Here is a 56,574-nt window from a genome sequence, read left to right as displayed (position 1 = left end):
GAGGTGAACGACGGCGAGGTGGTCCTCGACATCATCCACCGCCTCCAGGCCACCCAGGCCCCCGATCTGGCCGTGCGCTGGAACTGCAAGGCGGGCAAGTGCGGTTCGTGCTCGGCGGAGATCAACGGCCGGCCGCGGCTGATGTGCATGACGCGCATGTCGGTGTTCTCCCGCGACGAGACGATCACCGTGACCCCGATGCGCACCTTCCCGGTGATCCGCGACCTGGTGACGGACGTCGGCTTCAACTACCAGAAGGCCAGGGAGGTCCCGGCGTTCGTGCCGCCCGCGGGTGTGGGCCCCGGCGAGTACCGGATGACGCAGGAGGACGTGGACCGCTCGCAGGAGTTCCGCAAGTGCATCGAGTGCTTCCTGTGCCAGAACACCTGCCACGTGGTGCGCGACCACGAGGAGAACAAGCCGGCCTTCGCGGGCCCGCGCTTCCTGATGCGGATCGCCGAGCTGGACATGCACCCGCTGGACGGGGCCGCCGGGACGGGCCTGGACCGGGGGCACACCGCCCAGGACGAGCACGGCCTCGGCTACTGCAACATCACCAAGTGCTGCACGGAGGTCTGCCCCGAGGGCATTCACATCACGGACAACGCCCTGATCCCGATGAAGGAGCGCGTGGTCGACCGCAAGTACGACCCGCTGGTGTGGCTGGGCTCGAAGATCAGGAGGAGGTCGTCGTCGTAGCACCGCGGCCGGGCCGCTCGGCCGGCACCCGCAGGCGCAGCCCGCCGACGGTCAGCGTTTCACCAGGTCAAGGGCGCGTGCCAGGTTGTGCTCGGCGATACCGCGCATGGATTGGGCAAAGGGGAAGTCCCCGTCGAGCAGCCGCAGCGGGCCGGCGACGAGGTTGAGGTGCAGCGCCAGCCGGTACAGCCGCAGCCGGTCCTCGTCCAGGCCGTCGGCGCGCAGGACGTCGTAGTGCGGCCCGAAGCGCAGCCGCAGGAAGACGTGCTCCCACTCGGCGTCGAAGTACATCAGCCCTTCGATGTCGATCAGGGCGGGGTTTGCGTGCTCGTCCAACAGGACGTGGTCCGGGCCGAGTTCGCCGTGGACGAGGACGTGGTCGGCGCGCGGGCGGACCTCCGCGGCCAGGGCGTGCACGGCGTCCTCCAGCCGCTCCCGGGCGGCGGCGGCCCGCGGCTCGCGTACGGCGGTCTCGGCGATGTCGGCCAGGGCGCGGTCGGTGACCAGCCGGGCGCAGGAATCCCCGTGTGCCGTACCGCCGTTGTCGATCACGGCCACCTTGCCGTGGGCGGCGGAGCGGGTGCCGTGCAGCGTGCGCAGGGCATCGGCGAGCCGGTGCAGTGCCGGGAGGGCGGCGGCCGGATCCCGGCGAAGCGCCTCCTCCAGGCTGCCACCGCCGCCCAGGTCCTCGACCACGGCCGCGCCCGCCACGGGGTCCGCGTGGAGCATTCGCGGGGTGCGGACGCCGGCGGCGGTGAGGCGGTCGTGGGCGGCCGTGAACAGGTCGAGCCCGGAGGCGTGCGAGAAGGGGGCGCGGGGATCGGCACCGGTAGGGCCCCAGTAGTCCTCGTCAGGCGCCCAGACGTAGGCGACCACCGTGCCGCCGTCGTCGAGGCGGAGCCGGTAGACGCCCTTCTTGGATCCGCCGCGCAGCCGGGTGACGGCGCGGAGCGTGCGGTGCGGGCCGAGGGCGGCGCGGGCGAGGGGCGCGAGGTCGGCGCGGGTCCGGGGCTGTCGGGTCTCGGTCACCGGCCCCACTCTGGCGCACAGGAGGAGCTCAGCGAACCCAGTTTTCGCGGTAGGCGCGCCAGTCGGCCTCGGTCGCCGCGAAGTCCACGTACAGCGCGACGCCGAAGCGGACCCGGTCGGCGTCGGTGCGGGACAGGCCGAGCCGGACCCCGCGCACGGCGGCCGGGACGGTCTCCGCGCGGGCCCGGTGGCCGAAGCGGTTCTCGTGGTAGAAGGGCAGGCCCATGAGCAGGTCGGTGGTGTCCGGGGTGACCTCCAGGGCGAGGCTCGTCTGCTGGGCCACGTAGCCGCCGTACAGGCTCTGCACCGGCTGCATGGTGTCGTACGACATCACGGCGATCTGGTCCACGCGCCGCGCCACCTCCCCGAAGTACGCCTGCGACCACCACTTGGGGTGACCGGTGGTCGTGCCCCAGAGGGAGTGGAACGCGGGCAGCGGGTCGATCTGGTGGGCGGCGACGGACAGCAGCGCGTGCCGGGCGTGGGTGAGGGTGCGCAGGCCGTCCAGGAGGGAGAGGTAGTGGCGGTCGCCGGAGTGCAGCGGTTCCAGGTCGACATGCACCCCGTCGTACCCGGCGGCGAGGACGCGGCGGGCCGAGACGAGGACCGCGGCGCGGGTGGCGGCGCGCTCCAGGTGCAGCCCGTCGGGACTCTCGGTGGCCAGCTGGTCGCCGAGCCAGGCCTGCACCCGGACCCCGGGCAGCTCCCGGTGCACCGCCGAGACCAGCAGGCGGGCCTTCGGGTACGCCGAGTCGGGCAGTGTGCCGTCGTGCTCCAGCGGGCCGGAGTGGACGTACAGGTCGCGGATGCCGGTGTCCTTCAGCCGCCGGGCGAGTGCGCGCACGTCGGCGTCGTTCTTACGGCCGTCGACCCAGGCGTGGCCCAGCCAGAGGGCGTCCTGGCCGCGGGTGGTCGTGCCGGGCGCCGGGGTGCCGGTGTAGTTGACGCGCAGGGCCGTCTCGGCGGTGAGGAGGGGGACGAGCACGAGGGCGAGGGCGCAGCGCAGGACGCGCCGGCGAAGCCTCTTCTTCCGGCTGCCGTCGGCCTCCCCGGAGGAGATCCGGTCCCTCTCGCGGTCCCGCTGCCCGCTCCCGTTGTCCATTTCCGGCCCCCTCTTCCCTTGCCCCCCGCCCGTATCCGTCCCGCTCGCGAACGCGCCTACCTGCCCATACGCTCCGAAATGTGACGTCCTCCTTGATCCGGGGCCGGCCCCGGCGCGCCACGGCGCACATACGGGTGCGGCTGGCGCACGCCGTGCTGGGGGCCGCGGCCGGGGTCGGGTGGCTGGTGTTGCCGGTGATGACGGTGCCGACACAAGATCCGGTTCCCGCGACGCCCGGCGGAACGGTCGCGAGCGCCGCCGCGCCCCAGCAGGACGGTACGTCCACGGCCGACCTCGTGCTGCCCCTCGTCGCCGGGGGCGCGGCCGTGGCGCTGGCCGGTTACGGCTGGCTGCGCCGTACCCGCCGCGCCCGTACCCGCACGACTCCGGGGGTCGTCCCGGCGGCCCCGCCCGCCCCCACCGCGGCGGACTTCGACCGCCAGGCCCGCACCGCGCTGGTGACGGCCGACGACTGTGTCCGTACGAGCGGGGAGGAACTCTCCTTCGTCCGGCAGCGGTTCGCACGGCCGGACATCGAGGTCTTCGCCCACGCCCTGCGGGCCGCCGAGACCGAGCTGTCGGCCGCGTGCGCGATCTGGCGGCGTTACGAGCAGGGGGTGCCGCGGGACCCGGCGGCCCGGCGGCAGGCGCTGGTCGGGGTGATCGGCCGGTGCGCGGAGGCCGGGCGCCGGCTGGACTCCGAGGCGGCGGAGCTGGACCTGCTGCGGGGGCTGGAGGGGCCGGGGCTGGGCGAGGCGCTGGAGGCGGCCGAGGGACGCTTCCGGGAGCTGGCGGGGCGGACGGTGACCGCGCAGGAGACGCTGGCCGCGCTGCACGAGCGCTACGCACGGTCCGCCGTCGAACCGGTCACCGGGTACGTCGAACAGGCCAAGGACCGGCTCGTGTTCGCCACCGCGCGGCTCAACGAGGCCCGGCAGGCCGCCGACCGCGACGACGGCGACCTGGCCGCCCGGCAACTGCGCGCCGCCGAGGGCGCGGTGGCGCAGGCCGGGGTGCTGATATCCGGGGTGGACCGGCTGGCCTCGCAGCTGCGGGCGGCGGCCGGTCTGCTGCCGGCCGCGCTGACCGGCGCGGAGGCGGAGCTGGCGGCGGCCCGGCGCGAGGGCGGGAGCAAGCCCCTGCCGTACGGCGAACTGCACGCCCGGCTCACGCACGCGGACACCGTGCTGGCCACCGTGCGCGACGAGATGACGTCGGGCCCGTACGACCCGCTGGACGCCCTGTACCGGATGACGCGGGCGGTGGAACGTCTGGAGAACGGCCACGCGGGCGTGCTGTCCGCGGCGGCCCTGCTGGTGGCGCGCGGCTCGGTGGCCGGGGCGGAGGAGTTCATCGGGGTGCACCGGGGCGCGGTGGGCCCGGAGGCCCGGGTACGCCTGGCGGAGGCGGTGCGCGACCTGTCCGCGGGAGACGTCGCGGGGGCCGACCGGGCGGCCCGGGAATCCCGGGACCGGGCCGAACAGGACGTCCGCTCCCACGGCACCCCGTACACCGCCGCCGCCACGGCCACCCCCGGTGTGCCGGGCGCGGTCCTGGGCGGTCTCCTGCTCGCGGAGGACGAGGACGGGGGCCCGCCGGCCTGCTACGGGGGCTCGGAGACGAGGGGCCGCCGCCGTCTGCCGCCACCGTGACGGCGAACCGGAATCGGCCCCACCCGACCCGCCTCGGCGGAGGTCGGCCTCGGCCGACCGAGTCGAGTCCGTGCGCGGAGCCGACGGGCGAGAGCCGGCGGCCGGGGCCCGGCGGGGGAGAACCAGCGAGCCCGGTGGGCGGGGAGTCGGTGGGTCGGCGAGACGGGGAGTCGGCGAGACGGCGGGCGGCGGTCAGAAGAGGCTCAGCAGGGCCTCCGCCGGGTCGGTCAGGCCCGTTTCGGCGCCGGGCAGCGGCAGTTCGAACCACACCGTCTTGCCCCGCGGGGTGCGGCGGGAACCCCAGGCCGCGCTGAGCAGCCCCACCAGCTGCAGCCCGCGGCCGCCCTCGTCCGTGTCCCGGGCCCGCCGGCGCCGGGGCTGCACCAGCCCCGAGTCCCAGACCTCGCACACCAGGGTCCGGTCCAGCAGCAGCCGCAGCCTTATCTCCCCCTCGCCGTACCGCAGCGCGTTGGTGACCAGCTCGCTGACGAGCAGTTCCGTCGTGTCGACCAGTGCCTCCAGGTCCCAGCTCTGCAGCTGGTCCCGGGCGAACTCCCTGGCCCGGCCCACGCTCTTCGGCTCGCGCGGCAGCGTCCAGTCGCCGACCGACTCGGCCGGCAGCCCCTGCACCCGCGCCATCAGCAGCGCGATGTCGTCCTCGCCGTGATGGGTGTCGAGGGTGTTGAGGACGTGGTCGCAGACGTCCTCCAGCTGCGGGGCGGGATCGCTGAGCGCGCCGACGAACGCCTGGAGTCCTTCGTCCAGCGGGTGGTCGCGGGACTCGACCAGGCCGTCCGTGTAGAGGGCGAGGAGGGCGCCCTCCGGGAGTTCGACCTCGACCTCCTCGAACGGCTCGCCGCCCACGCCCAGCGGCATGCCGGGCGGCACGTCCAGCATGAGCGCGCTCTCACCGGGCTCGACCAGCACCGGTGGCAGATGGCCGGCGTTGGCGAACGTACAGCGTCTGGTGACCGAGTCGTACACCACGTACACGCAGGTCGCGAGGTACACCTCGGACAGGTCGACGTCGCGCGGCTGGCGGGCCGTGCGGCCGGCCTGCTGGACGCCCCCCGGTGTGCCGAGGCCTCGCGCGATCTCGTCCAGCGCCGAGAGCACCTCGGCCGGTTCGAGATCCAGCAGCGCCAGGGTCCGTACCGCCGTGCGGAGTTCGCCCATGGCCACGGCCGCGCGCAGGCCGCGTCCCATCACGTCGCCGACCACCAACGCCGTACGGTGGCCGGGCAGTTCGATCACGTCGAACCAGTCGCCGCCCACCTCGGTCGCCGCGTTGCCGGGCAGATAGCGGCAGGCGATGTCCAGCCCGGAGGCCTCGGGGTCGCCGGGCGGGAGCAGGGACCGTTGCAGGATCAGCGCCCGTTCGTGCTCCCTGCGGTACAGCCGCGCGTTGTCGATGCAGACCGCCGCGCGCGCCGCCAGCTCCACCGCCAGGTCCCGGTCGCGGTCGCCGAACGGCTCGCTGCCCTTCGTCCGGGCGAACTGCGCGAGGCCTACGACGGTGTCGTGGGCCACCATCGGCACGGCCAGCGTGGACTGCACGAGGCCGCCGTCCTCGGCGGGCACGTGCTGGGGCCGGGCGGTGCGCAGGGCGTCGGCGCACGGCGAGGCGAACGGGAAGTGGTGGACGGCGCCGACCGCGACCCGCTTGCCGGTGATCCCGAGAGGCGCGCCGGAGACGGCGCTGGCGTAGGCGACGCGGCGCAGTTCCGCGCTGCCGTCGGCCCGGCCGGGCGGGGTCTCGTCGCCGGTCAGCAGCCCCTGGTAGAGGTCGACGGTGGCGAGGTCGCAGAAGCCGGGGACGACGACGTCGAGGAGTTCGCGCGCGGTGGTCTCCAGGTCCAGCGAATTCCCTATGCGGGCCCCGGCCTCGTTGAGCAGGGCGAGGTTGCGCCGGGCCGCGGCGGCCTCGCGGGCGGCGGCCCGGCGGGCGGTGATGTCGGTGCCGAGCCAGGCGATGCCGATGGGCCGGCCGCTGCCGCCGTGCACCCGGTAGAGGTTGACCGACCAGTGCCGGCGCTCCGCCGAGTTCGGCACGTGCCCGGTGACATGCATGTCGGTGATGGACTGGCCGCTCTCCAGCACCCGGCGCAGGGTGGCCGAAACGCGCTCCGCCTCGCCGCGCGGCAGATAGTCGTGCACGCCCTTGCCGCGGTGGTCGTCCGGGGAACCGCCGAAGATGGAGGCGAACCGCTCGTTGGCCCGACGGACCCTCAGATCCGTGTCGATCAGCAGGAACCCGAACGGGGACTGGCCGAAAATCGCCTGGGACGCGGCGAGGTCGGTCTCGATGCTACGCAGCGTGCGGACGTCGACGACGATGCACACGGCGGCCTTCTCGCCCTCGGCGGTCCGGGTGGGCATGACGTAGACCTCGGCCAGCCCCTCCTCGCCGCGTGCGCCGTCGGGCGTGTCCGGCATCCGGAAGGGCACGACCCCGGTCCACTCCCGCCCGTCGAGGATCTCGGCCATCTTGCGCTGGCCGTGCTCGCGCAGGTCGGGATCGACGAAGGCCTCTATGGGGTCCATGCCGACGGCGCGTCGGGCGGGGATGCCGAAGAGCTGCTCGGCGCGCAGGCTCCACTGGTCGACCAGTCCGCCGGGGCCGATGGAGAAGGACGCGACCCGGATGTAGTCGTAGATCGAACCGGGCGGGCTGCTCTGCCACATGGCGTCGCCGGGTACCGCTTCGCGCCGCGCGTCGCCGTGTACGGCAGCCACCGCGGCCTGGTTCCTCGCGCCGTCCGACGGGTCCTCGGACTCCGTGGCCTTCGCTGGTATCTCGCTCACGCGAACCGTCCCCTCCAGCTCACCGCGCCCGGCACCGGTCACCGGGAGCGGCTGCCCGCAGTATCCAGCACTACGGCGCCGCACGACACGGTGTTCACGATCACAGCATGGTCCAGGTGTTTTTCGGACCAGTCCGTGACAACACTTCCACTCTTCTAACCAGGGAGCACGCCCTCGAATCACGCAGTCGGTGACGGGTCGTGTGCCCGGGGCGCACGCGGGACGTGCGTCGCCGTCCGTACACCCCTGTGCCCCTCGTGTGCTCCCCCATCACCCCGGTCCCGCCGATGCGTCGCTCCGCTCCCGTCCGTTCATCACTACTGACCCGCCGGCACGTCACCGCGGCAACGCGAGTTCGAACCAGACGGTCTTTCCGCTCGCGCCGGGCCGGGTGCCCCAGCGGCGCGAGGAACCGGCCACCAGTTGCAGGCCGCGCCCGCCCTCGTCCTCGGGGCGGGCGACGCGCTCGCGCGGCGGGTCCGGGAGCGGGTCGGAGACCTCCACCAGCAGCGTCCGGGCCCCGTCGAGCCCGGCGGGACGCACGAGCCGTACGCCGATGGGGCCGGTGGCGTGCCGCAGCGAGTTGGTGACCAGCTCACTGACCAGCAGCTCGGTCAGGTCGGCGACGCAGTCGAGACTCCAGCCGTGCAACTGGCCGCGGACGGCGGCACGCGCGGCGCGTACGGCTCCCGGCTCGGCGGGAAAAGTCCACTCGGCGCAGTCACCATCGGTGTCGATCACGCCGATCACTTCCCAGGCCAGCGAGCTTCACCCATGTCCGGTTTCGTGGGGTTAATGGGCACATACCCGATATCCAGTGGGCAGTACCGTGCGACGGGGCGCACAGTGGCACGAACGGCGTACGCGGCGCTCCGCACGGGGAGCCGTCCCCCTAGGAGCCCGGGTGGCGTGGTTGCCGTGCGGCTGCGGGTCCTTGTGGGTCGCCCGCGCCCCGCGAGGCAGCCGCGTGTCCATGGAGTCCCGCGCCCGATCGGGCAGCCACCTCCCGGACCGCCGGGACGTCCTGGTCCAGCCAGGCGACGTCCCAGATCTCGTCCGGCGTCAGCCAGCGCAGCGCGTCGTGGTCCTGGAGGGGCCGGGGCGCGGGTGAGGCGGGGAGCAGGCGGACGGTCCACACCCGCAGGACGTACGGCGCCCTGAGCGGCCACTCCCCCGGCACGCGCTCGACCGGCTCGGCGTCGACGCCGAGTTCCTCGCGCAACTCGCGCGCCAGGGCGTCCTCGGGACTCTCGCCCGGCTCGACCTTGCCGCCGGGCAGCTCCCAGCGTCCGGCCAGATCGGCGGGCGCGCTGCGGCGCGCCGCGAGCAGCCGGCCGCCGTCGAACAGGGCGGCCCCCACCACCACGATCCGGTCCGCGCGGGGTGTCTTGGGCGTGCTGGGCGTCATGCAGCGGAGCCTACGGGAGGCCACCGAGGGTCAGTTGCGCGCGCCGTCCCCGTTCTGGCCGATGCGCTCGACCCAGTAGACCTGTTTGTGGCCCCGGTCGTCGAGGCTGTCGGCGATCTTCTGGGCCTCGGCCCGGGTCGCGTACCGGCCCACGCGGTAGCGATTGCCGCTGTCGTCCTGCCGTATCACGATCCAGGGCAGGGAGACCGTCCCTTCATTCACGCCTCCCACCGCCCCCGGCACTCCTTGTCGCATGGCCGCACCCTCCCCCAGTCTCGGCGGCGCTCGTGCAGGGGTACCCCCGTCCCGCCTCGGCCCCCCGCCGGGCCCCGCCTAAGGAAACCGCAATCCGCATATGCCCGAGCGTACGCCCAACCTTTACTCAGCGAATACGCCTTTTCACAAAGAGGTACGCAACCAGCCAGAACACCGGGGGCGCACGCGTACGAATGCGCCGTCGTGAGCGCCACCGCCGTGCGGCGCAGGCATATCCGAGTGACCGGTGACCACCTGGGAAAACGGCCGGATCGCGGCGGCACGCCAAGGCCGGGAGGCGGGCGCGCGACCGGGACGTCCTGCACACGGAGCGCCGAGGGTGTGCGCTACCTCACTCAGAGGGGCGCACGCACCCGCTCACCGACGGCCACGCACCTCCGCTCACCGGGCAACCATTGAACGTGAACGGCCGCGCCGGTCACTTCACCGGCAGGTGGTACGCCACCCGGTACCGGTCCGCCGGGATCACCACGTCGGCGGTCTCCACGGGGCGGCCGGAGGCGTAGTACGTGCGCTGGATGACGAGGACCACATGGCCGGGGACACCGCCGAGCACATGCAGCTCCTCGGCGAGGCCGGGGCGGGCCCCGACCTCCTCGGTGACGTTGTCCACGATGACGTCGATGGCCCGCATGCGCTCGGCCACGCCCATCCCGCCGAGCGGCCCTTCCTCGGGCAGCATCACCGGGGTGCGGCCGGTGAGGACGAGGGGCTCCCAGGAGGTGGAGAGCATCATGGGCTCCCCGGCGTCCCGGAACAGGTACTTGGTGCGCATCACCCGGTCCCCGGCCTGGATCGCGAGCCGCTCGGCGATGGCGGCCCCGGCCTGCGCCTGCTCGCTGCTGGACTCCCAGGTGCCGCGCACGGAGGCGTCGGCCTGCTCCTGCCGGAAGGGCGTGGCACCGCCCGTCGGACGGTATCCGGAGCGGGCCACCCGGCGCGGCACCGGCCGCTCGCGCACATACGTCCCCGAGCCGGAGCGGCCCTCGACCAGCCCCTCGGCCATCAGCACCTTGCGGGCCTCCAGCGCGACCGTGTCCGAGACGCCGTACTCCTCGCGGATGCGGGCCTGGGAGGGGAGACGGGTGTGGGGCGGCAGCGAACCGTCGACGATCTTCTTGCGGAGATCACCCGCGACGCGCAGGTACGCCGGCTGCTCACCGAAAGTCACTGGCCGCTCCCATCAGGTTGTACAGACAGCAACAGCGTGGCAACCGTGGGTTGTGCCGTGCAAGCAAAGGCCAGAGAATCACTCGATGTGATGACACGAGGCGGGGGAGGGCTTTACCCAGGCACTTTCTCCCCCGTATAGGCGCGCTCACACCTCCGCCCGGCCTGCTCGTCGCCTCCACCGGGGCGCGGGACCCGGACTCCGGTACCGATACGGTGCTTCCGGGCCGGAACAGTCACAGAACGGGGGCGGCAATGACCACGGCAGGAACGACCCTGACGGGGAGTCGGGCGGACGCGGGGGCCGTCCGGGCGGTGAACGCACTCACCCGGCGGTGGGCGTCGACCGCGCAGGACGGCACGGTGTTCTCGGCGACGGGCGTCTGGCCCCTGCTCGCGTTCCTGGCCGACGGCGCGGCGGGCCCCGCGCGCGCGGAACTGGCCGAGGCGCTGGGGGTGCCGGCCGACCGGGCTGCGGGCGCGGCACGGGAGTTGCTGGCCGCACTCGCCTCGGTCACCGGCCTGGACGCGGCGCTCGGCCTGTGGACGTACCAGGGCCTGACACCGCGCGAGGAGTGGCGGGCCGGGCTGCCGGCGGGGACGTACGGGGTGTTCGGCGACGACCTGGTCACCGCGCAGGAGCGGCTGGACAGGTGGGCGTCCGAGCGGACCGGCGGGCTGGTCGAGCGCATGCCGGTGACCCTGACCCGGGACGCGCGGATGGTGCTGGCGAGCGCGCTCGCGCTGCGTACGACCTGGCGCCAGCCCTTCGACGAACAGCCGCTCCGGCCGGACGCGGGCCCCTGGCGGGGCCGTACCCTGCGCGGGCTGCACCGGCGCGGCCCACGCCCGGACCGGGTGGGCGTGGCGGGCACGCCGTACGGCTTCGTGACGGCGCTGACGGTGCCCGGCGACAACGGCATCGACGTCCACCTGATACTCGGCGAGGAGCGGATGACGCCGGGTCAGGTGCTCACGGCCGGGGTGGAGATCGTGGAGCGGGCCCTGCCGCTCACCCCGGGCGGCACGCTGCCGCACGGGCACGTGGGCCCGGGCCTGTACGTGGAACAGCAGCCGACCGTCAGGCCCGAACCGCCCTCACTGGACGTACGGACCGTGGCGTACGAAGTACGCGCCGATCACGATCTGCTGTCCCTGGCCCCGCTGTTCGGCCTGACGACGGCGTCGGACACCGACCACGGCCACTTCCCCGGCATCAGCCCCCACTCGCTCGCCCTCGGCCAGGCCCGCCAGTCGGCGCTGGCACAGTTCGGCCCGCTGGGCTTCCGCGCGACGGCCGTGACGGCGGTCGCGGAGGTGTACGGCAGCGCGCCGCCACAGCCCCGCTACGAGTCCACGGTCGTCCGCGCCGTCCTCGACCGCCCCTTCGGCTTCCTCGCCGTCGACCGCGAGTCCCGGCTGGTGCTGGTGGCGGGATGGGTGACGGAACCGGCGCCGGAGCGGGTCATGAACTTCCCGGGCGCTGTTCCTCCAGGACTCTGACGCAGCGGGCCAGCAGCCCGGTCAGCGCCTCGCGTTCGGCGTCGGTGAACTCGGCGCCGAGGGCCCGCTCGACGCGAACGGCGGCCGTGTCGGCCTCGGTCATGACGGCGCGGCCCGTGTCCGTGAGCCGGGTCTCCAGGACGTTCCTGTGCCACTCGTGCGGGCTGCGGGTGATCAGGTCGCGGTCCTGGAGGTTCTTCAGGACGGTGTTCATGGTCGGCGGAGTGACCCCGCACAGCCGGGCGAGGGCGGCCGCGGAGATGCCCGGGTTCTCTTCGAGGTGGAGCAGCGCGGCGTACTGGGCGACGGTCAGTCCCGCCGGTTTCAGGACCGCCGTCTTCGTCGCGTTGAGGGCCTGCTCGGCCCGCTTGAGATGGGAGCCGAGGCGCTCGGACGCGGGCATGGAGGTCACGAGCCCAGGTTAGTGCAGTGGTGATGCGGTGATTAATGCACTGGCGATGATTAGGGTTCTAATCTAGATTCGTATTCGTCATGCAGTGAGTAGTCGAATTGAGAGGCGCTGCCGTGTCCCGTTCGTTCCACCGCCGCACCTTCCTGACCGCGACGGCCGCCGCGGCCGTCGCCGTGGCCGCGCCGAGCGCGACGGCCGCCGCCGGGCCCCGCATCTCCACCGCGTTCACGCTCCCCGACGACCGGGCCTATCCCGAGGGCATCGCGCTCGACCCGCGCACCGGCGACGCGTACGTCGGCTCGTTCACGACCGGCGCCGTCTACCGGGCCACGGCCGGCAGCCGCGCCGCCAAGGTCTTCCTGCCGGCCGGCACGGACGGCCGTACGACGGCCAACGGCCTGAAGGTCGACCGCGCGGGCCGCCTGTGGGTCATCGACCACACCACGGGCATCGACGTCTACGACCTGCGCACCCGCTCCCTGCTGACCCGCTTCGAGGTACCGGCGGGCGTGGCGCGCTTCCTGAACGACCTCGTGATCACCCCGGACGGCACGGTCTACGCCACCGACAGCGTGCGGCCCGTGATCTACCGGATCACCCCCGCGGAAGTGGTGCGGGGCGCCCGCGCACCGCTGACCCCGCGCTACGACCTGAGCGCCGAGGTCCCCCCGCACGCGCCGGACACCTACACCCTGAACGGCATCGCCGCCGACCCCACCGGACGGCTGCTGTTCGCGGTCGACATGACCGGCGGCGGCCTGTACCGGGTCGACGTCCGCGACGGCTCGGTACGTCACGTGGCCCTCCACGGAGGCGACTTGACCCACGGTGACGGCCTGCTCCTCTCCCACCACACCCTGTGGGCCGCCCACAACGCGTCCAACACCCTCACCCGCTGGCACCTGTCACCGGACGGCACCGAGGCCCGCCTGACCCGCACCCTGACCGACCCGGCCCTCCAGATCCCCACCACCGTGGCCCGTACCCCCGGCGCCCTCCTGGTCGTCCGCTCCCAGTTCGACAAGGGCGGCCCGATGGGGGCGGGGGTGCCGACCCCGCCGTTCACGGTGGCGCGGGTGACGGGGATGTGATCTCGTGGCGGGGCATCAGTGCCAGGAGACGGCAAGGATGAACTCTTTGCCATGGGTACCGCTTTCGCCGCTCGCACAGGAAGCAGCGAGGGGTCGACTCCCGTAGGAATAGACCCCTCGCAACCTGCGAACTCGACGAAACCCTCAGCGCGTGACGGTGGGCCGCTCACACATTGAAGCGGAACTCCACCACATCCCCGTCCTGCATCACATAGTCCTTGCCCTCCATCCGCGCCTTGCCCTTGGCGCGGGCCTCGGGGACCGAGCCCGTGGCGAGCAGGTCGGCGAAGGAGATGACCTCGGCCTTGATGAAGCCCTTCTGGAAGTCGGTGTGGATCACGCCGGCCGCCTCGGGGGCCGTGGCGCCCTTCTTGATCGTCCAGGCGCGGGACTCCTTGGGGCCGGCCGTCAGGTAGGTCTGGAGGCCGAGGGTGTCGAAGCCGACGCGGGCGAGGGTGGCGAGGCCGGGCTCGTCCTGGCCGACCGACTGGAGGAGTTCGAGGGCCTCGTCCTCGTCCAGCTCGGCGAGGTCCGCCTCCAGCTTGGCGTTGAGGAAGATCGCCTCGGCGGGCGCGACCAGGGCGCGCTGCTCGTCCTTGAAGGCGTCGTCCGTCAGCTCGTCCTCGTCCACGTTGAAGACGTAGAGGAACGGCTTGGTCGTGAGGAGGTGCAGGTCGTGGAGGAGCTCCGCGCGCTCGGTGCCCTGGAGGATGCCCTGGGAGAAGAGGGTGTCGCCCTTCTCCAGGATCTCCTTGGCCTCCTCGACCGCCTTGACCTTGGGGGCCACGTCCTTCTTGATCCGCGACTCCTTCTGGAGACGCGGGAGGACCTTCTCGATCGTCTGGAGGTCGGCGAGGATCAGCTCGGTGTTGATCGTCTCGATGTCGTCCTTCGGCGAGACCTTGCCGTCGACGTGGACGACGTTCTCGTCCTTGAAGGCGCGGATGACCTGGCAGATCGCGTCGGACTCACGGATGTTCGCGAGGAACTTGTTGCCGAGGCCCTCGCCCTCGGAGGCGCCGCGCACGATGCCGGCGATGTCGACGAAGTCGACCGTGGCCGGGAGGATGCGCTCCGAGCCGAAGATCGAGGCCAGCTGGGCCAGGCGGCCGTCGGGGACGCCGACCACGCCGACGTTCGGCTCGATCGTGGCGAACGGGTAGTTGGCCGCCAGCACGTCGTTCTTGGTCAGGGCGTTGAACAGGGTCGACTTGCCGACATTGGGCAGGCCGACGATTCCGATCGTGAGCGACACGTTGCGACTTCCCGTGGATGAGTGGGCGATGAGTGGGCGCGATCCACCAGTTTACGGCGTCCCCGTCGGCCGGCTCGCGGGAGCGTCGAACGTCCGGCCAAGCTCTGCTCACCGGCGTGTCTGATGGCCGATTCGGCACATAAACAGACCTAAGTTGGTCCAGTGGAGCCACACAGCAAGCGACCCCCGAACGACGGACCGCGACGCGGCACACCGCCGCACGCGCAGCTTCCCCCGCAGGCCCGGCGCGGGCCCTGGGCGGGAGCAAGTCAGGCGGGGCGGCAGGCGCGTCTCGCGCGGCCGGCGGCGGGGGCGCGACTGCCGAATCCCCGGCTCACCGGGCTCGGCAGCGGGCTGTTCTGCACCGTCGTGATGTTCCTCCTCGGCTGCGTGGACCAGCTCCTGTTCGGCGCGTCCATGACCGCGTACGGCGTGCTGTTCGTGCCGGTGTGCGTACTGACCGCGCTGTGGGTGCGCGAGGGGGATCTGCTGACCGCTCCTGTCGTCCTGCCGATCGCGTTCACCCTCGGGCTGTTTCCCGTCGCCGACGGGAAGGCCGGGGTGCTCGCCCGGCTGGTGGGGGTGTTCACCGGGCTCGCCACCCAGGCCGGCTGGCTGTACAGCGGGACGCTCGCGGCCTGGGTCATCGTGCTCGTCCGGCGCGTGCAGTGGGTGCGCAGGCGCCGCCGCCGGACCTGAGCGGCCGGGGCCGCGGGACCGGCAGCGCCTACCCGTGCTCGGCAGCTCTCATCGCCGCCCCCACGATCCCCGCGTCGTTCTGGAGCTGCGCGGGGACCATCTCGGCTCTGATGCCCTCGATGAGGTGCAGGAACTTGTCGGCCTTGCGGCTGACCCCGCCGCCGATGATGAAGAGCTCGGGCGAGAAGAGCATCTCCACATGGGCCAGGTACTTCTGGACGCGGCGCGCCCAGTGCTCCCAGGTCATGTCGCCGTCCTCCTTGGCCTTGCTGGAGGCGCGCTTCTCGGCGTCGTGGCCGTTCAGCTCCAGGTGACCCAGCTCCGTGTTCGGCACGAGGACGCCGTCGACGAAGACGGCGCTGCCGATGCCCGTGCCGAACGTGAGCAGGATGACCGTGCCCTTGCGGTCGCGGCCGGCGCCGAAGCGCATCTCGGCGACGCCCGCCGCGTCCGCGTCGTTGACGACGGTGGCCGGGAGTCCGCCCAGCTTGCCGCTGAACAAGGCGCGCGCGTCGGTGTCGATCCAGCTCTCGTCGACGTTCGCCGCCGTACGGACCATGGCGCCGCCCGTGACCACCCCGGGGAAGGTCAGGCCGACCGGGCCCGTCCAGCCGAAGTGGTCCACGACCTGCTTGACCCCGTCGGCCACTCCGTCCGGTGTCGCCGGATGCGGGGTGAGCACCTTGCAGCGCTCCTGGGCCAGCTCGCCCTTGTCCAGGTCCACAGGGGCGCCCTTGATCCCGGATCCGCCGATGTCCACGCCGAAGATCTGCATGGCACCACGTTACGACGGACCACCGACAGTCACGCCGTGCTCACGCTTCGGCCGCGCCGCTCCCGCCGCGCTCGGCGACCAGCTCGGAGGCCTCTTCGCGCAGGTCACGGCGGAGTTCCTTGGGCAGCGAGAAAGTGATGGACTCCTCGGCCGCCCTGACCAGCTCCACGTCGCCGTAGCCGCGCTCGGCGAGCCAGTCCAGCACCTGCTCGACCAGCACCTCGGGCACGGAGGCGCCGGAGGTGACGCCGACGGTGCTCACGCCCTCCAGCCAGGCCTCGTCGATCTCGGCGGCGAAGTCCACCAGGTGGGCGTCGCGGGCGCCGGCCAGCTTGGCGACCTCGACCAGCCGCTTGGAGTTGGAGGAGTTGCGCGAGCCGACCACGATGACCAGCTCGGCCTCGGCGCCCATCTGCTTCACGGCCAGCTGGCGGTTCTGCGTGGCGTAGCAGATGTCGTCGCTGGGCGGGGAGACGAGGCCCGGGAACTTGGTCTTCAGGGCGTCGACGGTCTCCATGGTCTCGTCCACGGAGAGGGTGGTCTGGGAGAGCCATACGACCTTCGAGGGGTCGCGGACCTCGACCTTGGCGACGTCGCCGGGGCCGTCCACGAGCTGGATGTGCTCGGGGGCCTCGCCGGAGGTGCCGATGACCTCCTCGTGGCCCTCGTGGCCGATCAGGAGGATGTCGTAGTCCTCCTTGGCGTACCGGACGGCCTCCTTGTGGACCTTGGTGACCAGGGGGCAGGTGGCGTCGATGGTGGCGAGCCGGCCGCGCGCGGCCTCCTCGTGCACGACCGGGGCGACGCCGTGCGCGGAGAACATCACGATGTTGCCGGGCGGCACCTCCTCGGTCCGCTCGACGAAGATCGCGCCCTTCTTCTCCAGGGTCTGCACGACGTACTTGTTGTGGACGATCTCGTGCCGGACGTAGATCGGCGCCCCGTACTGTTCGAGGGCCTTCTCGACGGCGATCACGGCGCGGTCCACACCCGCGCAGTAACCACGGGGTGCGGCGAGCAGGACACGGCGGCCAGTCGAAGAGGTCATGCGTCCCATCGTAAAGCCCGCGCCGGCCCGCCTTGGGCGGCCCTGGGGCCGCGTTCGGGCGCGCAGCTATCGCGTGCGCGTGACCGCGCGGGGAAGACTGGTGGGCATGTCCGACACCGGTACGACGGCTCCCGCGGCCGACGAGCGGCACCGGCTGCGGCGCAGCCTCGGGTTCCGGGACCTGGTGGTCTACGGGCTGCTGTTCATCGCCCCCATGGCGCCGGTGGGCGTGTTCGGCACGCTGGACGCCCGGTCGCACGGGGCGGTCGCGCTGGTGTACGTGGTGGCGACGGTCGCGATGGGGTTCACCGCGTTCAGTTACGCGCAGATGGTGCGGGTCGTACCGCAGGCGGGCTCGGTGTTCGCCTACGCGCGCGTGGGGCTCGGCCGGGAGGCCGGGTTCGTCGCGGGGTGGATGGCGCTGCTGGACTACGTCCTCATCCCGGCGGTGGCCTATCTCTTCTCGGGCATCGCGATGAACGCGCTGGTTCCCCAGGTGTCCCGCTGGGTGTGGACGGTGCTCGCGGTGGTCGTCACGACGCTGCTGAACCTGTGGGGCGTGCGCGCCGCCGCGCGCGTGGGCTTCCTCGTGCTGGCGATGGAGATCGTCGTCCTGGTGGTGTTCACGGTGGCGGCGGTCGTCGTCCTCGCGCGGGACGGGGCGACGCGCGGCTGGCTGTCCCCGCTGTCGGACGACGGCTCCCAGGGCGCGTTCGCGCTGTCGGCGGTGATCGGCGCGGTGTCGGTGGCGGTGCTGTCGTACCTGGGCTTCGACGCGATCGCGACGTTCGCCGAGGAGGTCACCGGGGGCTCGGCGAAGGTCGCGCGGGCGCTGCTGTTCTGCCTGGCGCTGGCCGGTGCGCTGTTCGTGGCGCAGACGTACCTGGCGGCCCTGCTGGAGCCGACGACGTCCGCGCGGCTGGCCGCCGATCCGGCCCGGCAGGGCTCCGCCTTCTACGACGCCGTGGACGCCTCCGTCGGGCGCTGGCTGCACGACCTGGTGGCCGCGAGCAAGGCGATCGGGGCGGCGTTCGCGGCGCTGGCCGGGCAGGCGGCGGCCGGGCGCCTGCTGTTCGCGATGGGCAGGGACCGCCGCCTGCCCCGTGCCCTGTCCCGGACGGACGGCGGGGTGCCGCGGGTCGCCCTGCTGTGCTCGGCGGTGATCACCCTGCTCGCGGCGGGCTGGGCGGCCCGGCGCGGCGACGGCCTGGACAGGCTGGTCTCGGTGGTCGACATCGGTGCGCTGACCGCCTTCACGCTGCTGCACGCGAGCGTGGTGGGCTATTTCGCCGTGCGGCGCCGGGGACCGGAGCCGGTCGGCTGGTGGCGGCATGTGCTGGTACCGGTGACCGGGGCGGTGATCACGGTCGCGGTCATCGCGGAGGCGAGCGGGCCGGCCCAGGTGGTGGGCGCGGTGTGGCTGGTGATCGGTCTGCTGGTGCTGGTGGGACAGCGGATGCGGACCGGGGCTCCCGGGTAGCGGGGCTGTGGCCGGACGGGGAGGGGGCCGGGCGGGGAGGGGCGCGCTCCGTGGCCGGGGCCGGCTGGGGCCGGGGCGGTGCTACGGCCGAGACCGGGGCTGGACCGGGGCCGGGTGGTGTGGGGGTGTTGTCGGTGTGCGCCGATAGTCTCGGTCGCATGGCTGCCAACACCTCCCCCGAAGCCCCCCTCCCGGTCGGTGAGGTCTCCCGGCTCATCGGGGGGTGGATCGACCGGCTCGGCTCGGTGTGGGTCGAGGGGCAGATCACGCAGTTGTCGCGGCGGCCCGGCGCGGGGGTCGTGTTCCTGACGCTGCGGGATCCGTCGTACGACATCTCCGTCGGCGTGACCTGTTACCGGCAGGTGTTCGACGCCGTCGCCGATGCGGTCCGCGAGGGCGCCCGCGTCGTCGTGCTGGCCAAGCCGGAGTGGTACGCCCCGCGTGGTCAGCTGTCCCTGCGCGCCGCCGAGATCAGACCCGTCGGCGTCGGTGAACTGCTGGCCCGGCTGGAGCAGTTGAAGAAGGCACTGGCCGCCGAGGGGCTGTTCGCGGCGGAGCGGAAGAAGCCGCTGCCGTTCCTGCCGCAGCTGATCGGGCTGGTCTGCGGCCGCGCCTCCGCCGCGGAGCGGGACGTGCTGGAGAACGCCCGGCACCGCTGGCCCGCCGTCCGCTTCGAGGTGCGCAACGTCCCGGTGCAGGGTGTGCACGCCGTGCCGCAGGTCGTGCAGGCGGTGAAGGAGCTGGACGCGCTGGAGGACGTGGACGTCATCGTCGTCGCGCGCGGCGGCGGCAGCGTGGAGGATCTGCTGCCCTTCTCCGACGAGCAGCTCGTGCGCGCCGTGGCGGAGTGCCGTACGCCCGTCGTCTCCGCCATCGGGCACGAGCCGGACACCCCGCTGCTGGACTATGTCGCGGACCTGCGCGCGTCCACCCCGACCGACGCCGCCAAGAAGATCGTGCCGGACGTGGGCGAGGAGCTGGAGCGGGTGCGGATGCTGCGCGGCCGGGCCCGGCGGTGCGTGGAGGCGTTCGTGGAGCGCGAGGCGCGGGGGCTGGCCCATGCCCTGGCCCGCCCCTCGATAGAGGATCCGCACCGGATGATCGACGAGCGGTCGGACCATGTCGCCTCGCTGGTCGAGCGTTCCCGGCGCACGCTCGGTCATCTCCTGGACCGCGCGGACTCGGAGCTGTCGCACACGCACGCGCGCGTGGTGGCCCTCTCCCCCGCGGCGACGCTCCGGCGCGGCTACGCGGTGCTCCAGAAGGCCGACGGGCACGTGGTGCGGGATCCGGCCGAGGTGACGGACGGCGAGACGCTGCGCGCCCGCGTGGCCGAGGGTGAATTCACAGTGAAGGCAGGCGAATGACGGACAAGGTCGAAGAGGCGCTCTCCTACGAGCAGGCCCGGGACGAGCTGATCGAGGTCGTACGGCGCCTGGAGGCGGGCGGTACGTCGCTGGAGGAGTCCCTGGGGCTGTGGGAGCGCGGCGAGGAGCTGGCCAAGGTGTGCCGGCGGTGGTTGGAGGGCGCCAGGGCCCGGCTGGACGCGGCGCTCGCCGAGGAGGCCGAGGAGGAGGAGGCCGAGTAGGCGCCGCCCGGCGGCTGTGAAGCGGGTCACCGCACCCCCATCTTTGTTGAAGGTTGAACTTCACTGTCGTAGGGTCGTCCTGTCAGCCGATCCGGACCGCGGTCCGGTACGTCGGAACAGGCGCCATCCAGAAAGTTCACTCATGTCTCTCGTTCTTGACCCCGCCGCCCAGGACCTGCTGTTCCGCGAGGCCCGCACCGCGAACACCTTCACCGACGAGCCCGTGACCGACGAGCAGGTCCAGGCGATCTACGACCTGGTCAAGTACGGCCCGACCGCCTTCAACCAGTCGCCGCTGCGCATCACCCTGGTCCGCTCCGCCGAGGCCCGCGAGCGCCTGGTGAAGCACATGGCCGAGGGCAACCAGCCCAAGACGGCCACCGCCCCGCTGGTCGCGATCCTCTCCGCGGACAACGAGTTCCACGAGGAGCTGCCGACCCTCTTCCCGCACTTCCCGCAGGCCAAGGACGTCTTCTTCGCCGAGCGCCCGGCCCGCGAGGGTGCCGCCGCCCTGAACGCCGCCCTCCAGGCCGCGTACTTCATCATCGGCGTCCGGGCCGCCGGCCTCGCCGCCGGTCCGATGACGGGTCTCGACTTCGCGGGCGTCCAGAAGGAGTTCCTGGACGACGACCACACCCCGCTGATGGTCGTCAACATCGGCAAGCCGGGCGAGGACGCCTGGTTCCCGCGCTCCCCGCGCCTGGCCTACGAGGACGTCATCACGACCGTCTGAGCCGGCCGGCGCGACCGGACGCACGACATGACAGAGGCCCCCAGCGCCGCCGGGGGCCTTCGTCGTGCGCCGGATGCGGGCAGGTCACCCGGTCTTCAGTGCCGCCGCCAGCTTCGCCATCTCGTCGAAGGACGCGGTGCCCGCCACGACCGTGGTGGAGCCGTGCGTGCCGTCCAGCACGAGGGCGTCGTAGCGGCCGCCGGTGTAGTGGGTCCAGGTGCGGCCGCCGATCGCCTGGGTCCGCTTCGTCGCCGAGGCGCCCTGGCTGGCGTCGTCGATGAAGTCGGCCGGCCGCTGCGTGGACTGTTCGAGCTGCACGTACTGGCCGTCCGGGGTCTGGTAGCCCAGGTGCCAGCGCTGGTTCTCGGCGTCGTACCGCACGGAGGTCGCCTTCCAGCTGTCCGGCAGGCCCGCGGGAGCCGCGACCGGGTAGCTCGCCGCCCGACGGGCCCCGATGAGCTCGACCTGGTAGTCGACCCGCTTGAGGTCGGGGGCGTGGTCGTCGTGCGGGATGGCGACGAAGTAGACGGCCAGCGCCGCGATGCCGATCAGGGCCAGGGAGAGGACCATGTCCCGGGCCGTCTTCTGCTTGCCTTTGGAACCTGCCACGCCCCCTATCGTCGCAGGTGCCCCAAGCGCTCATCCGTGGGGTCCCCTGCTCATTTTGTCTGCCTAACGATAGAGTCAGGGCCAAACCCTCATCCGGCCGTCGCCGTATCAGAAAGGTGCGCTCCGATGACCGAAAATCATCACCTGCCGTCCGAGCTCGATGTTCCCTCCGAGGCTCCCGACCGCAACCTCGCCCTGGAACTCGTCCGGGTGACCGAGGCCGCCGCCATGGCGGCCGGCCGCTGGGTGGGGCGTGGCGACAAGAACGGCGCCGACGGCGCCGCGGTGCGCGCCATGCGGACCCTCGTCTCGACCGTGTCCATGAACGGCGTCGTCGTCATCGGCGAGGGCGAGAAGGACGAAGCCCCGATGCTCTTCAACGGAGAGCGCGTGGGCGACGGCACCGGCCCGGAGGTCGACATCGCCGTCGACCCGATCGACGGCACCACGCTGACGGCCAAGGGCATGCCGAACGCGATCGCCGTCCTGGCCGCCGCCGAGCGCGGCGCCATGTTCGACCCGTCCGCCGTGTTCTACATGGACAAGCTGGTCACCGGCCCCGAGGCCGCGGACTTCGTCGACATCAACGCCCCCGTCGCCGTGAACATCCGGCGCATCGCCAAGGCCAAGCGGTCCGCGCCGGAGGACGTCACCGTCGTCATCCTCGACCGGCCGCGGCACGAGGGCCTGATCAAGGAGGTCCGCGAGGCCGGCGCGCGCATCAAGCTGATCTCCGACGGCGACGTCGCCGGCTCGGTGTACGCGCTGCGCGAGGGCACCGGCGTCGACCTGCTGCTCGGCATCGGCGGCACGCCCGAGGGCATCATCTCGGCCTGCGCCGTGAAGTGCCTGGGCGGCACGATCCAGGGCAAGCTGTGGCCGAAGGACGACGTGGAGCGGCAGCGGGCGATCGACGCCGGGCACGATCTGGACCGGGTGCTCACCACGGACGACCTGGTCTCGGGTGAGAACGTGTTCTTCGTCGCCACCGGTATCACCGACGGCGAGCTGCTGCGCGGTGTGCGGTACCGCTCGGAGACCGCGCTGACCGAGTCGATCGTGATGCGGTCCAAGTCGGGGACGGTACGGCGGATCGACTCCGAGCACCGGCTGCGCAAGCTGCGGGCCTACAGCGCGATCGACTTCGACAAGGCCAAGTAGGTCCGGGGGCGCCCCTTCAGAGGGGGCGCGTGGAACGTCGGCGACCGCGGGTCGTTCGTGGTCGCTCGCGCAGTTCCCCGCGCCCCTTCGGGACGCTCAGCCCGCCATCCTGTTCGCCGCCGTCGCCCGCGCCGCCTTCTTCAGTTCCATCTCCCTGCGGCGGCGCCTCGCCAGGACCACGCGGCGTTCCGCCGCCGTCAGGCCGCCCCAGACGCCGTAGGGCTCGGGCTGGAGAAGGGCGTGCTCGCGGCACTCGACCATCACGGGGCAGCGGGCACAGACACGCTTGGCCGCCTCCTCGCGGGACAGCCGTGCCGCGGTCGGCTCTTTCGACGGAGCGAAGAACAGGCCGGCCTCGTCGCGCCGGCACACCGCCTCGGTGTGCCAGGGGGCGTCTTGGTCCCTGTCCCGCGTCGGCACCCGCTGGGCCGGAACGGCAGCTACCTGCAGGGACGAATGCGGCGGTTGCAGCACGGGTCTACTCCTGACGACGGCTTCGCGAGCGAGAGACGATGCAGCAAGGCCTACCCGCTGTGCGTGCGCCTATGCACTGCGTTTCCAACCGCGGGCGTGCGACGGCTCGTTCACGCCCCCAGGGTTCGCCGCGCGGGGGAACCGGCCCTTCCCGTCACCGGCGGATTCGCGACTGTCAACGGTCCAGGTGTTTGCGCAACTTCCCGTCGACCTTGTCCTGGACCCGCTCCAGCTTGCGGTCGACCTTGCTCTGGACCCGCTCCAGGATGTCGCCGATGCGCTTGCCGCGCTTGGGCCGCGCCTCCACGTTGCCGAGGACGGCCCAGCCGTCGACGTAGACCACGGGGGCGTCAGTGTCGACCGAATCCAGCGTGTCCACCTCGAAGTTGCCGAGGACGCCGCCGCCGGTGCCGCGCAGCGACACGTTCTCCGGGACACGGATCTGGACGTCGCCGAAGACCGAGACCGCCTTGATCACGACCTGTTGGTACTCGAAGATCGCCTCGCTGAGGTCGATCTCCACGCTGCCGAAGACCGAGTACGCGTGCAGCCGTCGCCCGGCGCGCCAGCGGCCGCGGCGCACGGCGCTGCTGAAGACCGCGACCACGTTGACGTCCGCCTCGTGGGGTATCGCGCCCTCGGCGGGGCGGGGCGGCACGGGCGCGTAGGCGGGGGCGGCCGACTGCTGGTGGGCGGCGGGCAGGTCGCGGATGAAGACGTCCAGCTCGCCCACCGTCTTGGCGTGCAGCACTCCCTCGACGCGCTCCGCGTGCTCGTCGGCGGTCAGCCGGCCCTCGGCGAGGGCCTCGCGCAGGATGTCGGCGACCCGGTCGCGGTCGGCGTCCGAGGCGCGCAGTTCGGCGACGCTCGCCGCGGCGGCGTCGTTGTCATGAGTACGGGCGGGCTTCTGAAGGTCCACGACAGCAGGGTACCGAAACGCGATAGATCGCGACTAGGGGTGTGGACAACCCCGGGCGTGTCGAACTGAGCCTTACCTCACAGGTTCCGTGTCGGCGGCAGGTTCTACGCTGGTGAGGCCCGCCAGCGTCGGCGGGCGGCCGTCCGTCACAGTGAGGAATGGGCTGAGATGCCTGAGTTCGCGTACACCGATCTGCTCCCCCAGGGAGAGGACACCACCCCGTACCGGCTGGTGACCTCCGAGGGCGTGTCCACCGTCGAGGGACCGGACGGGCGGACGTTCCTCAAGGTGGAGCCGGAGGCGCTGCGCGCACTGGCCGAGGAGGCCATCCACGACATCCAGCACTACCTGCGCCCGGCCCACCTCGCCCAGCTGCGCCGCATCATCGACGACCCCGAGGCGTCGAGCAACGACAAGTTCGTCGCGCTGGACCTGCTGAAGAACGCGAACATCGCGGCGGCGGGCGTGCTCCCGATGTGCCAGGACACCGGCACGGCGATCGTCATGGGCAAGCGCGGGCAGAACGTCCTCACCGAGGGCGGCGACGAGGCGGCCCTGTCGCGCGGCATCTACGACGCCTACACCAAGCTCAACCTGCGCTACTCGCAGATGGCCCCGCTCACCATGTGGGACGAGAGGAACACCGGCTCCAACCTCCCCGCGCAGATCGAGCTGTACGCGACCGACGGCGGCGCCTACAAGTTCCTGATCATGGCGAAGGGCGGCGGCTCCGCGAACAAGTCGTTCCTGTACCAGGAGACGAAGGCCGTCCTGAACGAGGCCTCCATGATGAAGTTCCTGGAGGAGAAGATCCGTTCGCTGGGCACGGCCGCCTGCCCGCCGTACCACCTGGCGATCGTCGTCGGCGGCACCAGCGCCGAGTACGCGCTGAAGACCGCGAAGTACGCCTCCGCGCACTACCTGGACGAGATCCCGGCGGAGGGCTCGGAGCTGGGCCACGGCTTCCGGGACAAGGAGCTGGAGCAGAAGGTCTTCGAGCTGACGCAGAAGATCGGCATCGGCGCGCAGTTCGGCGGCAAGTACTTCTGCCACGACGTCCGCGTCGTCCGCCTCCCGCGCCACGGCGCGTCCTGCCCGGTCGCGATCGCCGTCTCCTGCTCGGCCGACCGCCAGGCCGTCGCGAAGATCACCGCCGAGGGCGTCTTCCTGGAGCAGCTGGAGACCGACCCGGCGCGCTTCCTGCCGGAGACGACCGACGAGCACCTCGACGAGTCCTCCGACGTCGTCAAGATCGACCTCAACCAGCCGATGGACACGATCCTCGCCGAGCTGACCAAGTACCCGGTCAAGACCCGGCTCTCGCTGACCGGCCCGCTGGTCGTGGCCCGCGACATCGCGCACGCCAAGATCAAGGAGCGGCTGGACGCGGGCGAGGAGATGCCGCAGTACCTGAAGGACCACCCGGTGTACTACGCGGGCCCGGCCAAGACCCCCGAGGGCTACGCCTCCGGCTCCTTCGGTCCGACGACGGCCGGCCGGATGGACTCCTACGTGGAGCAGTTCCAGGCCGCCGGCGGCTCCAAGGTGATGCTCGCGAAGGGCAACCGCAGCAAGCAGGTCACCGACGCGTGCGACGCGCACGGCGGCTTCTACCTCGGCTCCATCGGCGGCCCCGCCGCCCGCCTCGCCCAGGACTGCATCAAGAAGGTCGAGGTCCTGGAGTACGAGGAGCTGGGCATGGAGGCCGTCTGGAAGATCGAGGTCGAGGACTTCCCGGCGTTCATCGTGGTGGACGACAAGGGCAACGACTTCTTCCAGGACCCGGCCCCGCAGCCGACGTTCACGTCGATCCCGGTGCGGGGTCCCGGCCTGGCGTGAGCCACCGACAAGAGCCTCACAGACCCCTCGGCGTCGCCGGGGGGTCTGCTGCTGTCGCGTGGGTGGCGCTATGAGCCCCCCCGCTTCCGTGGCTTGAAGCGCACCCCTGTCGCCGGCACGGCAGCATCGGGAGGGTCCCTGTGTGTGGAAGTCCGTCCAATCCGCGTAGCCCGGGAGGCTGCTGTGTCGCTACGGTTCACGCCAAGGACCCGAACACGGACGGGGCGAACTGCCCCACGGTCCGGGTCGACGAGGAGAAGCAAGAGATCGCGTTGCAGGGTTGGACAGTGGACGAGGCGACGCGCGCCGAGTGCCTGAAGACCGGCCCCATCCCCGACGGTGAGACCGTCGTCCGGCTGCCTATGCGTACGGTCGCCGCCATCAGGGAGGCTTGTGAGGCCGCAGACGGCCCCACCGTTCAGTGAGCTGCTGACGAACTGCCAGCGGTCCGCCGTGGATCTGGAGATGCGCGACTTCCACGACGACCCGGACGAGGCTCCGCGCGTGGCCGCGTGGAAGGCCGGGCATCGGCCGGACCCGAACGACCGGGCGTCCTGGTGGCGCCCCTGGCTCAACATGGTGTCCGAGGCGGTTTCCCGTGGTGTCGTGATCCGCCGCGCCCGGATCGTCTCCGAGCCGGTGAGCGAGTACACCCGGTAGTTCTACGACGGCACGTTCACCAACATCACCGCTGGTGAGCAGATCCGTTGGCTTCCCCGGCGGAACGCGTCGGATCTGGCACTCCCCGGCAATGGCTTCTGGTGCTTCGATGACCGGCTGGTGAGGTTCGGCCACTTCTCCGGTGAGGGCGTGTACCTCGACGACGAGGTGGACGACCGCGCCGAGGTGGTCAAGCTGTGCGCCTCGGCGTTCGAAGCCGTCTGGGACCGGGCCGTTCCGCACGACCGATACAGGATCTGAGAACGCACAGCGCCAATGGCCCGTTCACTTCGTCCAGCGTCCAGGCGGCCCGTGAGGCGCTTGCGGCACGTCTTCGGGTCGGCTACGCCGTAACACCCCCCTCGGACGCCGACATTCGCGATTGGTGCCGCATCTGTGGAGCCGACGATCAAGCTGTCGACCTGATCGCCGCCTCTCGCTCGACGGAGTCGATGTACGTCGAGTGGCGACGACTCCGGCGCACCGGGCTACGCCGACTCCAGGAGTCGTACGTGCCTCTCTTCGAGCGCACCCGAACCTTCCGGATCTACTGCTCCAATGTGGTGCCCGGCCTGCTCCAGACCCCCGCGTACGCAACCGCGCGGCTGACTGAGATCACCGACTTCCGGCAGACGCCCGATGACGTCACGGAGGCTGTGACCGCCCGCATGGATCGCGCGCGGGTTCTCCGCGAAGGAGATCACCGTGCGTCCGGGCCCCGGGCCCCGGATCGGAAGCGCTTCGGAAGCGCTGAAACCGGCCGAAGTCCAGCAGGGGTCGGGCAAGGTAGCTCCGTTCGTACCGCACGAGACGAGCGAGACCCGGCCGGTCTGCCGGGAGCTGCGAGGACCCATGAACCACACCTACAAGCCGCTGGGCTTGTTACCCGCCGCCGGGCAGGAACGGACGTACGCGCTGATCATCGCCGGCGTCCCGCTGCTGCTGATACTCCTGACCGCCGTCCTGCCCCATCTGGCCTCGGACGGCGGCGGATCCCCGTCCGGCGCCGTGTCCGGCTACGGCGGCTACTCCTACCAGCCCACCGTCCCGGATCCGGCGACGCCGGACACCTCCACGACCTCCCCCACCTCCACCACCTACGGCGCGGAGAGCACGGCCGGCACGGACGCCACGGCCCTCTCCCCGAGCCCGGCCGACACGCAGAGCCCGACCGGCACGGACAGCACCACCCCCGGTACCGACGGCGCGGCCGATCCCGGCGCGACGGTGCAGCGGTACTTCGGCGCCATCAACAGCCATGACTTCAAGACCGCCTGGGACCTCGGCGGCAAGAACCTCGGCTCGTCCTACTCCTCCTTCGCGGCGGGTTTCGCCGACACCGAACAGGACACGGTCAGCGTCGTGTCCGTCCAGGGCACGACCGTCTCCGTGAGCCTGCTCGCGCAGCAGACCGACGGCACGCAGAAGTCGTACAGCGGTCAGTACACGGTGGTGGACGGGGTCATCACCCACGCCTCGATCACCCCGGCCGACTGAGCAGAGCGGAGCTGTGAAGACATGGCCAGTGACATCCTTTCCGTCCCCGCTCCGCCGCCGGAACCGGTGGACCCGGTCCCGGGCCGGACGTCCCCGGACGCCACGAGCGACGCCACCCGGCTGCTGTGCGCCGGCACCTATCTCGACCCCGGGTACCGGTCCGAGGTCATCCGTGTCCTGACCCACCCGTCCCGGGTCGTGGCTCCGTCGTACGGGTACGACGCGGTCCCCGTCCTCGCCCACGCGCTGGCGGCACGCCGGCTGCACCGTCTGCGGCTCACCGTCCTCGGCGCGGGCCTCGCCGTCACGCTCATCCTCATGACCGCCGGCGTCCTGTCCGGGTTCGTCGCGCTGCTGACGATGCTGTGGCTGGTGTGGGTCACCGCGTATCTGCGGCGGGTCGTCACGCTGCAGACGCTCACGAACCGGCTGCGCGCCGGCACCGGTCCGGCGTGGGCGAAGGGCGGGTTCGACGGCTCCTACCCCGATCACCCCCTGCTCACGGCCCGGACGGTGGAGAAGATCAACCGGGAGCAGACGGCGGACGGCAGTCTGATCCGCTACGGCGGCTACAAGCCGTTCGTCGGCGCCGGTGGCCAGATGCGCCGGTGGTCCACGGCCGAGCTGCTGATCGGCGCGCCGGTCGGCGTGCTCGACCAGCACCGCGGCGGCGCGGGCGCGCCCACGGCCGGGGGCGCCCAGGAACCCCGGCGCAAGGAGGTCGTCCCCTTCACCGCCAAGAAGATCACCGAGTACGTCGCCGAGCGCATGAACGCGGAACTGCGCGACCGGGCACGCCGGTCGGAGCGGATCGACGGGCTCGCCGTCGAGCAGTCCGCCTTCACCCGGGCCGTCACGACGGTCCGTCCCGGCGGGCGCGAGCCGGACCGGGAGCACCGTGGCGCCGGCTGGGCGGAGGGCTACGACGCGCAGCGCGTGTACCTGTGCGTCCGGGTCGGCTCGTGGAACCAGGAACTGGTCACCACGGCGTTCGTGGGCTTCGACCTCAAGGGCAACACCCTGCACACCGAGTTCTACTCGTACGTGCTGGCGCCGATCCAGAAGAGCTTTCACCTGGTCGACCGGCTCCCGGCCGGCCTGAACGGCCGACTGCTGCTCAGGGTCGCGGGGGACACCCTGCTGGCCACGCCCGGGGCGGTCGTACGGGCCTTGTTCTCCTGGATACCGGCCCTGCCCGGGCGGGGGAACGACATCCGGGTGCAGACGCACGACCCCAGTGAGTTCCGTCTCGGCCGCTACGCCGTCCCCGCACGGAACACCGGCGCGCTCACCAGCGTCCGCGAGCTGGCGACCAGCGCCGACTTCCACGTCTTCTTCCAGGAGACGGACACGATCAAGTACACGCAGATCGTGGAGCGCCAACTGCTCCAGTTCGTCCGTGACTTCCTGCAGGCGCACAACGTCGACCTGGCGGAGCACGAGGCCCGCCAGACGAACATCCTCAACGACTACCGGCACCACAACAACCACGTCGAGAACAACCACGGCAACGTCAACTCGGGGACGCAGAACGTGCATCACGGCTCCGGCGGCGGCCAGGGGGCGGGAACCTCATGACCGGCAACGACTTCGGCCACAACAGCAACTTCGTGAACGACAACAGCGGCACCGTCAACTCGGGGACACAGAACTTCTACGACGGCGGCGCCCCGGCAGCCCCCCGCCCGTCGGTCCCCCGCCCGTCGGCCCCCCGGTCGGCGGATGCCGGCCAGGGCGGTTCCGGATCCGCCCCGGACCGCGGCCGCAGCGTCTTCGTCGTCCACGGGCGGGACGAGGAGGCGCGGTTGAAGATCTTCGACCTGCTGCGCCTGCTCGATCTGCGCCCGCTGGAGTGGGAGGACCTGGTCAGAGCCACGGGCAGGACGACGCCGTTCTTGGGCGAGGTCATCGCGCAGGCCCCCGCGCAGGCCCAGGCGGCACTGGTGCTGCTCACCCCGGACGACATCGTCCGGCTGCACCCGGACCTCAGGGGCCCGAACGAGCCGCCGTACGAGAGCGAGCCGACCGGTCAGCCCCGGCCGAACGTGCTGATCGAGCTGGGCATGGTGCTGATGGCCTACCCGGAGCGCACTCTGATGGTGGAGATCGGCGCGCTGCGCGCGATCTCCGACATCGGGGGGATGAACGTCATCCGGTTCGACGGCTCGGCGACCGCGCTGGGCAAGATCGTCGAACGGCTGAAGCTGGCGGGCTGCAAGGTCAACGACACCGGCTCGGACTGGCGCCAGACCTGGCCGTACCGCCATCTGTCGGCGTACCACCGCACCGGGCGGGAGGTGCCGCCGGCCCGTTGAGCCGCGGTACGGGCCCGTATCCGGGGGAGGGGCCCGTACCGCACCAGCAAGGGGGGGGGTGGGCGGGTGCCCGGGGTCAGACGTGCCGCCGGGCGCCCGCCGCCAGCGTGGCCAGGAACGCGCCGGTCTCCGGCAGGTCGATCCGCCCCAGCTCTCCGGGGCGGACCAGCACACGCAGTTCGCGGCAGACCGTCCGCTCCCACGAGTGGGCGACGAACGACAGCAGGATCAGCCGCAGCAGACTGTCCTCGTCGAGGTCGTGCAGCCGGGCGAGCCCCGCCCCGGTCAGCGGCATGGTGACGCGTTCGAGCTGGGCGTGCTGATGGACGGCGTCCCACAGTCGGTCCAGGCCGAACCACAGGTCGTGCACGCTGGAGGCGGCCACGCAGTCGTTGCCCATCCGGCTGTAGGCGACGGCGAAGACCAGCTGCGGCCGGCTGCCGAGGGTGGCGACGGTCCCGATCGGATACCGCGCCCGTTTGCCCCGCGGCTTGTCCCGCGCGCTCTCCCGCGCCACCGGAGCCACCCCGGCCAGCGCGGCGTCCAGCTCGGCGTCCAGCCGCGCGGCGTCGCCGCCGTAGCGGCGGTCGAGCAACTGCCCCTGCACACTGGTGCCGTTGATGACGACGCCGTCGTCCACGAGGGTGTCGAAAGTGTCGGTGAACCCCACCACCAGATGACCCGGCTGCGCGAAGAGGTCGCCCTCCTCGACGACCACGGTCATCCCGGGGCGCCCGAACTCCTGCCGCACCGCGGACTGCGGGCGCGCCCGGGCGAGCCCCCAGGCCAGGCACAGGGCGACGGAGGCGGCCAGCACGAGTCCGGGGCGGGCCACGGCGCGGGGGAAGAGCTGCCCGACGAACTGCACGACGGCCGACACGGCGCCGAAGGCCGCGAGCACGCTGCCCGCGAACATCCGCCGCCCGCGCCGCGACCACCTCGGAAGCCGTATCCGCAAACCGGACAATCGCATGTTTCCCTCCAGAACCGCTTGGTACGCTGACGCACAGTCACGCGGCAGAGGGGGCGAGGCGCGTGCAGATCCGCACATCGTTCGTACGTGTGAGCGTGCTCGGCCCCGTGCGGCTGGATGTGAACGGCACTCCGGTACGGCTCACCCCGCTGACGGCCCGCCTGCTGGTGCGGCTGATCGCCGCCGACGGCGAGGCCGTGACCGCGCGGCAGCTCTACCGGGACGTGTGGCAGCAGACCGTCGAACTGCCGCACCAGGAGCTGCGCAACCGCAACGAGGTGCAGAAGCGGATCCTGGAGCTGCGGCGCGCCTTCGACCTCGCCGGGCCGGGGCACGGCGCCCGGATCATCCGCACCGGGCAGCTGCCGTCCGGGCGCGGCACCCAGAGCACCTACCAACTCGACCTCACCGAGGAGGAGTTGGACAGCACGGAGTTCACCCGTTTGGTGGGCGACGCGCTGCGCGCGGCACCGGCCTCGGCCGTCCGGCTGCTCGCGGAGGCGCTGCGGCTGTGGCGCGGCCGGCCGCTGACCGAGGTGCACGACGAGGAGTTCGCGAGCGCGTCGGTGCGCCGGCTGTCCCGGCTCCGGGAGACCGCGCTGCGCGAACTGGTCGACGGACACACCGCGCTCGGCCGCTACGACCTGGCCCTGCCGGTGGCCGAGCAGAGCGCCCGGGAGCGGCCGGACGACGTCGAGGCCGCGGCCGTCCTCACCCGGCTGAACGCCCGGCTGCGCGAGCGGCACGGCGGCGAACTGCTGCGCCACACCCTGCGCGGGCTGCGCGTGGACGTCGTCGTGGTGCGCGGCGACCTGTTCGACCAGGAGGACGCCAACCTGGTCGTGGGGTTCTCCGACACGTTCGACACCTCCCCCGACGACGTCGTGATCAGCCGGGAGAGCGTGCAGGGCCAGCTGGTCGACCGCCTCTTCGGGGGCCGGCACAAGCTCCTCGACGTCCAACTGCGGCGCGGTCTCGGCCGGTTCACCCCGCTGGGCACGGAGAGCGTCCGGACGAAGCGGCGCGGCCGTCGCGTGCGCTATCCCGTCGGTACGGTCGTGGCGGTGCCGGTCGGCCGGCGCCGGGTGTTCGCGCTGGCCTACTCCCGCCTGGGCAACGACCTGCGGGCCCGGTCCGGCCCGGCGGACCTGCGGCTGAGCCTGGAGCGGCTGTGGCCCTCGGTCGCGCTGCACGGGCTGTTCAAACCGGTGGCGATACCGCTCATCGGCACGGGCCTGTCCCGCATCGTCGAACTCGACCGGACCCAGCTCGTGCTCCTGATCGTCGAGACCTTCACCCAGAGCCTGCGCCAGGACCCGGCCGTCTCCCCCGAGCTGCGCGTGGTCATACGCGCCGACGACCTGGAGCGCACCGACCTGTCGGCGGTCGAGGCGTTCCTGCGCGGCGTGGACGAGCGGGGGCCTGCCGCCCCGCCCGCCACGGTGTCGTGACCTGGTCATTTCCATTCCCCCAGCACATCCCCGCTCCCGCTGCCGCCGATACCCGTCCCCCGCTTCCGGACCGCTTCCGGTCCGCCCGCGCACCGAGCGGGCCGACACCCGCACGGCCCAGCCCCCGGAACAACCCCACGCCCCGGATCGCTGTACCGGGCATGAGCGACTACCGCATCGAGCACGACTCCATGGGCGAGGTCCGCGTCCCCGCCACCGCCAAGTGGCGCGCCCAGACCCAGCGTGCCGTCGAGAACTTCCCCGTATCGGGCCAGCGCCTCGAACGCGCCCACATCGAAGCGCTCGCCCGGATCAAGGGGGCCGCCGCGAAAGTGAACGCGCGGCTCGGCGTGCTCGACAAGGACGTCGCCGAGGCGATCCAGGAGGCGGCGGCGGAGGTCGCCCGCGGGGACTGGGACGAACACTTCCCCGTCGACGTGTTCCAGACCGGGTCCGGGACCTCGTCCAACATGAACACCAACGAGGTCGTCGCCACCCTCGCCAGCGAGCGGCTGGGCCGGGACGTGCACCCCAACGACCACGTCAACGCCTCGCAGTCGTCCAACGACGTGTTCCCGTCCTCGATCCACATCGCCGCCACCGCCGCCGTCACCCACGACCTGATCCCGGCCCTCACCCACCTCGCCGACGCCCTCACCCGCAAGTCGGAGGAGTTCTCCGACGTCGTGAAGTCCGGGCGGACGCATCTGATGGACGCGACGCCCGTGACCCTGGGGCAGGAGTTCGGCGGGTACGCGGCCCAGATCCGCTACGGCGTCGAGCGGCTGACCGCCTCCCTGCCCCGGCTCGCCGAACTGCCGCTGGGCGGCACGGCCGTCGGGACCGGGATCAACACCCCGCCCGGGTTCTCCGCCGCGGTCATCGAGGAGGTCGCCCGCGCCACCGGGCTGCCGCTCACCGAGGCCCGCGACCACTTCGAGGCACAGGGGGCCCGGGACGGCATCGTGGAGACCAGCGGGCAGCTGCGGACCATCGCCGTCGGGCTGACGAAGATCGCCAACGACCTGCGGTGGATGGCGTCGGGGCCGAGGACCGGGCTCGCCGAGATCCGGCTCCCCGACCTCCAGCCCGGCTCGTCCATCATGCCGGGCAAGGTCAACCCGGTCGTGCCCGAGGCCGTGCTGATGGTCGCCGCCCAGGTCATCGGGAACGACGCCACGATCACCACCGCAGGTGCCGCCGGGAACTTCGAGCTGAACGTGATGCTCCCGGTCATCGCCAAGAACGTCCTCGAATCGATCCGGCTGCTCGCCAACGTGTCCCGGCTGCTCGCCGACCGGACCGTCGACGGCATCACCGCCGACCGGGAGCGGGCCCGTGAGTACGCCGAGTCGTCCCCGTCCGTGGTCACCCCGCTCAACAAGTACATCGGGTACGAGGAGGCCGCGAAGGTCGCCAAGAAGTCCCTCGCCGAGCGGAAGACCATCCGGGAGGTGGTGCTGGAGGGCGGGTATGTCGAGCGCGGCGAGCTGACGAAGGAGCAGCTCGACGAGGCGCTGGATGTCCTCGGGATGACGCGCCCGTAACCGCGAGCGAACCTTTCCGGCCACCGGCGGGGATCGTGAGGTACGCCGCAGCGTCGGGTGCCCGCGGCACCTAATATCTGTGCATGACGGACGTTGGAGCGATGACGAGCACGGCGGCGGGGCCCGCGGACCACTGGACCCCGGGGACCCCGATCCTGTGGCGCTACCGGGAGAACGCCGGCGAGCACTTCCACATCGCACGGCCCGTCACCGTCGTACGCGACGACGCGGATCTGCTCGCCGTGTGGCTGGCCCCGGGCACCGAGTGCGTGAAGCCGGTGCTGGCCGACGGCACCCCGGTGCACCAGGAGCCGCTCCGGTCCCGCTACACCAAGCCGCGCACGGTGCAGCGGGACCGCTGGTTCGGCACCGGTGTGCTGAAGCTGGCTCAGCCCGGCCGGCCCTGGTCGGTGTGGCTGTTCTGGGAGCCGGGCTGGCAGTTCAAGAACTGGTACGTCAATCTTGAGCAGCCGCTGGTCCGTTGGGCGGGCGGAGTGGACTCCGAGGACTTCTTCCTGGACATCTCCGTGCACCCGGACCGCAGCTGGCACTGGCGCGACGAGGACGAGTTCGCGCAGGCCCAGCGGGACGGGCTGATGGACGCCCGGACGGCGGAGAGGGTGCGGGTGGCGGGGCAGGAGGCGATCGAGGTCATCGGCTCCTGGGGCCCTCCGTTCGCGGACGGCTGGCAGCACTGGCGCCCGGATCCGTCCTGGGCGGTACCGTCTCTCCCCGAGGACTGGGACCGTACGCCCGCGCACGTGTCCTCATGAGACCCTTGATGCGCCCCCGGGCACGAAACGTAGGATCGTCCTCCGCAAGGGCGCATTTGAGCAACAACTGTCAGAGCATGCGCCGGGCTTGACCGATCGTCACCGAGGGGCGGCAGGACGTGAGCGAGGGGCACCAGGGCACCACCACCGCCGGCCCGCCGGGACGCGCCGGTGGCGCAGGATCAACACCTGAGCACGCGGGAATTCCGTTCCTGGGACACGTATTGCGGGTATCGGGATTTCGGCGGGACCAACTGCGCGCCCGGCGTGCAGCCCCGGACGGACGGATGCGACAGGCGTGACGGAGCAGCCCACCTCCTTCGAGTGCCCTCAGGGCGCCGACCCCGCGGAGGGCCGCGGGGCGTTCCTGCGTGCTCAGAAGGCCCCCGGCACCCCGGCCTTACCGGCGCAGGCCGTGGGACAGGACGGCAAGGGGCCACAGCCCCCGGCCGGCAAGGGGAAGGAGCCCCCAGTCAACGGCCCCGAGCACTCCCAGCCCGCCGCCGCGGAACCCGGCGCGCACCGCCCCCGCCCGGCACCGGAGGGCATTCCGCCCCAGCCCGGTGCCGAGCAGGAGCGGTCGGCCGCCGCCCAGGAGCGCCGTACCGGACGCGGACTGCCGCCCGGCCGGCCGATGCCGATGCGGCGTGACGGCGACCGGCTCAGGTTCGTGGGCGCGGCGACCCGGCGCATCGCGCGCGGCCTCGATCTGGACGAGATCGTGATGGGGCTGTGCCGGGCCACGGTGCCGACGTTCTCGGACGCGATCCTGGTCTATCTGCGCGACCCGCTGCCGGTCGGCGACGAGCGGCCCACCGGTCCGGTGGTGCTGCGGCTGCGCCGCAGCGACCGGATACCGGAGGAGCGGGACACCGAGGGTGTCCTGCTGCCGCCGGCCTTCGACCCCGAGCCGGAGCCGAGCGTGCTGGCCGAGCTGTCCTCGCTCACCACCGAGCTGTGCGAAGTGCGCCCCGGCGGCGCGCTGAACGAGGTGCTGCGCGGGGTCCGGCCGGTGTTCGCGGACGCGCCCGCCGCCCGGGCCGCGCTGCCCGAGCTGCTCGGCGTCGGCGGCGAGGCGCTCGTGCCGTCCGGGCAGCACGCGATCCTCGCCCCGCTGCGCGGCCGGCGCCGGGTGATCGGCGCGGCCCTGTTCCTGCGCCGCCCGGAGCGGCTCGCGTTCGAGGCGGACGACCTGCTGGTGGCCGCCCAGCTGGCCACGCACAGCGCGCTGGGCATCGACAAGGCGGTGCTGTACGGCCGGGAGGCCTACATCGCCGACGAGCTCCAGCGCACCATGCTGCCCGAGACCCTGCCCCGCCCGACCGGCGTCCGGCTGGCCTCGCGCTACCTCCCGGCCGCCGAGACCGCGCGGGTCGGCGGCGACTGGTACGACGCGATCCCGCTGCCCGGCAGCCGGGTCGCGCTGGTCGTCGGCGACGTCATGGGCCACTCCATGACCTCGGCCGCGATCATGGGCCAGCTGCGCACGACCGCGCAGACGCTGGCCGGGCTGGATCTGCCGCCCCAGGAGGTGCTGCACCACCTGGACGAGCAGGCGCAGCGGCTCGGCACGGACCGCATGGCGACCTGCCTCTACGCCGTCTACGACCCGGTCACGCACCGCATCACGATCGCCAACGCCGGCCATCCGCCGCCCGTGCTGCTGCACCTGGGCGGCCGGGCCGAGGTGCTGCGGGTGCCGCCGGGCGCGCCGATCGGGGTGGGCGGGGTCGACTTCGAGGCGGTCGAGCTGGACGCGCCCGCCGGAGCCACCCTGCTCCTGTACACCGACGGCCTGGTGGAGTCCCGGCTGCGCGACGTCTGGACCGGCATAGAGCAGCTGCGCGAGAAGCTCGCCGCGACCGCCCGGCTGACCGGCCCGGACCATCCGCCGCCGCTGGAAGCCCTGTGCGACGAGGTGCTGGACATGCTCGGGCCGGGCGACCGGGACGACGACATCGCGCTGCTCGCGGCCCGCTTCGACGGGATCGCGCCGAGCGACGTCGCGTACTGGCGGCTGGATCCGGAGGAGACGGCCCCCGGTCAGGCCCGCCGGCTGGCCCGCCGCGCGCTGGCCCGCTGGGACCTGGAGGACCTGACGGACTCGGTGGAGCTGCTGGTCAGCGAGGTCGTGACGAACGCCGTACGGTACACCTCCCGGCCGGTGACGCTCCGGCTGCTGCGCACCGACGTGCTGCGCTGCGAGGTCGGCGACGACGTGCCGCAACTGCCGCGGCTGCGCCAGGCGCGGGCCACCGACGAGGGCGGGCGCGGCCTGTACCTGGTCAACAGGCTGGCGCGACGCTGGGGCGCGACCCGGCTGAGCGCCGGCAAGGTGGTGTGGTTCGAGCTGAACCGGAGCTGAGGCTCCCGGTGCACAGGCGAAGGGCGCCCGGGGACTTCCCGGGCGCCCTTGGCTTGTGCGCTGTTACTGGCCGAAGTTCTGGCCGCCGCCCGGATTGAGCGGGTTACCCGTGACAGGGTCCGTCGGCGGCTGCGTCGTCGGCTGCGTGGGCGGCGGGGACGTCGGCGGCTGCGTGGGCGGTGCGGACGTCGGCGGCTTGCTGGTCGGCGGCTGAGTGGGCGGCGCGGTCGTCGGCGGCTTGCTGCTCGGCGTATGCGACGGCGTGTTGGACGGCGTCGAGGGGGCCGTCGGCGTGTAGGTCGGCTGGACGGCCGCGCCCTGCGTGGTGTCCAGGTCGAACCTGCTGACGTCGCCCATCGCCCCGAAGGTGTACGCGGCCCAGATCAGCGCCGGATAGCTGCCGCCGTTGACACGGCCGCCGCCCGCGGTGATGAGGCCCGTGGCGCCCGTCAGCGGAACCTGCGCGTGGGTCTTGGCGGACTCGCCGAACAGGCCGACCGAGGTGACCAGGCCGGGCGTGTAGCCGGTGAACCAGGCCGACTTGTTGTTGTCGGACGTGCCCGTCTTGCCGGCGACCTGCTGGCCGTTGCGCTCCGGGTTGCTGGCCACCGACGTGTTGGCCGTGCCGTCGTCGACCACGCCGGTGAGCACCGAGGTGACCGTGTCGGCGGCGGTCCGGCTGACCACCTGGTCGCCGACCGGGTCCGGCAGGTTGACCGTACGGTCCTTGTGCTCGGCGGACTTGATGATCGCCGGGGTGACCTTCTTGCCGTGGTTGTCGAGGGTGGCGTAGATGCCGGCCATCTCCAGCGGGCTCGCGCCCATGGAGCCCAGCGTCTGCGCGGGGACCGCCTCCATGCCCTTGGTGTCCATGCCGAGCTTGCCGGCGGTGGCCATCACCTTGTCCATGCCCACGTCGACGCCCATCTGCGCGAAGACGGAGTTGACGGACTGGTTCATGGCCGTCTGGACGGTGATGTTGCCGTAGTCCCGGTCGTCCTCGTTCGGCGGGCCGAAGCCGACCTTGGCGCCGCCCGAGACGACCTGGCGGCCGCTCGTGCCGTCGTAGATGGTGTTCGGGGTGATGGCCCGGCCGTCCTGCGTCGTGGCGCCCCCGTCCATGGCGGCGGCGAGGATCACCGGCTTGAAGGTGGAGGCGGGCTGGTAGTCGCGGCGGGTCGCGTTGTTGGTGAAGTGCTTGAAGTAGTCCGTGCCGCCGTACATGGCGAGGACCTTGCCCGTCCGCGGGTCGACGGAGACGGCGCCGGGCTGCACGTCGCCGTCGACGGAGCGCGCCTTCGCGTCCAGCTTGCTGGTCAGCTGCTCCTTGACGGCCTGCTCCAGCTGGGTCTGCTTCTTCCGGTCGATGTTGAGCGTGATGGTCCAGCCGCCCTTGCGCACCAGCGCCTCGGCGTCACCGAGGCTGGCGGCGTCGCCCTGGGACACGAGCTGCTTGTACAGCGCCGAGTTGGCCGCGTCGACCAGGTAGCCGGTCTGCCCCTTCATGCCCGGCGCCGCCTTGGGCGCCTTGGGGACCTCGAACTTCATGGCCTGGCGCTTGCCCGCGTCCAGCCAGTGCTGCTTGACCATGTTGTCCAGGACGTAGTTCCAGCGGGCGACCGCCAGGTTCTTGCCCGTGTCGGTCGCGAGGCCCCAGTCGTACTGGTTCGGCGCCTGGAGCAGCGCGGCGAGGTAGGCGCCCTCCTGGACCGTGAGGTTTTTGGCGTCCTTGTGGTAGTACGCCTGTGCCGCGGCCTGGATGCCGTAGGCGCCGCGGCCGTAGTAGCTGGTGTTGATGTAGCCCGCGAGGATGTAGTCCTTGGACTTCTGGCGGTCCAGCTTCAGCGAGATGACCAGTTCCTTCAGCTTGCGCGAGACGGTCTGGTTCTGGTCCAGGTAGTAGTTCTTGACGTACTGCTGGGTGATCGTCGAACCGCCCTGAGTGCCGTGCCCCTCCAGGGTGTTGAGGATGCCGCGGGTGGTGCCCTTCAGGTCGACGCCGGAGTCCGAGTAGAAGGTCTTGTTCTCCGCCGCGACGAAGGTGTGCTGGACGTCCTTGGGGACTTCGGCGAGGTCGACGCTCTCGCGGTTGAGTTCGCCGGTGCGGGCGAGGATCGTGCCGTCGCTGTACTTGTAGATGTTGCTCTGCAGTTGGGCGGTGGCGTTGCCCGCCGGGATGTCGATCGTCATGTACAGCACGACGAACGCGCCGATGACGAGCAGCACCAGGCCGAAGAAGGTCCCGAGGATCTTCTTCCAGGTGAAGAGCCGGCGTATTCGGCCCTTGGGGGGTTTGCCGCCGGCCGGTGCGGACGGGGAGGCGGCGGCCGGTGCGGACTGCGAGCGGCCTCGCCTGGGCGCCGCGCGGTGGCCGCCGCGCTGTCGCGCTCGTCTCTCGTCCGCTCGTCCCATGGGTCCCTACGCTCCGCTTCCGTCTCGGGGTCAGCTCCGAAAGCTAACACCCGTCTATATGACAAAGGGCGTCCGATCCGCTCTTTTACGGACGTGACAATCAGCACCCGCCCCAACGGAACCGACGGCTGACGAGGCCGCAGGGTTGCTTCGGCGGGGAAAAGTGATATCACTTAGCTAGATCGCCGATAGGCGCATCATCGACACCACCGGAACGGGGACCACCATGACCACGAACGACTCCGCACCCGACGCAGTCGACGCGTCCGAGGCGCTCGACGCACCCGACGCACCCGACGCACCCGCGATGCCCGCTCCCCGCACCCGGGAGTTCACCGCGCACAGCATCGGCGGCGGACTCGCTCTCCTGCTCGGCCTGCTCGGGCTCGGCGCCACCGCCGCGCTGCTCGCCACGGCCGCGGCCCTCTCCTCCCCCGCCGCCAAGGGCGTGCTCATCCCCGCCGGGATCGTCGTCTTCCTCGCCGCGGTCATCTCGCTGCGCGGGCTGAACACGGTCGCGCCGGGCGAGGCCCGGGTCGTCCAGCTCTTCGGGCGCTACCGGGGCACGATCCGCGAGGACGGCCTGCGCTGGGTGAACCCCTTCACGTCACGGACCCGTATCTCCACCCGGGTGCGCAACCACGAGACCGCCGTACTGAAGGTGAACGACGCCTACGGCAGTCCGATCGAGCTGGCCGCGGTCGTGGTCTGGAAGGTCCAGGACACCGCTCAGGCCACCTTCGAGGTGGACGACTTCACCGAGTTCGTCGCCACGCAGACCGAGACGGCCGTGCGGCACATCGCCATCGAGTACCCCTACGACTCCCACGAGGAGGGCGGGCTGTCGCTGCGCGGAAACGCCGAGGAGATCACCGAGAAGCTCGCCGCCGAGCTGCGGATTCGCGTACAGGCGGCCGGAGTCGAGATCATCGAGTCGCGCTTCACGCATCTCGCGTACGCTCCCGAGATCGCCTCCGCGATGCTCCAGCGGCAGCAGGCCGGCGCGGTCGTGGCCGCCCGGCGGCAGATCGTGGACGGCGCGGTCGGCATGGTCGAGACGGCGCTCGCCCGCATCGCCGAGGCGGACATCGTGGAACTGGACGAGGAACGAAAGGCGGCGATGGTGTCCAACCTGATGGTCGTGCTGTGCGGGGACCGGGCCCCGCAGCCGGTCCTCAACACCGGGTCCCTCTACCAGTGACGGACTCCCCGGACGCTCCGGGCACTCCGGACTCCTCGGACGGCACTCCGCAGACGCCGAAGCGGCGGCCGCAGCAGCGCAAGCAGGTGCTGCTGCGGCTGGACCCGTCGGTGTACGACGCGCTGGCCCGCTGGGCCGGGGACGAACTGCGCTCCGCCAACGCGCAGATCGAGTTCCTGCTGCGCCGCGCGCTCGCGGAGGCGGGCCGGCTGCCGAAGGAGACAGGGCCGATGCCGCGCAGAGGCAGGCCGCCTGTTTCGGAACCGTGACAATCGGCTCCCACCTGCACCGCCGTACTCCGGGCCATGATCTGCACACTCCGTGTATACACGCCCCGTATACACCGCGTGTAGAGTGCTCGCCATGTCCATCGGTCACACCCTTCTGGGGCTCCTGGAGTCCGGCCCGCGCCACGGCTACGACCTGAAGCGGGCCTTCGACGAGAAGTTCGGTCAGGACCGGCCGCTGCACTACGGCCAGGTCTACTCGACGATGTCCCGGCTGCTGAAGCACGGCCTCGTCGAGGTCGACGGGATAGAGGCCGGCGGCGGCCCCGAGCGCAAGCGGTACGCCATCACCGACGCCGGCATCACCGACGTCGAGCGCTGGCTCGCGACTCCGGAGAAGCCCGAGGAGTACCTCCAGTCGACCCTGTACACCAAGGTCGTCCTCGCGCTGCTGACCCACCGGAACGCGGCCGACATCCTCGACACCCAGCGCGCCGAGCACCTGCGCAGCATGCGGATCCTGACGGACCGCAAGCGCAAGGGCGACCTCGCGGACCAGCTGGTCTGCGACCACGCGCTGTTCCACCTGGAGGCCGACCTGCGCTGGCTGGAGCTGACCGCCGCGCGCCTGGACAAGCTCCGCGCGGAGGTGACCCGATGAGCGCCCCCGCCGGCTCCCTGCTCGCCGCCGAGGACCTGCGCAAGGCCTACGGCCCCACGGTCGCCCTCGACGGCGCCGAGTTCTCCATCCACCCCGGCGAGGTCGTCGCCGTCATGGGCCCCTCCGGCTCCGGCAAGTCGACCCTGCTGCACTGCCTCGCCGGCATCGTCCCGCCGGACTCCGGGTCCATCGTCTACGACGGCCGTGAACTGGCCGGCATGAACGACGCCCAGCGCAGCGCCCTGCGGCGCTCCGACTTCGGGTTCGTCTTCCAGTTCGGCCAGCTCGTGCCCGAGTTGACCTGCGTGGAGAACGTGGCCCTGCCGCTGCGGCTGAACGGCACCTCCCGCAGGCGGGCCGAGAAGGCCGCGCTCACCTGGATGGAGCGCCTGGAGGTGGACGACCTGCGGGGCAAGCGGCCCGGCGAGGTCTCCGGCGGCCAGGGGCAGCGCGTCGCGGTGGCGCGGGCGCTGGTCACCGGGCCCCGCGTGGTCTTCGCCGACGAGCCGACCGGCGCCCTGGACTCCCTCAACGGCGAGCGTGTGATGGAGCTGCTGACCGACGCGGCCCGCTCCTCCAACGCGGCCGTCGTCCTCGTCACGCACGAGGCCCGGGTGGCCGCCTACTCCGACCGCGAGATCGTCGTACGCGACGGCAGGTCCCGGGACATGGAGCGGGTCGCGTGAGCGCGGGGCAATGGGGGCGGGACCTCGGCATGGGGGTCAAGTTCGCCTTCACCGGCGGGCGCGAGGGCCTGATCCGGGTGCTGCTGACGGCGGTCGGCGTCGGGCTCGGCGTGGCCCTGCTGCTGCTGACGACCGCGATCCCGAACGCGCTGTCGGTGCGGCACGCCCGCGACGACGCGCGCATGGACTACACCTACGGCCCGCCCCGGGCCAAGGCCGCGAACACCCTGGTGATCTCCGACGCCGACACGACGTACCACGGCGAGGACGTCCGCGGCCGGCTGGTGGAACCGGAAGGGCCCAAGGCCCCCGTCGCCCCGGGCCTGACGAGGTATCCGGCGCCGGGCGAGATGGTCGTCTCGCCCGCACTGAAGGAACTGCTCGGCTCCGGCGACGGCGCGCTGCTGCGCGAGCGGCTGCCGTACCGGGTCGTCGGGACGATCGCCGAGAAGGGTCTGATCGGCTCGCGCGAACTGACCTACTACGCCGGGGGGAAGAACCTCGCCGCACACATCGACGGGTGGAAGACGGCCCGGATCTCCGAGTTCGGGCGCCCCTCGGCGTCGTCGAACACCCTGGATCCGGTGCTGCTCCTGCTGATACTGGTCGTCTTCGTGGTGCTGCTCATGCCGGTCGCGGTGTTCATCGCCACCGCCGTACGGTTCGGCGGCGAGCGGCGCGACCGCCGGCTGGCCGCGCTGCGGCTGGTGGGCTCCGACAGCCGGATGACCCGGCGGATCGCGGCGGGCGAGGCACTCGCCGGATCGCTGGTCGGGCTGGCCTTCGGCACGGTCTTCTTCCTGCTCGGCCGACAGCTCGCGGGCTCGGTCGAGGTGGTGGGCATCAGCGTGTTCCCCAGCTACCTCAACCCCTCGCCCGCGCTGGCCGTCCTGGTCGCGGTCGCCGTGCCCGCGGCCGCGGTGCTGGTCACGCTGTTCGCGCTGCGCAGGGTGGTCATCGAGCCGCTGGGCGTGGTCCGTACGGCCAGGCCCACGCGCCGCCGGCTCTGGTGGCGGCTGCTGCTGCCCGTCGGCGGCCTCGCGATGCTCGCCCCGATGATCGGCCAGGGCCGCTCGAACGGCGACTTCAACACATACCTGGTGATCGGCGGTGTCCTGCTGCTGCTCATCGGTGTGACCACGCTGCTGCCCTGGGTCGTCGAGGCGGTCGTGGCCCGGCTCGGAGGCGGCCCGGTGGCCTGGCAACTGGCCGTACGGCGGCTGCAGTTGAGCAGCGGCTCGGCGGCCCGCATGGTGAACGGCATCGCCGTCGCGGTGGCCGGAGCGGTCGCGATGCAGATGCTGTTCGCGGGCGTCCAGGGCGACTACACCAAGAACACCGGGCGGGACACCACCCGGGCCCAGATGCAGGTCAACCTGTCCCGCGGCGCCGACTTCGGCTCGGCCACCGGGCAGTTCGCGACCACTGAGGGCGTGCGGAAGGCGTCCGCGACCGGCAGCACCGAACTGGGCGACCAGAACTGGCAGAGCGGGCCCTCCCACACGACGCTGGTCACCGTCGGCAGCTGTGCGGCACTGCGCGAGGTGGCCCGGCTGACGTCCTGCACGGACGGGGACATGTTCGTGGCCAGGGGCGGGACGAACGACGAGGACGTGGCCGAACTCGTCCGGCAGGGCCGCACGCTCCACGTCGACAGCGTCAACGGCACGGGCCGCGGCAAGGACGTCACCTGGACCGTGCCGGGCGGGCTGCGGCAGGCGACCGCGATCACCGGCCCGAGCGGGACCAGGGACAGCGGCGTGCTGCTGACCCCGGGCGCCGTGCCCGAGCGGATGAGCCGCCTGCTGAACGCGACGGTCTACGTCTCGGTGGACACATCGGTGCCGGACGCGTTCGAGCACGTCCGCAACACCGCCGCGCGGATCGACCCGCTCGCGGACGCGATGGAGTGGTCGGCCACCCAGCGCACGGCCCAGTTCTCCTCCATCCGCACCGGTACGTTCGCCGGCGCCATCTGTGTGCTGGCCCTCATCGGCGCGAGCCTGCTGGTCTCCCAGCTGGAGCAGTTGCGCGAGCGCCGGAAGCTGCTGTCCTCGCTGGTCGCCTTCGGCACCCGGCGGCGCACCCTGAGTCTGTCGGTGCTGTGGCAGACGGCGATCCCGATCGCCCTCGGCCTGCTGCTCGCCTCGGCCGTGGGGCTGACGCTCGGCGCGGTGCTGCTGAAGATGGTCGGCTCGCCGGTCGGCGTGGACTGGCCGAGCGTCCTGGGGCTGACCGGCGCGGGGGCGGCGGTGGTCCTCGCGGTCACCGCCCTGAGCCTGCCGCCGCTGGTGCGGATGATGCGCCCGGAGGGGCTGCGCACGGAGTAGGAGCGCGGTGCGCCGTGGGCCCCTCCCGCCCGGATCTCCTGGAAGGCTCAGGCGTCCGGGCCGAGCACCCGCACCGGCAGCGCGGCGAGCGCCCCGCGCAGCGCCACGGCCAGCTCCTCGTACTCGGCCGCCCGCGCCGCGCCCGCCCGCATCGCGAAGGCGACCCGGCGGCTCGGCGCCGGGTCGGCGAACGCGCCGGTCAGGAGCTGGCTGCTGCGGGCGGTCTCCAGCTTCAGCGCCGTACGCGGCAGCAGCGTGCAGCCGAGACCGCCGGCGACGAGCTGGACCAGCGTGGACAGACCGGCCGCCGTGGTGGTGACCGGGGCGTCCGCACGACCGGCCTCGCGGCAGATGTCGAGGGCCTGGTCGCGCAGGCAGTGGCCCTCGTCCAGGAGCAGCAGGTTCAGCTCCCTGAGCGCCTCGCGCGGGATGCCCTCGCGGCCGCCGAGCCAGTGGTCGAGCGGGGTGACGAGCACGAAGTCCTCGTCGAAGAGGGGGAGTTCGACCACACCGGGCACACCGAGCGGGACCGCCAGCAACAGCAGGTCCAGGCGGCCGGAGTGGAGGCCGTCCAGCAGGCTCGCGGTCTGCTCCTCGTGCACCTGGAGGTCGAGCTGGGGGTAGCGGTCGTGCACGAGCCGCAGCACGGCCGGCAGCAGGTACGGCGCGACCGTGGGGATCACGCCGAGGCGCAGCGCCCCGGTGAACGGCGCACGGACCGCCTCGGCCTCCTCCAGCAGCGCCCCGACCGCCTCCAGTACCGCCCTGGCCCGCACCGCGAGCCGCTCGCCGGCGGGCGAGAGCAGCACCTTGCGCGTCGTACGCTCAAGGAGGGTCACGCCGAGGGTCTCCTCCAGGGCCGAGACGGCGCCGGACAGCGCGGGCTGGCTCATCCCGATCGCGGCGGCCGCGTCCCGGAAGTGCAGATGCTCGGCGACGGCGGCGAAGGCCCGCAGCTGTGCGAGGCTCGGCTGCCTCCGCTTCCCGCTACTGATGGTCACTGATAACTACCTCCGATCAACAAGTCCGAGTGTAGCTATTTCACTAATCAATGCACCCTGTGCCACCATCAGCAGCGTCCAACCCATCACGGGAAACTCCCTCAAAAGGGGTGTTTCTTCGCTGCAAGGAGAGCGTGTGATCACTGTCGGTGACAAGTTCCCCGAGTTCGAACTGACCGCCTGCGTCTCGCTGGAGAAGGGCGAGGAGTTCGAGCAGATCCACCACAAGTCCTACGAGGGCAAGTGGCTGGTCGTCTTCGCCTGGCCGAAGGACTTCACCTTCGTCTGCCCGACCGAGATCGCCGCGTTCGGGAAGCTGAACGACGAGTTCGCCGACCGTGACGCGCAGATCCTCGGCTTCTCCGGTGACTCCGAGTTCGTGCACCACGCCTGGCGCAAGGACCACCCGGACCTGACCGACCTGCCGTTCCCGATGATGGCCGACTCCAAGCACGAGCTGATGCGCGACCTGGGCATCGAGGGCGAGGACGGCTTCGCGCAGCGCGCCGTCTTCATCGTCGACCCGAACCGCGAGATCCAGTTCACCATGGTCACCGCCGGTTCCGTGGGCCGTAACCCCAAGGAGGTCCTGCGGGTCCTGGACGCCCTGCAGACCGACGAGCTGTGCCCGTGCAACTGGAACAAGGGTGAGAACACCCTGGACCCGGTCGCGCTGCTGGCCGGTGAGTGACCCATGTCGCTCGACTCGCTGAAGTCCCGCGTCCCGGACTACGCCAAGGACCTGAAGCTCAACCTGGGCTCGGTCATCGGCAACTCCGACCTGCCGGCGCAGCAGCTGTGGGGCACGGTGCTGGCGACCGCCATCGCCTCCCGCTCCCCGATCGTGCTGCGTGAGCTGGAGCCGGAGGCGAAGGCGAACCTCACGCCGGAGGCGTACACGGCCGCCAAGTCGGCCGCCGCGATCATGGCGATGAACAACGTCTTCTACCGGACGCGCCACCTGCTGTCCGACCACGAGTACGGCACCCTGCGCGCGGGCCTGCGGATGAACGTCATCGGCAACCCGGGCGTGGACAAGACCGACTTCGAACTGTGGTCGTTCGCGGTCTCCGCGATCAACGGCTGCGGCATGTGCCTGGACTCGCACGAGCAGGTCCTGCGCAAGGCCGGCGTGGAGCGCGACGTGATCCAGGAGGCGTTCAAGATCGCCTCCGTGGTTCAGGCCGTGGGCGTCACGCTGGAGGCCGAGGCGGTTCTCGCCGAGTAAGGCCGTTGTCCGAGGGCCCCGTTCACTCCGCGTGGACGGGGTCTTCGGCGTTCTCCGGCTCGGAGGCGGGCGTGGGCGGGGCGAAGGCCTTCTGCTGTTGCAGCTCTTCCGAGTACTGCTTCAGGTATCCGACCACCGTGTTCGTCACCGCCACCAGCGGTACGGCCACCACGGCGCCGCCGATGCCGGCCACCATGCCGCCGGCCGCGACCGTGAGGACCACCGCCAGCGGGTGGACGCGGACCGCGCGGCCGAGGATGAACGGCTGGAGGACGTGACCCTCGATCTGCTGCACGGCGAGGACGACGACGAGGGTCATGACGGCGGTGAAGACGCCCTGGGTGACCAGGGCCACGATCACCGCGAGGGCGCCGGAGGCGACGGCGCCGACGAGCGGGATGAACGAGAACAGGAAGATGAAGACGGCCAGCGGGACGGCCATCGGCACGTTGAGGAAGTAGATGCCGATCCCGATGAAGGTGGCGTCGATGAGGGCGACCAGGACCGTGCCGCGCACGTACGCGGTCAGGGTGCGCCAGGCGCGCGGGCCGGCGCCGGCCACGCCCGGGCGGGCGGCGGCGGGCACCAGCTTCAGGAACCACTGCCAGATGCGCTTGCCGTCGTAGAGCAGGAACAGCGTCGAGAAGAACACCAGCAGCAGGCCGGTGAGGAAGTCGACGATGACCTGAACGCCCTCCAGACCGGCGGACGTTATCTGGTCGGTGTTGGCGCCGATCGCCTCGCGCAGGTTCTTGGCGATCTGGTTGATCTGCTTGTCGGTGACGTGGAAGGGGCTCTTCAGCAGCCAGTTGCGCAGGTCGTCGATGCCGGACTGGATCTGGTTGGAGAGCGTGTCGATGTTCTCCATGACCTGCCAGGTCACGAACCAGGCCATCAGCCCTATGACGACGAACCCGCTGATGGCGGTGAGCGCGGTCGCGATGCCGCGCGGCACCCCGCGCCGGGTGAGGCGGGCGACCGTCGGCTGGAGCAGCGCGGTGACGAGCAGGGCGATGACGACGGCGAACACCACCAGCTGGACCGCGCTGATGACCTGGATCAGCACCCAGACGGTCCCGGCGAGCACCAGCAGCCGCCAGCCCGCCTCGGCGGCGACGCGTACGCCCCAGGGGACGGCCAGGGCCGGGTCGGGACGGGGGCCTGCCGGCGGCGCGGAGGTGCCGGCCGGGGGCGGGGTGTCGGCGGCGGAGGCCGGGGGGCCGTCGGCGGCCGGGGTTCTGTCGGCGGCGAGGGCGGGAGCCGGGGGTGCGGGCGCGGCGAGCGGGTCGCTCTCCTGCTCCACCTCCGCGCGGCGCTCGTCCAGGCGCTCGCTCATCTCGGTGAGGCCGGCACCGAGCTTGCCGAGCCACCCTGGCACTCGCGACATGATCCGTCCTCTTCCCCCGCGTCCCCGCGTGTTCGCCACCTCTCCTCCCCCAGGAGGTATCCGGGTAGACCGTACAGGGCGAAAGCCCCTCCCCTGAGGACGGGGAGGGGCTTCGCGAGGTTGAGAGCCGCGGTCGGACTCAGTAGTTGCCGTTCGCCTGCCAGTAGGTCCAGGCGTCGCACGGGCTGCCGTACCGGTCGTTCATGTAGCTCAGGCCCCACTTGATCTGGGTGGCCGGGTTGGTCCGCCAGTCGGCGCCCGCGGACGCCATCTTGCCGGCGGGCAGGGCCTGCACCAGACCGTAGGCACCGGACGCGGCGTTGACCGCCTGGTAGTTCCAGGTGGACTCGCGGGTCACGATGTTGCTGAAGCACTGGTACTGGCCGGCCGGCACGATCTGCCGTGCGATGGCCTGAACCTGCGCCACCGTGTAGGAGGACTGCACGGGGAAGCTGCCGTCGCCGAGGCTGGGGTCGCTGCTGCGGCTGGCCGCGGCCTTCGCCTCGGTGCGCTGCTTGGCTTCCTCCGCGGCCTTCTCGGCGGCCGCCTTCTTCGCGTACGCGGTCTCGGCGGCTGCCTTGCGGGCCGCTGCCTCGGCGTCCTTCTTGGCGCTCGCGTCCGCGGCGATGGCCTGGGCGTCGGCCTGCTGCGTCAGGGACGCGGTCTGGACCTGGGCCTGCTGACCCGCGGGTATGTCCGCGAGGAGCGTGGTGTCGGCAGCCGTCGACTCGGCGTCGTTATTGTTGTTCTGCGCGACGCTGCCCGACGCAACTCCGACGACGCTTCCGACGGCGGTGACCGCGGTGGCCGAAGCCACTGCGAATCCCCGGACCGAAATCCGGCTCACACGGTTTCCTTCCAGCATCGCCCGCTTCGGTGACCCTGGCGGACGCAATCGTGCCCCTGACACTGGCCTCCCAACTGCGGGGTCACGGGAGGCGCGGGCCCGGTGGGCAACTCCCCGGAGGGAGCGCCGTGTGGTGCTCGGGCGGCATACGACGAACTCTATGGAGTTGGTGGTGCTTCAGTGGTGCTGTACCGCTGGGGGTACAGGTGTGTCGTATGCGGGGCCTGACAGGACTGAGACTCTGCCGTAACCGGCCGCCGGGTGGCAATTCTGTGTTGCGTGTGAAAGCTCACATCCCGTTTGCTCCAGGGGATTTCCGGAAAGCTCCACACGCCGAGACGCCGCCCGGCTAGGCTCTTGGCCTTTGCCGGACGGCGTCAACTGCGCTGCGGGACGGGTCAGATGTGACCTTCCTCCAGCATTTCGGTCACAAGCGCCGCGATCTGGGACCTCTCGGACCGCGTCAGCGTGACGTGGGCGAACAGCGGGTGCCCCTTCAGCTTCTCCACGACCGCGACGACACCGTCGTAGCGACCGACCCGCAGATTGTCCCGTTGCGCCACGTCATGGGTCAGAACGACCCGCGAATTGGAGCCGATCCGGGACAGAACGGTCAGCAGGACGTTCCGTTCGAGCGACTGCGCCTCGTCCACGATCACGAACGCGTCGTGCAGCGAGCGGCCCCGGATGTGGGTGAGCGGCAGGACTTCCAGCATGCCGCGCGCGGTGACCTCCTCGATGACCTCGCGGCTGGTGACCGCCGAGAGCGTGTCGAAGACGGCCTGCGCCCACGGGCTCATCTTCTCCGCCTCGGAGCCGGGCAGATAGCCCAACTCCTGGCCGCCGACCGCGTACAGCGGCCGGAAGACCATCACCTTCTGGTGCTGGCGGCGCTCCAGGACCGCCTCCAGGCCCGCGCACAGCGCCAGCGCCGACTTGCCGGTGCCGGCCCGGCCGCCCATCGAGACGATGCCGACGTCCGGGTCGAGCAGCAGGTCGAGCGCGATGCGCTGCTCGGCGCTGCGGCCCTTGATGCCGAACGCCTCGCGGTCACCGCGCACCAGGCGGACGTTGCCCTCGGCGGTGACGCGGCCGAGCGCCTTGCCGCGCTCCGACTGGATGGTCAGGCCGGTGTGCACCGGGAGGCCTGCGGCCTCCGGGACGTACACATGCCCTTCCTCGAAGAGGATGTCCACCTGCTCGCCCGGCAGGGTGAGTTCGGACATCCCGGTCCAGCCGGAGTTCTCCGTGATGGCGAGTTCGGCGCGGTACTCCTCGGCGAGGAGGCCCACGGACGAGGCCTTGATCCGGAGCGGCAGGTCCTTCGACACGACGGTGACGTCGTACCCCTCGGCCTGTAGGTTGCGGGCCACCGCGAGGATGCGGGAGTCGTTGTCCCCCAGGCGGTAGCCGCTGGGCAGCACGCTGGGGTCCGAGTGGTTGAGCTCGACCCGTACGGTCCCGCCGAGTTCCCCGATCGGGATGGGGGCGTCGAGGCGGCCGTTCTTCACCCGGTAGTCGTCCAGCAGGCGCAGGGCCTGCCGGGCGAAGTAGCCGAGCTCAGGATGGTGCCTCTTGGCCTCCAGCTCCGTGACCACGACGATCGGGAGCACGACCTCGTGCTCGTCGAAGCGGGTCAGGGCGTTCGGGTCGGCCAGCAGGACGCTGGTGTCGAGAACATAGGTGCGCCGGTCTGGCTTGTGGCGCTTTGTGCTGGTCACCACGGAAGGACGTACCCCCTCGGATGAGGTCGGGGAGCGACGAGGTGGAAGCTGGGCCGGGAGGGTGGGAAAATTCCCGCCCGGGAGGGTGGGAAGAATCCCGTCCGGGAGGGTGGGGAAAATCCCGCCCGCGAGGGCGGGAATGCCCCGTCCGGCAGGACGGGCACTGACCAGGCCGGCCGCCGGCCCTCGCACACGGCGGGCCGGGGACCGGCCCTCCGCGGCTGCTTCCGTGCAGTGACCGCACGGTCGGGCTGGTGCAAAGGGCCTCCCGGGCGGACGGCCCCGTGCCGCCCGCTGAGATCCGACGCCCGTGGTTCGGGCGTCAACCTGTCTGGCTTATGCCCTCGAACATGCGCCGCCATGCAAATGCGGCCAACAGCGCACCGGTGAACTCCTGGTGACGTCCTCGCGAACCGGGGCGCACGACAACGCCCCGTCACCGGGCGGCGACGGGGCGTGCGGCGGGGGTCAGCCGCCGTAACGGCGGTGACGTGCGGCGTAGTCGCGCAGCGCGCGCAGGAAGTCGACCTTCCGGAAGGCCGGCCAGAACACCTCGCAGAAGTAGTACTCCGAGTGAGCGGTCTGCCAGAGCATGAATCCGGACAGCCGCTGTTCGCCGCTGGTGCGGATGACGAGGTCCGGGTCGGGCTGCGCGCTGGTGTAGAGGTGACGGCCGATCATGTCGACGTCGACGGACTCGGCGAGGTCCTCCATCGCCACGCCCCGGTCCTGCGCGTCGAGCAGCATGGACCGCACGGCGTCGGCGATCTCCTGCCGGCCGCCGTAGCCGATGGCCACGTTGACCACTATTCCGTCGACGTGGGCGGTGGCCTCCTCGGCCTCCTTCAGGGTGTGCTGCATTCCGCCCGGCAGCAGGTCGAGCGCGCCCACATGGTGGACCCGCCAGCGGCCGTCGGCGGCGAGGGAGCGGACGACGTCCTCGATGATGCCGAGCAGGGGGACGAGTTCCTCCTGCGGCCGGTCGAAGTTGTCCGTGGACAGCAGCCAGAGGGTGACGACCTCGACGTCGGTCTCGGTGCACCAGCCGAGGAACTCCTCGATCTTCTCCGCGCCGGCCCGGTGGCCGTGGACGGTGGTCGAGCCGGACGCCTTCGCCCAGCGGCGGTTGCCGTCCATGATGACGCCGATGTGCTTGGGCACCTGATCGTGGTCCAGGTGGCCCTCCACGCGGCGTGCGTAGAGCCTGACGAGCAGGCTGCGCAGGGTGTCGCGCAGGTTCACGTGGCCCTCCGGGGGATTGGCGGGAGAGATGGGTGCCGGAGCCGTGCGGCGCCTGAGGCGTTGAGCCTACCGGTGCTTGGGGCTTGCCACGGCCCGGGGTTTGGGAGTGAGGGGTTCGTGCGGGTTCGTCGTCGGCTGCGGGTGGGCGGGCTGCGGGTCGGGGGCTGCGGGTCGGTGGGGGTCTTCGCACCCACGCGGCGGGGCCGCATGCCGGACACAGCCCCGCGCCTTCCCTGAGGGGGACGCCGACCCGGTGCCGAGCGGTTCCGGAGTGCGGGCAGAAAAAACGGGCCGGTCCGTGGGGGGGAGACGGACCGGCCCGAGGGGGGGGTTTCCACCATAACCCTTCGTAAGGGATGGTGGGTGCATCGGCGTGGAACAACTACTCTCCGAAATCATGCGGCGACGCCCCGGCGACTGCGGAATCCTGGATTCAGGGGTGGCCCATGGCTGGTTCACAGTGGAATCACAGGGAAAACGGGTCGGATACGAAGGTATTCGGAAGAGTTCGTAAGCTTTAGGCCAGTTTGGGGACTCTGCGGTGACTTGTCCGCACATCCCCCCGACGGGCTACCCGGCCCGCTAACGGCGGCTTGACGGTTCCGCCACGGCGCCGCACGGAGATCGGACAGGCTCACGGCACCGCGCAGCCCCCTCCACTGCGCGGTACCGGCCGCGCTGCTTTGCTCACGCGAATTACCTTGGTCTGAACTTACGTGACACGTGGGACGGATGTGAACCCGAGCGCATAACAATGTGGAAACCCCGGGCGAACTCCGCGTGAACCGCGCCCGTTTCCGCCCCGTTTCTCCTGTCCGGCCCGACCGTCAGCGGACCGGCTTGCGGGCGTCGAAAAGATGCCGGGTGCTGTGCGCCACGAAGGGGCCCTCCCGCTCGATCCGCTCGTGCAGCGCGCGGAGTTGGGGCTCGTACGCCGCCACCGTGAAGTCGGGGACCATCCACACCACCTTGCGCAGGAAGTGCACGACGGCGGCGATGTCGTGGAACTCCATCCGCAGCCGCTGCGCGCGCAGCCCGACGACGTCCAGGCCGGCCGCCTCGGCCTCGGCCCGCTCGCGCTCGGGGTCCCGGCCGGCGCGCGCCTCGGCGGGCAGCGGCCCGAGGAAGTACTCGACGAGTTCGAAGACGCTGGCCGGCCCGACGTGCTGGGCGAGATATGTGCCACCGGGGCTCAGCACCCGCGCGATCTCGTCCCAGTACGGGCGCACCGGATGCCGGCTGAGCACCAGGTCGAAGGCCCCGTCGGCGAACGGCAGCGGGGCGTCGTCGGGGGCGGCGACGACCACCACACCGCGCGGCCGCAGCAGCGCGGTGGCCTTGGCGACGTTCGGCGGCCAGCCCTCGGTCGCGGCGACCGGCACCGGCCGGGCCGGCTCGTTGCGGCCCAGCGCGAAGTCCAGCACCTCACCGCCGCCGGTCTGGATGTCCAGCGCCGCCCGCGCCCGGGCCAGCCGCTCCCCCGCCAGCACGGCGTACCCCCACGAGGGCCGCTCCTCGGTGGCCCGCCCCTCGAACCACAAGAAGTCCCAGCCCTCGGTCGGCACGGCGGCGCCCTCGGCCACGAGATCCTCGAAGGAGCGGTTCGCCGACGCAGCAGTCATGCCCTCATGATCGCAGCCCGGTGTCGGCGGGGCCTGGTAATTTCCGCGCCCATGACGACCTCCGGGACGACCCGTACGCCGACGTACTGCGCCGATGAGAAGCAGACACTGCACGCGAGCCTGGACCGGCACCGGGACGCGGTGCTGTGGAAGCTGGAGGGCCTCGACGACGAGCAGCTGCGCCGGCCGATGACACCGACCGGCACCAACCTGCTGGGCCTGGTGAAGCATCTGGCGTCCGTCGAGTACGGCTGGTTCGTGGAGACGTTCGGCGGACGGGCCGAGCCGCTGTGGTTCGACCCGTACGACGACTTGCGGATCACTCCCGAGGAGACGACGGAACGGATCACCGCCTTCTACGGCCGGGCCCGCGCCGCCGCCGACGCGATGATCACGGAGCTGCCGCTGGACACCCAGGGCCGCCCGGCCTGGCGGGACATCACGGTCAGCCTGCGCTGGACGCTGGTCCACATGATCGAGGAGACCGCCCGGCACGCCGGGCACATGGACATCCTGCGGGAACTGATCGACGGCGCGACCGGCGACCACCCGCCGGCCGGGGGTACGACGGGCTGAGCGGGTGCGGACCGGCCAGGGCGTACGACGCGTCGGCGGTCGGCGGTCGGCGCGAAGGGGAGCCGCCAGGGGGCAGGAGGGTGGTGGCGGTCATGGCCGGGGGGCGGTCCGTACCAGGGGACGGACCTCCTCGGCGGTGAACCGGATGAAGCCCTCCGGGTCGGGTTCGTCGCCGGTCGGCTGGAGGACGACCGTGTCGGCACCGGCCTCGGCGAGGCGCCGTACGGCATCGGCCACGTCGGCCGCGTCGCCCGCGACCCCGAGGTCGGGCACCGACTCCAGCCCCTCGGCGACGAGTTCGGCCCGCAGCCGGGTCTCGGCGTCGGCGCCCGTGGCGGTCAGCAGGTAGGCGACGATCCGGTGCGGTTCACCGGACCGCCCGGCCTCCCGCTGCCCCTCCTCGATGAGCCGCCGCGCCTGCCGTACGCCGTCCGGCGGGGTGGCGGCGGTGAGGACGGTGCCGTCGGCCCTGGCACCGGAGAGGCGGAGGGTACGCGGCCCGGTGGCGCCGGCGAGGACCGGCACCGCCGCCTTCGGCGGCCAGTCGAGGGCGACGTCGTCCAGGGACACGTACCGCCCCCGCACGGTGAGCCGTTCGCCGGCGAGGAGCGCGCGCAGGGCGTCGAGATGCTCGCCGAGGAGGGTGAGCGGGGAGGCGGCGCGGGCGCCGACCTGGCCCATCCACTCCTGCACACCGTGTCCGACGACGAGGGTGGCGCGGCCGGGGAACATGCGGTGCAGGGACGCGGCCTCCATCGCGGTGAGGGCCGCGTTGCGCAGCGGGACGGGCAGCAGTCCGACCCCGACGCGCACCCGCTCGCTCCAGGCGAGCGCCGCGGCGGCGGTCGAGATCCCGCCCTCCCGGAAACAGTCCTCCCACAGCCACAGCTCGTCGAGCCCCGCCTCGTCGGCGGCCCGGACGACGGCCCGCAGCCGCTCGGGGGGAAGCTGGGGACGGAAGACGGCACCGAGTTCAGTCATGTCGGCCTTCCTAGTGGGGAGGAAGAGGAACGGCAACGTGTTTACGGATCAGGCGTGTCGAGCGGGAGGGACGGACGAACGGATGGGCCGACGACGCTGGCGGGACGGGCGGGGCAGGCTGGTCGTGGGCGCGGACGCGGACGCCGCCGGGCCCGGTGCGTCCGTCCCCCTGGAGATCGCCGCCTCCTACCGGGCCCGGACGAGGGGCCTGCTGGGCCGGGACACGATCGAGGGGGCGATGCTGCTGAGCCCGGCGAGCGGAGTGCACACGTTCGGGATGCGCATCCCGATCGACGTCGCCTACCTGGACCGCCGCCTGACCGTCCTCGCCGTCCGCACCATGCCCCCCGGCCGCCTGGGCCGCCCCCGCCTGCGGTCCCGCCATGTGCTGGAGGCGGAGGCGGGGTCGATGGCGGGGTGGGGGCTGCGGGCGGGGGTGCGGGTGACCGTGGAGCCCCGGTAGACCGGCCCGGGCCAGGGCGTGTCGTTCGGATCAGGCCGGCCGTGACGAGCAGTGCGGGCCGGCCGACCCGAGCGGGGTCCTGGGGCCCCTCCCGCGCGAGCGAAGCCGAGAGCGTGCCAGACCCCGCGACGCCGGGATGATCCAGACGACACCCCCTAGCTCTGGGTGCGCGGGAAGGACACCTCGACGCGGCGGTTCTTCCTCCTGCCCTCCTCGGTGGAGTTGTCGGCGATCGGGTACTGCTCGCCGTAGCCGCGGACCTCGAAGGTGATGTTCGGGTCGTTCAGGTCCTGCCCCAGGACGGCCTGGACGGCGTTGGCGCGCTGGCGGGACAGGACGTCGCCGTGGGCGGCGGAGCCGAGGTTGTCGGTGAAGCCGAAGACGCGGATCTGGGTCGCGTTCTGCTTCTTGATCTCGTCGGCGATGGTGGCGATCCGGGCCTTCGCTTCGTCGCTGAGCCTGGCACTGTCCTTGCTGAACAGGACCTCGGCCTGGAGTGCGAAGGTCACGTCCGCGTTGGTGTCCTCGCGGCGTTCGTCCCCGCTCTGGTCCTCCACGACCGACTTGATGTCCAGCACCTTGGGCGCGGCCAGGGTGGCGCCCTCGGGGAGCTTGAGGTTCGGCGAGGTGGGGTCGATCTTCACCGGGGCGGCGGCGGAGGGCGCGGTGTCGGGGGGC

The 56,574-nt window shown here is 71.8% G+C and carries 51 protein-coding genes and 2 pseudogenes (2 of these 53 only partly in view); 29 read left to right on the top strand and 24 right to left on the bottom strand.

The features are described 5' to 3' along the window. A protein-coding gene (locus AC4OXY_RS31010; protein ID WP_362818445.1) for a succinate dehydrogenase/fumarate reductase iron-sulfur subunit crosses the window boundary here: on the top strand, positions 1-699 show its 3' portion. Its footprint begins 75 nt before the window's first position; the window shows 699 of its 774 coding nt (coding positions 76-774); its start codon lies off the left edge, out of view; its stop codon occupies positions 697-699. A gap of 51 nt (positions 700-750) precedes the next feature. Here AC4OXY_RS31010 and AC4OXY_RS31005 read toward each other — a convergent pair whose 3' ends face one another. Together AC4OXY_RS31005 and AC4OXY_RS31000 are read right to left on the bottom strand one after the other, a co-directional pair. Further along, positions 751-1,728: a phosphotransferase gene (locus AC4OXY_RS31005; protein ID WP_491991441.1), complete on the bottom strand. Its 978-nt coding sequence runs from the start codon at positions 1,726-1,728 to the stop codon at positions 751-753. A 28-nt stretch (positions 1,729-1,756) separates the two neighbouring features. Continuing rightward, positions 1,757-2,830 (bottom strand): glycoside hydrolase family 18 protein, encoded by a 1,074-nt coding sequence (locus tag AC4OXY_RS31000; protein WP_491991440.1) that lies wholly within the window; start codon positions 2,828-2,830, stop codon positions 1,757-1,759. Between the two features lie 80 nt (positions 2,831-2,910). Between AC4OXY_RS31000 and AC4OXY_RS30995 the strand changes: the two genes are divergently transcribed. Further along, positions 2,911-4,482, top strand: a complete 1,572-nt coding sequence (locus tag AC4OXY_RS30995) for a hypothetical protein (protein WP_491991439.1) — start codon at positions 2,911-2,913, stop codon at positions 4,480-4,482. Positions 4,483-4,674: 192 nt separating this feature from the next. Here AC4OXY_RS30995 and AC4OXY_RS30990 read toward each other — a convergent pair whose 3' ends face one another. From AC4OXY_RS30990 to AC4OXY_RS30970, 5 genes are all read right to left on the bottom strand, one after another. Next, complete coding sequence (locus AC4OXY_RS30990; RefSeq protein ID WP_362818437.1) at positions 4,675-7,287, bottom strand: SpoIIE family protein phosphatase; 2,613 nt, start codon at positions 7,285-7,287, stop codon at positions 4,675-4,677. Between the two features lie 336 nt (positions 7,288-7,623). After that, the gene (locus AC4OXY_RS30985) at positions 7,624-8,037 is read right to left on the bottom strand and encodes an ATP-binding protein (RefSeq protein WP_491991438.1); all 414 of its coding nucleotides are present in this window, start codon (positions 8,035-8,037) and stop codon (positions 7,624-7,626) included. 142 nt (positions 8,038-8,179) lie between these two features. Beyond that, positions 8,180-8,695, bottom strand: coding sequence for a (deoxy)nucleoside triphosphate pyrophosphohydrolase (locus AC4OXY_RS30980; RefSeq protein ID WP_491991437.1), 516 nt, complete (start codon positions 8,693-8,695; stop codon positions 8,180-8,182). A 30-nt stretch (positions 8,696-8,725) separates the two neighbouring features. Further along, a complete protein-coding gene (locus AC4OXY_RS30975) occupies positions 8,726-8,917 on the bottom strand; it encodes an SPOR domain-containing protein (protein ID WP_356026583.1) in 192 nt (63 codons plus the stop codon). A 472-nt stretch (positions 8,918-9,389) separates the two neighbouring features. Then, complete coding sequence (locus AC4OXY_RS30970; protein ID WP_356026485.1) at positions 9,390-10,142, bottom strand: GntR family transcriptional regulator; 753 nt, start codon at positions 10,140-10,142, stop codon at positions 9,390-9,392. Between the two features lie 254 nt (positions 10,143-10,396). On the opposite strand from AC4OXY_RS30970, the gene AC4OXY_RS30965 reads away from it, so the two are divergent. Next, complete coding sequence (locus tag AC4OXY_RS30965; RefSeq protein ID WP_356026483.1) at positions 10,397-11,644, top strand: serpin family protein; 1,248 nt, start codon at positions 10,397-10,399, stop codon at positions 11,642-11,644. Here AC4OXY_RS30965 and AC4OXY_RS30960 read toward each other — a convergent pair. Next, positions 11,607-12,047 carry a MarR family winged helix-turn-helix transcriptional regulator gene (locus tag AC4OXY_RS30960; RefSeq protein ID WP_491994665.1) on the bottom strand — a complete coding sequence of 147 codons (441 nt, stop codon included), beginning with the start codon at positions 12,045-12,047 and terminating at the stop codon, positions 11,607-11,609. The genes AC4OXY_RS30965 and AC4OXY_RS30960 overlap by 38 nt on opposite strands. A gap of 122 nt (positions 12,048-12,169) precedes the next feature. On the opposite strand from AC4OXY_RS30960, the gene AC4OXY_RS30955 reads away from it, so the two are divergent. Further along, on the top strand, positions 12,170-13,147 hold the full coding sequence (locus AC4OXY_RS30955; RefSeq protein WP_491991436.1) for an SMP-30/gluconolactonase/LRE family protein: 978 nt from the start codon (positions 12,170-12,172) through the stop codon (positions 13,145-13,147). Positions 13,148-13,313: 166 nt separating this feature from the next. On the opposite strand, the gene ychF is transcribed toward AC4OXY_RS30955, so the two are convergent. Continuing rightward, positions 13,314-14,402, bottom strand: coding sequence for a redox-regulated ATPase YchF (gene ychF / locus AC4OXY_RS30950; protein ID WP_356026478.1), 1,089 nt, complete (start codon positions 14,400-14,402; stop codon positions 13,314-13,316). A gap of 162 nt (positions 14,403-14,564) precedes the next feature. Here ychF and AC4OXY_RS30945 point away from each other — a divergent pair, with 162 nt between their 5' ends. Then, entirely contained in the window at positions 14,565-15,101 is a 537-nt protein-coding gene (locus tag AC4OXY_RS30945) for a DUF6542 domain-containing protein (protein ID WP_356026475.1), read from the top strand. A gap of 28 nt (positions 15,102-15,129) precedes the next feature. On the opposite strand, the gene ppgK is transcribed toward AC4OXY_RS30945, so the two are convergent. Continuing rightward, positions 15,130-15,876 (bottom strand): polyphosphate--glucose phosphotransferase, encoded by a 747-nt coding sequence (gene ppgK / locus AC4OXY_RS30940; protein ID WP_356026473.1) that lies wholly within the window; start codon positions 15,874-15,876, stop codon positions 15,130-15,132. Positions 15,877-15,916: 40 nt separating this feature from the next. Next, positions 15,917-16,924, bottom strand: a complete 1,008-nt coding sequence (locus AC4OXY_RS30935) for a 4-hydroxy-3-methylbut-2-enyl diphosphate reductase (RefSeq protein ID WP_356026471.1) — start codon at positions 16,922-16,924, stop codon at positions 15,917-15,919. 106 nt (positions 16,925-17,030) lie between these two features. Between AC4OXY_RS30935 and AC4OXY_RS30930 the strand changes: the two genes are divergently transcribed. The 4 genes from AC4OXY_RS30930 to AC4OXY_RS30915 all read left to right on the top strand — a co-directional run bounded on the left by AC4OXY_RS30930 (position 17,031) and on the right by AC4OXY_RS30915 (position 20,725). Beyond that, positions 17,031-18,404: an APC family permease gene (locus AC4OXY_RS30930; RefSeq protein WP_491991435.1), complete on the top strand. Its 1,374-nt coding sequence runs from the start codon at positions 17,031-17,033 to the stop codon at positions 18,402-18,404. A 158-nt stretch (positions 18,405-18,562) separates the two neighbouring features. Beyond that, the gene (gene xseA, locus AC4OXY_RS30925; RefSeq protein ID WP_491991434.1) at positions 18,563-19,771 is read left to right on the top strand and encodes an exodeoxyribonuclease VII large subunit; all 1,209 of its coding nucleotides are present in this window, start codon (positions 18,563-18,565) and stop codon (positions 19,769-19,771) included. Beyond that, positions 19,768-19,992, top strand: coding sequence for an exodeoxyribonuclease VII small subunit (locus tag AC4OXY_RS30920; RefSeq protein WP_376288804.1), 225 nt, complete (start codon positions 19,768-19,770; stop codon positions 19,990-19,992). Before xseA ends, AC4OXY_RS30920 begins: the two co-directional genes overlap by 4 nt. Positions 19,993-20,134: 142 nt before the next feature. After that, a complete protein-coding gene (locus AC4OXY_RS30915) occupies positions 20,135-20,725 on the top strand; it encodes a malonic semialdehyde reductase (RefSeq protein ID WP_067047411.1) in 591 nt (196 codons plus the stop codon). Between the two features lie 84 nt (positions 20,726-20,809). Here AC4OXY_RS30915 and AC4OXY_RS30910 read toward each other — a convergent pair whose 3' ends face one another. Then, a complete protein-coding gene (locus tag AC4OXY_RS30910) occupies positions 20,810-21,334 on the bottom strand; it encodes a DUF4245 domain-containing protein (RefSeq protein ID WP_491991433.1) in 525 nt (174 codons plus the stop codon). A gap of 126 nt (positions 21,335-21,460) precedes the next feature. Here AC4OXY_RS30910 and glpX point away from each other — a divergent pair, with 126 nt between their 5' ends. Beyond that, positions 21,461-22,495 (top strand): class II fructose-bisphosphatase, encoded by a 1,035-nt coding sequence (gene glpX / locus AC4OXY_RS30905; protein WP_356026459.1) that lies wholly within the window; start codon positions 21,461-21,463, stop codon positions 22,493-22,495. Between the two features lie 96 nt (positions 22,496-22,591). Here glpX and AC4OXY_RS30900 read toward each other — a convergent pair whose 3' ends face one another. Both AC4OXY_RS30900 and AC4OXY_RS30895 read right to left on the bottom strand, forming a co-directional pair. Beyond that, positions 22,592-22,969 carry a WhiB family transcriptional regulator gene (locus tag AC4OXY_RS30900; RefSeq protein WP_356026456.1) on the bottom strand — a complete coding sequence of 126 codons (378 nt, stop codon included), beginning with the start codon at positions 22,967-22,969 and terminating at the stop codon, positions 22,592-22,594. Between the two features lie 175 nt (positions 22,970-23,144). Continuing rightward, on the bottom strand, positions 23,145-23,888 hold the full coding sequence (locus AC4OXY_RS30895) for a DUF1707 SHOCT-like domain-containing protein (RefSeq protein WP_376288803.1): 744 nt from the start codon (positions 23,886-23,888) through the stop codon (positions 23,145-23,147). 168 nt (positions 23,889-24,056) lie between these two features. Between AC4OXY_RS30895 and AC4OXY_RS30890 the strand changes: the two genes are divergently transcribed. From AC4OXY_RS30890 to AC4OXY_RS30865, 6 genes and pseudogenes are all read left to right on the top strand, one after another. Beyond that, positions 24,057-25,727 carry a fumarate hydratase gene (locus AC4OXY_RS30890; RefSeq protein WP_402063873.1) on the top strand — a complete coding sequence of 557 codons (1,671 nt, stop codon included), beginning with the start codon at positions 24,057-24,059 and terminating at the stop codon, positions 25,725-25,727. A 465-nt stretch (positions 25,728-26,192) separates the two neighbouring features. After that, positions 26,193-26,648, top strand: a pseudogene (locus AC4OXY_RS30885) (DUF6879 family protein). Further along, a pseudogene (locus AC4OXY_RS30880) lies at positions 26,645-27,094 on the top strand (Scr1 family TA system antitoxin-like transcriptional regulator); the annotation flags it as partial. The pseudogenes AC4OXY_RS30885 and AC4OXY_RS30880, both read left to right, overlap by 4 nt. A gap of 145 nt (positions 27,095-27,239) precedes the next feature. After that, complete coding sequence (locus AC4OXY_RS30875) at positions 27,240-27,884, top strand: hypothetical protein (RefSeq protein WP_356026451.1); 645 nt, start codon at positions 27,240-27,242, stop codon at positions 27,882-27,884. Positions 27,885-27,905: 21 nt separating this feature from the next. Further along, a complete protein-coding gene (locus tag AC4OXY_RS30870) occupies positions 27,906-29,462 on the top strand; it encodes an AbeC-like domain-containing protein (RefSeq protein ID WP_491991432.1) in 1,557 nt (518 codons plus the stop codon). Continuing rightward, positions 29,459-30,199: a TIR domain-containing protein gene (locus AC4OXY_RS30865; RefSeq protein WP_491991431.1), complete on the top strand. Its 741-nt coding sequence runs from the start codon at positions 29,459-29,461 to the stop codon at positions 30,197-30,199. The genes AC4OXY_RS30870 and AC4OXY_RS30865 overlap by 4 nt, the downstream gene beginning before the upstream one ends. A 76-nt stretch (positions 30,200-30,275) precedes the next feature. Here AC4OXY_RS30865 and AC4OXY_RS30860 read toward each other — a convergent pair whose 3' ends face one another. After that, complete coding sequence (locus AC4OXY_RS30860; protein ID WP_356026444.1) at positions 30,276-31,115, bottom strand: macro domain-containing protein; 840 nt, start codon at positions 31,113-31,115, stop codon at positions 30,276-30,278. A 146-nt stretch (positions 31,116-31,261) separates the two neighbouring features. On the opposite strand from AC4OXY_RS30860, the gene AC4OXY_RS30855 reads away from it, so the two are divergent. The 4 genes from AC4OXY_RS30855 (at position 31,262) to AC4OXY_RS30840 (ending at position 37,308) form a co-directional block, all read left to right on the top strand. After that, positions 31,262-32,623, top strand: coding sequence for an AfsR/SARP family transcriptional regulator (locus tag AC4OXY_RS30855; protein WP_402063877.1), 1,362 nt, complete (start codon positions 31,262-31,264; stop codon positions 32,621-32,623). A gap of 161 nt (positions 32,624-32,784) precedes the next feature. Beyond that, positions 32,785-34,170, top strand: coding sequence for a class II fumarate hydratase (locus AC4OXY_RS30850; protein WP_362818425.1), 1,386 nt, complete (start codon positions 32,785-32,787; stop codon positions 34,168-34,170). A gap of 83 nt (positions 34,171-34,253) precedes the next feature. Beyond that, the gene (gene fomD / locus AC4OXY_RS30845; RefSeq protein WP_356026436.1) at positions 34,254-34,943 is read left to right on the top strand and encodes a cytidylyl-2-hydroxypropylphosphonate hydrolase; all 690 of its coding nucleotides are present in this window, start codon (positions 34,254-34,256) and stop codon (positions 34,941-34,943) included. Between the two features lie 298 nt (positions 34,944-35,241). After that, complete coding sequence (locus tag AC4OXY_RS30840; RefSeq protein WP_356026434.1) at positions 35,242-37,308, top strand: SpoIIE family protein phosphatase; 2,067 nt, start codon at positions 35,242-35,244, stop codon at positions 37,306-37,308. Positions 37,309-37,371: 63 nt separating this feature from the next. Here AC4OXY_RS30840 and AC4OXY_RS30835 read toward each other — a convergent pair whose 3' ends face one another. Next, entirely contained in the window at positions 37,372-39,720 is a 2,349-nt protein-coding gene (locus AC4OXY_RS30835; RefSeq protein WP_491991430.1) for a transglycosylase domain-containing protein, read from the bottom strand. A 226-nt stretch (positions 39,721-39,946) separates the two neighbouring features. Here AC4OXY_RS30835 and AC4OXY_RS30830 point away from each other — a divergent pair, with 226 nt between their 5' ends. From AC4OXY_RS30830 to AC4OXY_RS30810, 5 genes are all read left to right on the top strand, one after another. Continuing rightward, entirely contained in the window at positions 39,947-40,921 is a 975-nt protein-coding gene (locus AC4OXY_RS30830; RefSeq protein WP_491991429.1) for an SPFH domain-containing protein, read from the top strand. Then, positions 40,918-41,190 (top strand): type II toxin-antitoxin system antitoxin, encoded by a 273-nt coding sequence (locus AC4OXY_RS30825; protein ID WP_376288797.1) that lies wholly within the window; start codon positions 40,918-40,920, stop codon positions 41,188-41,190. The genes AC4OXY_RS30830 and AC4OXY_RS30825 overlap by 4 nt, the downstream gene beginning before the upstream one ends. A 94-nt stretch (positions 41,191-41,284) precedes the next feature. Continuing rightward, the gene (locus AC4OXY_RS30820) at positions 41,285-41,809 is read left to right on the top strand and encodes a PadR family transcriptional regulator (protein WP_356026424.1); all 525 of its coding nucleotides are present in this window, start codon (positions 41,285-41,287) and stop codon (positions 41,807-41,809) included. Continuing rightward, positions 41,806-42,495, top strand: a complete 690-nt coding sequence (locus AC4OXY_RS30815) for an ABC transporter ATP-binding protein (RefSeq protein WP_376288796.1) — start codon at positions 41,806-41,808, stop codon at positions 42,493-42,495. Before AC4OXY_RS30820 ends, AC4OXY_RS30815 begins: the two co-directional genes overlap by 4 nt. Then, positions 42,492-44,825, top strand: a complete 2,334-nt coding sequence (locus tag AC4OXY_RS30810; RefSeq protein ID WP_356026419.1) for an FtsX-like permease family protein — start codon at positions 42,492-42,494, stop codon at positions 44,823-44,825. Before AC4OXY_RS30815 ends, AC4OXY_RS30810 begins: the two co-directional genes overlap by 4 nt. 47 nt (positions 44,826-44,872) lie before the next feature. Here the strand turns inward: AC4OXY_RS30810 and AC4OXY_RS30805 are convergent, their stop codons facing one another. Beyond that, positions 44,873-45,820, bottom strand: coding sequence for a LysR substrate-binding domain-containing protein (locus AC4OXY_RS30805; protein ID WP_376288920.1), 948 nt, complete (start codon positions 45,818-45,820; stop codon positions 44,873-44,875). 142 nt (positions 45,821-45,962) lie between these two features. Between AC4OXY_RS30805 and AC4OXY_RS30800 the strand changes: the two genes are divergently transcribed. Together AC4OXY_RS30800 and AC4OXY_RS30795 are read left to right on the top strand one after the other, a co-directional pair. Further along, entirely contained in the window at positions 45,963-46,517 is a 555-nt protein-coding gene (locus tag AC4OXY_RS30800) for a peroxiredoxin (protein WP_491991428.1), read from the top strand. Between the two features lie 3 nt (positions 46,518-46,520). Beyond that, the gene (locus AC4OXY_RS30795) at positions 46,521-47,054 is read left to right on the top strand and encodes an alkyl hydroperoxide reductase (protein WP_376288795.1); all 534 of its coding nucleotides are present in this window, start codon (positions 46,521-46,523) and stop codon (positions 47,052-47,054) included. Between the two features lie 22 nt (positions 47,055-47,076). On the opposite strand, the gene AC4OXY_RS30790 is transcribed toward AC4OXY_RS30795, so the two are convergent. From AC4OXY_RS30790 to AC4OXY_RS30770, 5 genes are all read right to left on the bottom strand, one after another. Continuing rightward, on the bottom strand, positions 47,077-48,441 hold the full coding sequence (locus tag AC4OXY_RS30790; protein WP_491991427.1) for an AI-2E family transporter: 1,365 nt from the start codon (positions 48,439-48,441) through the stop codon (positions 47,077-47,079). Between the two features lie 139 nt (positions 48,442-48,580). Then, positions 48,581-49,288, bottom strand: a complete 708-nt coding sequence (locus AC4OXY_RS30785; protein ID WP_356026407.1) for an aggregation-promoting factor C-terminal-like domain-containing protein — start codon at positions 49,286-49,288, stop codon at positions 48,581-48,583. 398 nt (positions 49,289-49,686) lie between these two features. Further along, a complete protein-coding gene (phoH2, locus tag AC4OXY_RS30780) occupies positions 49,687-51,012 on the bottom strand; it encodes an RNA 5'-3' helicase PhoH2 (RefSeq protein ID WP_356026404.1) in 1,326 nt (441 codons plus the stop codon). 468 nt (positions 51,013-51,480) lie between these two features. Then, positions 51,481-52,254 (bottom strand): isoprenyl transferase, encoded by a 774-nt coding sequence (locus AC4OXY_RS30775; protein WP_356026401.1) that lies wholly within the window; start codon positions 52,252-52,254, stop codon positions 51,481-51,483. An 827-nt stretch (positions 52,255-53,081) separates the two neighbouring features. Further along, the gene (locus AC4OXY_RS30770) at positions 53,082-53,876 is read right to left on the bottom strand and encodes a methyltransferase domain-containing protein (protein ID WP_491991426.1); all 795 of its coding nucleotides are present in this window, start codon (positions 53,874-53,876) and stop codon (positions 53,082-53,084) included. A gap of 51 nt (positions 53,877-53,927) precedes the next feature. On the opposite strand from AC4OXY_RS30770, the gene AC4OXY_RS30765 reads away from it, so the two are divergent. Beyond that, entirely contained in the window at positions 53,928-54,452 is a 525-nt protein-coding gene (locus AC4OXY_RS30765; RefSeq protein ID WP_356026397.1) for a DinB family protein, read from the top strand. Positions 54,453-54,542: 90 nt separating this feature from the next. Here the strand turns inward: AC4OXY_RS30765 and AC4OXY_RS30760 are convergent, their stop codons facing one another. Further along, a complete protein-coding gene (locus tag AC4OXY_RS30760) occupies positions 54,543-55,433 on the bottom strand; it encodes an LLM class flavin-dependent oxidoreductase (protein ID WP_356026395.1) in 891 nt (296 codons plus the stop codon). Positions 55,434-55,515: 82 nt separating this feature from the next. Here AC4OXY_RS30760 and AC4OXY_RS30755 point away from each other — a divergent pair, with 82 nt between their 5' ends. After that, positions 55,516-55,896 (top strand): DUF192 domain-containing protein, encoded by a 381-nt coding sequence (locus AC4OXY_RS30755; protein ID WP_356026392.1) that lies wholly within the window; start codon positions 55,516-55,518, stop codon positions 55,894-55,896. Between the two features lie 155 nt (positions 55,897-56,051). Here the strand turns inward: AC4OXY_RS30755 and AC4OXY_RS30750 are convergent, their stop codons facing one another. Then, positions 56,052-56,574 carry the 3' portion of an OmpA family protein gene (locus AC4OXY_RS30750; protein ID WP_362818405.1) on the bottom strand. The gene runs 95 nt beyond the window's last position, so the window shows 523 of its 618 coding nt (coding positions 96-618); its start codon lies beyond the right edge, outside the window; the stop codon is at positions 56,052-56,054.

Source organism: Streptomyces sp. HUAS MG56 (genome assembly GCF_058673395.1).
Note: the sequence above shows the minus strand (reverse complement) of the source record. Positions and strands in the feature narration are given on the sequence as shown.

Excerpts from the sequence above, each read along its gene's own strand:
- AC4OXY_RS31000 (WP_491991440.1), bottom strand. The coding sequence starts at position 2,830 with ATGGACAACGGGAGCGGGCAGCGGGACCGCGAGAGGGACCGGATCTCC.
- AC4OXY_RS30980 (WP_491991437.1), bottom strand. The coding sequence starts at position 8,695 with ATGACGCCCAGCACGCCCAAGACACCCCGCGCGGACCGGATCGTGGTG.
- AC4OXY_RS30965 (WP_356026483.1), top strand. The coding sequence starts at position 10,397 with ATGACCACGGCAGGAACGACCCTGACGGGGAGTCGGGCGGACGCGGGG.
- AC4OXY_RS30960 (WP_491994665.1), bottom strand. The coding sequence starts at position 12,047 with ATGCCCGCGTCCGAGCGCCTCGGCTCCCATCTCAAGCGGGCCGAGCAG.
- ppgK (WP_356026473.1), bottom strand. The coding sequence starts at position 15,876 with ATGCAGATCTTCGGCGTGGACATCGGCGGATCCGGGATCAAGGGCGCC.
- AC4OXY_RS30935 (WP_356026471.1), bottom strand. The coding sequence starts at position 16,924 with ATGACCTCTTCGACTGGCCGCCGTGTCCTGCTCGCCGCACCCCGTGGT.
- AC4OXY_RS30930 (WP_491991435.1), top strand. The coding sequence starts at position 17,031 with ATGTCCGACACCGGTACGACGGCTCCCGCGGCCGACGAGCGGCACCGG.
- xseA (WP_491991434.1), top strand. The coding sequence starts at position 18,563 with ATGGCTGCCAACACCTCCCCCGAAGCCCCCCTCCCGGTCGGTGAGGTC.
- AC4OXY_RS30920 (WP_376288804.1), top strand. The coding sequence starts at position 19,768 with ATGACGGACAAGGTCGAAGAGGCGCTCTCCTACGAGCAGGCCCGGGAC.
- AC4OXY_RS30915 (WP_067047411.1), top strand. The coding sequence starts at position 20,135 with ATGTCTCTCGTTCTTGACCCCGCCGCCCAGGACCTGCTGTTCCGCGAG.
- glpX (WP_356026459.1), top strand. The coding sequence starts at position 21,461 with ATGACCGAAAATCATCACCTGCCGTCCGAGCTCGATGTTCCCTCCGAG.
- AC4OXY_RS30890 (WP_402063873.1), top strand. The coding sequence starts at position 24,057 with ATGCCTGAGTTCGCGTACACCGATCTGCTCCCCCAGGGAGAGGACACC.
- AC4OXY_RS30875 (WP_356026451.1), top strand. The coding sequence starts at position 27,240 with ATGAACCACACCTACAAGCCGCTGGGCTTGTTACCCGCCGCCGGGCAG.
- AC4OXY_RS30870 (WP_491991432.1), top strand. The coding sequence starts at position 27,906 with ATGGCCAGTGACATCCTTTCCGTCCCCGCTCCGCCGCCGGAACCGGTG.
- AC4OXY_RS30865 (WP_491991431.1), top strand. The coding sequence starts at position 29,459 with ATGACCGGCAACGACTTCGGCCACAACAGCAACTTCGTGAACGACAAC.
- AC4OXY_RS30860 (WP_356026444.1), bottom strand. The coding sequence starts at position 31,115 with ATGTTCGCGGGCAGCGTGCTCGCGGCCTTCGGCGCCGTGTCGGCCGTC.
- AC4OXY_RS30850 (WP_362818425.1), top strand. The coding sequence starts at position 32,785 with ATGAGCGACTACCGCATCGAGCACGACTCCATGGGCGAGGTCCGCGTC.
- fomD (WP_356026436.1), top strand. The coding sequence starts at position 34,254 with ATGACGGACGTTGGAGCGATGACGAGCACGGCGGCGGGGCCCGCGGAC.
- AC4OXY_RS30835 (WP_491991430.1), bottom strand. The coding sequence starts at position 39,720 with ATGGGACGAGCGGACGAGAGACGAGCGCGACAGCGCGGCGGCCACCGC.
- AC4OXY_RS30830 (WP_491991429.1), top strand. The coding sequence starts at position 39,947 with ATGACCACGAACGACTCCGCACCCGACGCAGTCGACGCGTCCGAGGCG.
- AC4OXY_RS30820 (WP_356026424.1), top strand. The coding sequence starts at position 41,285 with ATGTCCATCGGTCACACCCTTCTGGGGCTCCTGGAGTCCGGCCCGCGC.
- AC4OXY_RS30815 (WP_376288796.1), top strand. The coding sequence starts at position 41,806 with ATGAGCGCCCCCGCCGGCTCCCTGCTCGCCGCCGAGGACCTGCGCAAG.
- AC4OXY_RS30795 (WP_376288795.1), top strand. The coding sequence starts at position 46,521 with ATGTCGCTCGACTCGCTGAAGTCCCGCGTCCCGGACTACGCCAAGGAC.
- AC4OXY_RS30790 (WP_491991427.1), bottom strand. The coding sequence starts at position 48,441 with ATGTCGCGAGTGCCAGGGTGGCTCGGCAAGCTCGGTGCCGGCCTCACC.
- AC4OXY_RS30770 (WP_491991426.1), bottom strand. The coding sequence starts at position 53,876 with ATGACTGCTGCGTCGGCGAACCGCTCCTTCGAGGATCTCGTGGCCGAG.
- AC4OXY_RS30765 (WP_356026397.1), top strand. The coding sequence starts at position 53,928 with ATGACGACCTCCGGGACGACCCGTACGCCGACGTACTGCGCCGATGAG.
- AC4OXY_RS30760 (WP_356026395.1), bottom strand. The coding sequence starts at position 55,433 with ATGACTGAACTCGGTGCCGTCTTCCGTCCCCAGCTTCCCCCCGAGCGG.
- AC4OXY_RS30755 (WP_356026392.1), top strand. The coding sequence starts at position 55,516 with ATGGGCCGACGACGCTGGCGGGACGGGCGGGGCAGGCTGGTCGTGGGC.